The sequence below is a fragment of the Roseobacter sp. FCG-D35 genome, from assembly GCF_033436665.1.
GTDB lineage: Bacteria > Pseudomonadota > Alphaproteobacteria > Rhodobacterales > Rhodobacteraceae > JAWQFO01.
This window is the reverse complement of record NZ_JAWQFO010000006.1, coordinates 1-55877: the sequence shown is the minus strand read 5'-3', so window position 1 is coordinate 55877 and position 55877 is coordinate 1. Positions and strand designations below refer to the sequence as shown.

56 protein-coding genes and 2 pseudogenes (1 of these 58 running past the window's edge) are annotated in these 55877 nt (G+C 64.3%); 29 read left to right on the top strand and 29 right to left on the bottom strand.

Annotated features, from left to right (window positions below):
- From R5H30_RS14580 to R5H30_RS14550, 7 genes are all read left to right on the top strand, one after another.
- Positions 1-228, top strand: partial view of a carbon-phosphorus lyase complex subunit gene (locus tag R5H30_RS14580; RefSeq protein ID WP_318329209.1) — the 3' portion only. It extends 861 nt beyond the left edge of the window; only the last 228 of its 1089 coding nucleotides appear in the window; its start codon lies off the left edge, out of view; its stop codon occupies positions 226-228.
- A complete protein-coding gene (locus tag R5H30_RS14575; protein ID WP_318329208.1) occupies positions 225-1094 on the top strand; it encodes an alpha-D-ribose 1-methylphosphonate 5-phosphate C-P-lyase PhnJ in 870 nt (289 codons plus the stop codon). Before R5H30_RS14580 ends, R5H30_RS14575 begins: the two co-directional genes overlap by 4 nt.
- Entirely contained in the window at positions 1091-1861 is a 771-nt protein-coding gene (phnK, locus tag R5H30_RS14570; protein WP_318329207.1) for a phosphonate C-P lyase system protein PhnK, read from the top strand. The genes R5H30_RS14575 and phnK overlap by 4 nt, the downstream gene beginning before the upstream one ends.
- Positions 1862-1864: 3 nt before the next feature.
- Positions 1865-2548, top strand: coding sequence for a phosphonate C-P lyase system protein PhnL (gene phnL / locus R5H30_RS14565; RefSeq protein ID WP_318329205.1), 684 nt, complete (start codon positions 1865-1867; stop codon positions 2546-2548).
- Positions 2545-3090, top strand: coding sequence for a phosphonate metabolism protein/1,5-bisphosphokinase (PRPP-forming) PhnN (gene phnN, locus R5H30_RS14560; protein ID WP_318329204.1), 546 nt, complete (start codon positions 2545-2547; stop codon positions 3088-3090). The genes phnL and phnN overlap by 4 nt, the downstream gene beginning before the upstream one ends.
- 369 nt (positions 3091-3459) lie before the next feature.
- Positions 3460-4653 (top strand): alpha-D-ribose 1-methylphosphonate 5-triphosphate diphosphatase, encoded by a 1194-nt coding sequence (locus R5H30_RS14555; RefSeq protein ID WP_318329203.1) that lies wholly within the window; start codon positions 3460-3462, stop codon positions 4651-4653.
- A gap of 114 nt (positions 4654-4767) precedes the next feature.
- Positions 4768-5388, top strand: coding sequence for a class I SAM-dependent DNA methyltransferase (locus tag R5H30_RS14550; RefSeq protein WP_318329201.1), 621 nt, complete (start codon positions 4768-4770; stop codon positions 5386-5388).
- Positions 5389-5527: 139 nt separating this feature from the next.
- Here the strand turns inward: R5H30_RS14550 and R5H30_RS14545 are convergent, their stop codons facing one another.
- Both R5H30_RS14545 and R5H30_RS14540 read right to left on the bottom strand, forming a co-directional pair.
- Complete coding sequence (locus R5H30_RS14545) at positions 5528-6100, bottom strand: helix-hairpin-helix domain-containing protein (RefSeq protein WP_318329200.1); 573 nt, start codon at positions 6098-6100, stop codon at positions 5528-5530.
- A 1018-nt stretch (positions 6101-7118) separates the two neighbouring features.
- On the bottom strand, positions 7119-8009 hold the full coding sequence (locus tag R5H30_RS14540; RefSeq protein ID WP_318329199.1) for a MurR/RpiR family transcriptional regulator: 891 nt from the start codon (positions 8007-8009) through the stop codon (positions 7119-7121).
- 261 nt (positions 8010-8270) lie between these two features.
- On the opposite strand from R5H30_RS14540, the gene R5H30_RS14535 reads away from it, so the two are divergent.
- Genes R5H30_RS14535 through R5H30_RS14515 form a run of 5 tightly spaced genes read left to right on the top strand, consistent with a single transcriptional unit; the run spans position 8271 to position 11808 of the window.
- Positions 8271-8855 carry a TetR/AcrR family transcriptional regulator gene (locus tag R5H30_RS14535; RefSeq protein ID WP_318329198.1) on the top strand — a complete coding sequence of 195 codons (585 nt, stop codon included), beginning with the start codon at positions 8271-8273 and terminating at the stop codon, positions 8853-8855.
- The gene (locus tag R5H30_RS14530; protein WP_318329197.1) at positions 8852-9625 is read left to right on the top strand and encodes an enoyl-CoA hydratase/isomerase family protein; all 774 of its coding nucleotides are present in this window, start codon (positions 8852-8854) and stop codon (positions 9623-9625) included. The genes R5H30_RS14535 and R5H30_RS14530 overlap by 4 nt, the downstream gene beginning before the upstream one ends.
- Entirely contained in the window at positions 9618-11099 is a 1482-nt protein-coding gene (locus tag R5H30_RS14525; protein WP_318329196.1) for a class I adenylate-forming enzyme family protein, read from the top strand. The genes R5H30_RS14530 and R5H30_RS14525 overlap by 8 nt, the downstream gene beginning before the upstream one ends.
- Complete coding sequence (locus R5H30_RS14520) at positions 11096-11449, top strand: MaoC family dehydratase (protein WP_318329195.1); 354 nt, start codon at positions 11096-11098, stop codon at positions 11447-11449. The genes R5H30_RS14525 and R5H30_RS14520 overlap by 4 nt, the downstream gene beginning before the upstream one ends.
- Positions 11449-11808: a hotdog family protein gene (locus R5H30_RS14515; RefSeq protein WP_318329194.1), complete on the top strand. Its 360-nt coding sequence runs from the start codon at positions 11449-11451 to the stop codon at positions 11806-11808. The genes R5H30_RS14520 and R5H30_RS14515 overlap by 1 nt, the downstream gene beginning before the upstream one ends.
- Before the next feature lie 39 nt (positions 11809-11847).
- Here the strand turns inward: R5H30_RS14515 and R5H30_RS14510 are convergent, their stop codons facing one another.
- The 12 genes from R5H30_RS14510 to R5H30_RS14455 all read right to left on the bottom strand — a co-directional run bounded on the left by R5H30_RS14510 (position 11848) and on the right by R5H30_RS14455 (position 23484).
- Positions 11848-12618 (bottom strand): alpha/beta fold hydrolase, encoded by a 771-nt coding sequence (locus R5H30_RS14510; protein ID WP_318329192.1) that lies wholly within the window; start codon positions 12616-12618, stop codon positions 11848-11850.
- On the bottom strand, positions 12615-13667 hold the full coding sequence (locus R5H30_RS14505) for a branched-chain amino acid ABC transporter permease (protein WP_318329191.1): 1053 nt from the start codon (positions 13665-13667) through the stop codon (positions 12615-12617). Before R5H30_RS14505 ends, R5H30_RS14510 begins: the two co-directional genes overlap by 4 nt.
- Positions 13668-13671: 4 nt before the next feature.
- Entirely contained in the window at positions 13672-14703 is a 1032-nt protein-coding gene (locus tag R5H30_RS14500; RefSeq protein WP_318329189.1) for a branched-chain amino acid ABC transporter permease, read from the bottom strand.
- A 64-nt stretch (positions 14704-14767) separates the two neighbouring features.
- Positions 14768-15490 (bottom strand): ABC transporter ATP-binding protein, encoded by a 723-nt coding sequence (locus tag R5H30_RS14495; RefSeq protein ID WP_318329188.1) that lies wholly within the window; start codon positions 15488-15490, stop codon positions 14768-14770.
- The gene (locus tag R5H30_RS14490) at positions 15483-16244 is read right to left on the bottom strand and encodes an ABC transporter ATP-binding protein (RefSeq protein ID WP_318329186.1); all 762 of its coding nucleotides are present in this window, start codon (positions 16242-16244) and stop codon (positions 15483-15485) included. The genes R5H30_RS14495 and R5H30_RS14490 overlap by 8 nt, the downstream gene beginning before the upstream one ends.
- Positions 16245-16295: 51 nt before the next feature.
- The gene (locus R5H30_RS14485) at positions 16296-17477 is read right to left on the bottom strand and encodes a substrate-binding domain-containing protein (RefSeq protein WP_318329184.1); all 1182 of its coding nucleotides are present in this window, start codon (positions 17475-17477) and stop codon (positions 16296-16298) included.
- Positions 17478-17739: 262 nt separating this feature from the next.
- The gene (locus R5H30_RS14480; RefSeq protein ID WP_318329183.1) at positions 17740-19047 is read right to left on the bottom strand and encodes a TRAP transporter large permease; all 1308 of its coding nucleotides are present in this window, start codon (positions 19045-19047) and stop codon (positions 17740-17742) included.
- Positions 19047-19553 (bottom strand): TRAP transporter small permease, encoded by a 507-nt coding sequence (locus R5H30_RS14475; RefSeq protein WP_318329182.1) that lies wholly within the window; start codon positions 19551-19553, stop codon positions 19047-19049. The genes R5H30_RS14480 and R5H30_RS14475 overlap by 1 nt, the downstream gene beginning before the upstream one ends.
- 62 nt (positions 19554-19615) lie before the next feature.
- Complete coding sequence (gene dctP / locus R5H30_RS14470; RefSeq protein ID WP_318329181.1) at positions 19616-20623, bottom strand: TRAP transporter substrate-binding protein DctP; 1008 nt, start codon at positions 20621-20623, stop codon at positions 19616-19618.
- 67 nt (positions 20624-20690) lie between these two features.
- Positions 20691-21287 (bottom strand): 3-isopropylmalate dehydratase small subunit, encoded by a 597-nt coding sequence (leuD, locus tag R5H30_RS14465; RefSeq protein WP_318329180.1) that lies wholly within the window; start codon positions 21285-21287, stop codon positions 20691-20693.
- Positions 21284-22693 carry a 3-isopropylmalate dehydratase large subunit gene (gene leuC, locus R5H30_RS14460; RefSeq protein ID WP_318329179.1) on the bottom strand — a complete coding sequence of 470 codons (1410 nt, stop codon included), beginning with the start codon at positions 22691-22693 and terminating at the stop codon, positions 21284-21286. Before leuC ends, leuD begins: the two co-directional genes overlap by 4 nt.
- Positions 22690-23484: a GntR family transcriptional regulator gene (locus R5H30_RS14455; protein ID WP_318329178.1), complete on the bottom strand. Its 795-nt coding sequence runs from the start codon at positions 23482-23484 to the stop codon at positions 22690-22692. Before R5H30_RS14455 ends, leuC begins: the two co-directional genes overlap by 4 nt.
- A 141-nt stretch (positions 23485-23625) precedes the next feature.
- Here R5H30_RS14455 and R5H30_RS14450 point away from each other — a divergent pair, with 141 nt between their 5' ends.
- Genes R5H30_RS14450 through R5H30_RS14425 form a run of 6 tightly spaced genes read left to right on the top strand, consistent with a single transcriptional unit; the run spans position 23626 to position 30754 of the window.
- Positions 23626-24189: a nuclear transport factor 2 family protein gene (locus R5H30_RS14450; RefSeq protein ID WP_318329176.1), complete on the top strand. Its 564-nt coding sequence runs from the start codon at positions 23626-23628 to the stop codon at positions 24187-24189.
- On the top strand, positions 24186-25874 hold the full coding sequence (locus tag R5H30_RS14445) for a hydantoinase B/oxoprolinase family protein (protein ID WP_318329175.1): 1689 nt from the start codon (positions 24186-24188) through the stop codon (positions 25872-25874). Before R5H30_RS14450 ends, R5H30_RS14445 begins: the two co-directional genes overlap by 4 nt.
- On the top strand, positions 25871-27925 hold the full coding sequence (locus R5H30_RS14440; RefSeq protein ID WP_318329174.1) for a hydantoinase/oxoprolinase family protein: 2055 nt from the start codon (positions 25871-25873) through the stop codon (positions 27923-27925). Before R5H30_RS14445 ends, R5H30_RS14440 begins: the two co-directional genes overlap by 4 nt.
- Entirely contained in the window at positions 27922-28533 is a 612-nt protein-coding gene (locus tag R5H30_RS14435; protein ID WP_318329173.1) for a cysteine hydrolase family protein, read from the top strand. The genes R5H30_RS14440 and R5H30_RS14435 overlap by 4 nt, the downstream gene beginning before the upstream one ends.
- A complete protein-coding gene (locus R5H30_RS14430) occupies positions 28530-29390 on the top strand; it encodes an isocitrate lyase/PEP mutase family protein (protein ID WP_318329171.1) in 861 nt (286 codons plus the stop codon). Before R5H30_RS14435 ends, R5H30_RS14430 begins: the two co-directional genes overlap by 4 nt.
- Positions 29390-30754, top strand: coding sequence for an FAD-dependent oxidoreductase (locus R5H30_RS14425; protein ID WP_318329170.1), 1365 nt, complete (start codon positions 29390-29392; stop codon positions 30752-30754). The genes R5H30_RS14430 and R5H30_RS14425 overlap by 1 nt, the downstream gene beginning before the upstream one ends.
- Before the next feature lie 157 nt (positions 30755-30911).
- On the opposite strand, the gene R5H30_RS14420 is transcribed toward R5H30_RS14425, so the two are convergent.
- Entirely contained in the window at positions 30912-31319 is a 408-nt protein-coding gene (locus tag R5H30_RS14420) for a LysR substrate-binding domain-containing protein (protein WP_318329169.1), read from the bottom strand.
- Positions 31320-31350: 31 nt separating this feature from the next.
- Between R5H30_RS14420 and R5H30_RS14415 the strand changes: the two are divergent.
- The 3 genes and pseudogenes from R5H30_RS14415 to R5H30_RS14405 all read left to right on the top strand — a co-directional run.
- Positions 31351-31560, top strand: a pseudogene (locus R5H30_RS14415) (integrase core domain-containing protein); the annotation flags it as partial.
- Positions 31561-31759: 199 nt separating this feature from the next.
- Positions 31760-32443, top strand: coding sequence for a GSU2403 family nucleotidyltransferase fold protein (locus tag R5H30_RS14410; RefSeq protein ID WP_318329167.1), 684 nt, complete (start codon positions 31760-31762; stop codon positions 32441-32443).
- Between the two features lie 512 nt (positions 32444-32955).
- Complete coding sequence (locus R5H30_RS14405; protein ID WP_318329454.1) at positions 32956-33417, top strand: cell wall hydrolase; 462 nt, start codon at positions 32956-32958, stop codon at positions 33415-33417.
- 197 nt (positions 33418-33614) lie between these two features.
- Here R5H30_RS14405 and R5H30_RS14400 read toward each other — a convergent pair whose 3' ends face one another.
- From R5H30_RS14400 to R5H30_RS14375, 6 genes are all read right to left on the bottom strand, one after another.
- Entirely contained in the window at positions 33615-34856 is a 1242-nt protein-coding gene (locus R5H30_RS14400) for a CoA transferase (RefSeq protein ID WP_318329166.1), read from the bottom strand.
- Between the two features lies 1 nt (position 34857).
- Positions 34858-35571, bottom strand: a complete 714-nt coding sequence (locus R5H30_RS14395; protein ID WP_318329165.1) for an HTD2 family dehydratase — start codon at positions 35569-35571, stop codon at positions 34858-34860.
- A 193-nt stretch (positions 35572-35764) separates the two neighbouring features.
- Entirely contained in the window at positions 35765-36664 is a 900-nt protein-coding gene (sucD, locus tag R5H30_RS14390) for a succinate--CoA ligase subunit alpha (RefSeq protein WP_318329164.1), read from the bottom strand.
- 11 nt (positions 36665-36675) lie between these two features.
- Positions 36676-37851, bottom strand: coding sequence for a malate--CoA ligase subunit beta (locus R5H30_RS14385; RefSeq protein WP_318329163.1), 1176 nt, complete (start codon positions 37849-37851; stop codon positions 36676-36678).
- Between the two features lie 23 nt (positions 37852-37874).
- Positions 37875-38828: an HpcH/HpaI aldolase/citrate lyase family protein gene (locus R5H30_RS14380; protein WP_318329161.1), complete on the bottom strand. Its 954-nt coding sequence runs from the start codon at positions 38826-38828 to the stop codon at positions 37875-37877.
- A gap of 41 nt (positions 38829-38869) precedes the next feature.
- Positions 38870-40072: a pyridoxal-phosphate-dependent aminotransferase family protein gene (locus R5H30_RS14375; RefSeq protein WP_318329160.1), complete on the bottom strand. Its 1203-nt coding sequence runs from the start codon at positions 40070-40072 to the stop codon at positions 38870-38872.
- Positions 40073-40209: 137 nt separating this feature from the next.
- On the opposite strand from R5H30_RS14375, the gene R5H30_RS14370 reads away from it, so the two are divergent.
- On the top strand, positions 40210-41613 hold the full coding sequence (locus R5H30_RS14370) for a helix-turn-helix domain-containing protein (RefSeq protein WP_318329159.1): 1404 nt from the start codon (positions 40210-40212) through the stop codon (positions 41611-41613).
- 250 nt (positions 41614-41863) lie between these two features.
- Positions 41864-41980: pseudogene (locus R5H30_RS14365) on the top strand (2-deoxy-5-keto-D-gluconate 6-phosphate aldolase domain-containing protein); the annotation flags it as partial.
- An 89-nt stretch (positions 41981-42069) separates the two neighbouring features.
- Here R5H30_RS14365 and R5H30_RS14360 read toward each other — a convergent pair.
- On the bottom strand, positions 42070-43089 hold the full coding sequence (locus R5H30_RS14360) for a Gfo/Idh/MocA family protein (protein WP_318329157.1): 1020 nt from the start codon (positions 43087-43089) through the stop codon (positions 42070-42072).
- A 114-nt stretch (positions 43090-43203) separates the two neighbouring features.
- Between R5H30_RS14360 and R5H30_RS14355 the strand changes: the two genes are divergently transcribed.
- From R5H30_RS14355 to R5H30_RS14335, 5 genes are all read left to right on the top strand, one after another.
- A complete protein-coding gene (locus R5H30_RS14355) occupies positions 43204-44214 on the top strand; it encodes a TRAP transporter substrate-binding protein (protein WP_318329156.1) in 1011 nt (336 codons plus the stop codon).
- Between the two features lie 89 nt (positions 44215-44303).
- A complete protein-coding gene (locus tag R5H30_RS14350) occupies positions 44304-44810 on the top strand; it encodes a TRAP transporter small permease (protein ID WP_318329155.1) in 507 nt (168 codons plus the stop codon).
- Positions 44807-46090 carry a TRAP transporter large permease gene (locus R5H30_RS14345; RefSeq protein WP_318329154.1) on the top strand — a complete coding sequence of 428 codons (1284 nt, stop codon included), beginning with the start codon at positions 44807-44809 and terminating at the stop codon, positions 46088-46090. Before R5H30_RS14350 ends, R5H30_RS14345 begins: the two co-directional genes overlap by 4 nt.
- Before the next feature lie 32 nt (positions 46091-46122).
- Positions 46123-46920, top strand: a complete 798-nt coding sequence (locus R5H30_RS14340; protein WP_318329152.1) for an N-acyl homoserine lactonase family protein — start codon at positions 46123-46125, stop codon at positions 46918-46920.
- Between the two features lie 52 nt (positions 46921-46972).
- Complete coding sequence (locus tag R5H30_RS14335) at positions 46973-47644, top strand: GntR family transcriptional regulator (RefSeq protein WP_318329151.1); 672 nt, start codon at positions 46973-46975, stop codon at positions 47642-47644.
- On the opposite strand, the gene R5H30_RS14330 is transcribed toward R5H30_RS14335, so the two are convergent.
- The 4 genes from R5H30_RS14330 to R5H30_RS14315 are packed head-to-tail and all read right to left on the bottom strand — an operon-like array spanning position 47641 to position 50952.
- Positions 47641-47940 carry a putative quinol monooxygenase gene (locus R5H30_RS14330; protein WP_318329150.1) on the bottom strand — a complete coding sequence of 100 codons (300 nt, stop codon included), beginning with the start codon at positions 47938-47940 and terminating at the stop codon, positions 47641-47643. The two genes, R5H30_RS14335 and R5H30_RS14330, sit on opposite strands and share 4 nt — an antisense overlap.
- Positions 47941-47952: 12 nt before the next feature.
- Positions 47953-48591 carry a 3-oxo-tetronate 4-phosphate decarboxylase gene (otnC, locus tag R5H30_RS14325; RefSeq protein ID WP_318329148.1) on the bottom strand — a complete coding sequence of 213 codons (639 nt, stop codon included), beginning with the start codon at positions 48589-48591 and terminating at the stop codon, positions 47953-47955.
- Entirely contained in the window at positions 48588-49850 is a 1263-nt protein-coding gene (otnK, locus tag R5H30_RS14320) for a 3-oxo-tetronate kinase (RefSeq protein WP_318329146.1), read from the bottom strand. Before otnK ends, otnC begins: the two co-directional genes overlap by 4 nt.
- Before the next feature lie 4 nt (positions 49851-49854).
- Complete coding sequence (locus R5H30_RS14315) at positions 49855-50952, bottom strand: isocitrate/isopropylmalate dehydrogenase family protein (protein WP_318329144.1); 1098 nt, start codon at positions 50950-50952, stop codon at positions 49855-49857.
- A gap of 417 nt (positions 50953-51369) precedes the next feature.
- On the opposite strand from R5H30_RS14315, the gene R5H30_RS14305 reads away from it, so the two are divergent.
- Complete coding sequence (locus R5H30_RS14305; RefSeq protein WP_318329461.1) at positions 51370-51933, top strand: hypothetical protein; 564 nt, start codon at positions 51370-51372, stop codon at positions 51931-51933.
- Here R5H30_RS14305 and R5H30_RS14300 read toward each other — a convergent pair.
- The 3 genes from R5H30_RS14300 to R5H30_RS14290 form a co-directional block, all read right to left on the bottom strand.
- A complete protein-coding gene (locus tag R5H30_RS14300; protein WP_318329142.1) occupies positions 51914-53899 on the bottom strand; it encodes a glycosyltransferase family 2 protein in 1986 nt (661 codons plus the stop codon). The genes R5H30_RS14305 and R5H30_RS14300 overlap by 20 nt on opposite strands.
- Positions 53896-54969 (bottom strand): HlyD family secretion protein, encoded by a 1074-nt coding sequence (locus R5H30_RS14295; RefSeq protein ID WP_318329141.1) that lies wholly within the window; start codon positions 54967-54969, stop codon positions 53896-53898. The genes R5H30_RS14300 and R5H30_RS14295 overlap by 4 nt, the downstream gene beginning before the upstream one ends.
- 436 nt (positions 54970-55405) lie before the next feature.
- Positions 55406-55877 (bottom strand): enolase C-terminal domain-like protein (locus tag R5H30_RS14290; RefSeq protein WP_318329140.1); only part of this gene is annotated, 472 nt, incomplete at its 5' end.

Sequence of the window (55877 nt, the reverse complement as noted above, 5' to 3'; positions counted from 1 at the left end):
GCGTTGGTGGACCGCGCCCTCCGCTGGGAAGAGCTTGGGGAGGACAACGTCGGCGCGCCTGCGCAGGACACGGAATTCGTCCTCTACCATGCGGACAACATCCAGGCGACCGGGTTTCTGGAGCACATCAAGCTGCCCCATTACGTGGATTTCCAGTCCGAGTTGGAACTGGTTCGGAAGTTGCGCCGCGAAGCAGGCGCGGATCGGGTGCCGGAGGCTGCGGAATGACCGACTACAACTTTGCCTACCTCGACGAACAGACCAAACGGATGATCCGGCGCGCGATCCTCAAGGGTCTTGCAATACCGGGGTATCAGGTCCCGTTCGCCTCGCGGGAGATGCCCATGCCCTATGGCTGGGGAACGGGAGGCGTTCAGGTTTCGGCCGCGGTTCTGACGCCGGAGGATACGTTCAAGGTCATCGACCAGGGCGCTGACGACACGACGAATGCAGTATCGATCCGCTCATTCTTCGAGCGCACGGCAGGGGTGGCGACCACCACCGCAACCGCAGAGGCAAGCGTCATCCAGACCCGCCACCGGATCCCCGAAGAACCGCTGACGGAGGATCAGATTCTCGTCTACCAGGTCCCGATCCCCGAGCCGCTGCGCTTTCTCGAGCCGCGCGAAAGCGAGACACGAAAGATGCACAGCCTCGAGGAATACGGCCTGATGCATGTCAAGCTCTACGAGGATATCTCGCGCCACGGACATATCGCGACGGCTTATGCCTACCCGGTGAAAGTCGAAGAGCGTTATGTGATGGACCCCTCTCCGATCCCCAAGTTCGACAACCCGAAACTGGGTGACATGGCCGCGATCCAGCTTTTCGGAGCCGGGCGGGAACAACGGATCTATGCGCTGCCGCCCTACACGCGGGTGGTCAGCCTCGATTTCGAAGATCATCCGTTCGAAGCCAGCAAGGCAGATCAGATCTGCGGGCTGTGCGGTGCCGAGGACAGCTATCTCGACGAGGTCATTGTCGATGACCAGGGCGGGCGGCTCTTTTGCTGTTCGGATACGGATTACTGCGCGGGCCGGCGCGCGCGGGGTCACCAAGGACCGGCAGTTCCGACCAGCGAGGTTGCAGCATGATCCCTCTGCTTTCCGTCCATGGTCTCAGCAAACGCTATGGCGACCACATCGGCTGTACGGATGTGTCCTTTGATCTCTATCCCGGCGAAGTCATGGGCATCGTGGGCGAAAGCGGCTCGGGCAAGTCCACCTTGCTCAACTGCATGGCCGGCCATGTTGCGCCGGATACGGGACGGGTCGTGTTTGACACGCGCACGGACGGCCCGAAAGACACGCTCACCATGTCAGAGCCCGAGCGGCGCATGCTGGCGCGCACGGATTGGGCCTTTGTCCATCAGCACGCGCGGGATGGGCTGCGCATGGGCGTTTCGGCCGGAGGCAACGTCGGCGAGCGCCTGATGGCCGTGGGCGAGCGGCACTATGGTGACATTCGCGGCACGGCCACCGACTGGCTTGGGCGTGTCGAGATCGACGTCGCCCGCGTGGATGAGCGGCCGTCGACCTTTTCCGGGGGCATGCAACAGCGATTGCAGATTGCACGCAACCTCGTCACCGGCCCGCGACTGGTATTCATGGATGAACCGACCGGCGGGCTGGATGTATCGGTTCAGGCCCGGCTGCTCGACCTGCTGCGCGGCCTCGTGCGCGACATGGGCCTTTCGGCGGTCATCGTGACCCATGATCTGGCCGTGGTCCGCCTGTTGGCGGACCGTCTGATGGTGATGAAATCGGGCCGCGTTGTCGAAGCCGGGCTTACCGATCAGGTGCTCGACGATCCGCAACACGCCTATTCCCAGCTTCTCGTGTCTTCCGTTCTGCAGGTGTGAGCGATGATCGACCTTAAAGACGTCTCGAAAACCTTCATGCTGCACAACCAAGGAAGCGCCGTGATCGACGTGATCAGTGGCGTTTCCCTGCACGTCGCGGCCGGCGAATGCGTTGCGCTGACGGGGGCCTCGGGCGCAGGCAAATCGACCCTCATGCGCATGATCTACGGCAACTACCTGGCGCAATCGGGATCCATCCGCATCGGCGATACGGATATCGTGCAGGCCGAGCCGCGCGAGGTCATTTCCCTGCGCCGCGAGGTGCTTGGATATGTCAGCCAGTTCCTGCGCGTGGTCCCCCGTGTACCGACGCTGGACGTTGTCGCTGAACCGCTTCGGGCCGTGGGCGTTTCCGCGCAACAGGCAACCGCACGGGCCGAGAGCCTTCTGACGCAGCTCAATATTCCGGAACGGCTTTGGCCCTTGTCACCGACGACGTTCTCGGGCGGTGAACAGCAAAGGGTCAACATTGCGCGCGGCTTTGCCCACGAGTATCCCGCGATGCTTCTGGATGAGCCTACCGCAAGCCTCGATGCCGCCAACCGAGAGGTGGTGTTGCGGCTGATCGAAGACGCCAAATCGCGCGGCGCGGCGATCATCGGCATCTTCCACGACCAAGCCGCACGCGACCGGGTGTGCGATCGTGAAATCGACGTCAGCGCCTTCACACCCGGAGTGGCCGCATGACGCTGGGTCGCCTCATCGCGGTTGTGGGTCCATCGGGGGTGGGCAAGGACAGCGTGATGCAGGGCGTGGTCGACGCAGTGCCGGGTTTCCATCTGGTGCGACGCGTCATCACCCGCGCGCCGGGTCTTGGCGGCGAAGACCACGTGGCGGTTTCCGTTCCCGAGTTTCGGGACATGGCAGACGCAGGCGCTTTCGCGGTTCATTGGCGCGCGCACGGGCTGTGTTACGGCATTCCGCGAACGGTCAGGCACAAGGTGAACGAAGGCACGGATTGTCTCGCCAATTTCTCGCGAAGAGCGCTTCGCGCGGGCGCGGAGGCATTCCCCAACTTCCAGGTTCTGAACATCACCGCGAAGCCCGAGACTTTGGCGGCCCGTTTGGCCGCCCGTGGCCGAGAGTCCGAAGCAGAGATCGAAAGACGTCTTGCCGAGGCCAGCAAGACTCTGCCCGCTGACTTTGACGTCATTACCCTTTCCAACGACGGTCCACTCGAGCAGACAATCGCGCGGGCCGTCGCCCTGCTCAAGCCAGTGAGCGTGTAGGGATGGAGGAGTTCAGACCGAACATCTCGCCATGCGCCGCAGACTGCGAAGGCAAACAGCGTGGGACAACCCGACAAACGAGCCTGCCGCGTGGTTTTCCGGCGCCGCGTCTCGTCATTGGACAACCGATCCGAAACCGTCAGGTGACTGCTGAACGCCGGGAGGGGGCTGCAATTCCCGCGTGGAGGCAAATGCACCTCTTGCCGAGTCATTGCTCTCGCAGGCGCAGTGTTTTCGTCATGCGACCCAGTCAAATTAACTTTAGAGACTTGCGGCCCCGCCACGACACGCCGACCCGGCCAGTCAGCGCCTTGATCGGCCAATGTGTCCTCGGGCGGACCCACGTAAATCGCAATGCGAGCGTCTGATATGAACTCACCGTTTCCCGCGTCGTCTTTGACAAAAGCAGGCGACAGCGCCGCGTCAGGCGACATGTGCCTTGCAAACGCACAGATCGTCCTGGCCGATCGTGTTGTCTGCGGGGCGATCACCATCGAACAGGGCGTCATTGCCGAGATAACCGAGGGCGGGACGGTTCCGGACGGCGCATTGGATTGCGGCGGAGACCTCGTCATGCCGGGTCTCGTCGAGCTTCACACCGACAATGTCGAACGCCATATCGAGCCGCGTCCAGAGGTCGATTGGCCCCATTTGCCGGCCCTTCTTGCACATGATGCAGAGCTCGCGTCCACGGGCATAACGACGGTGTTCGATGCGATGCGCGTGGGGTCGATCCACTCCGGCAAGGGGCGGTACATCGATTACGCGCGCAAACTCGCGGACGAACTGCTTGCCGCACGTGCGGAAGGGATGTTCAGGATCAGCCACTTTCTCCACCTGCGCGCCGAAATCTGCTCGGAGACCTTGCTGGACGAATTGGCCACTTTCGGCCCCGAAGATCGCGTCGGGATTGTCAGCCTGATGGATCACACGCCGGGGCAACGTCAGTTCCGCGACCTGACGGCGCTCAAGACCTACGTTTCCAAGAAGCGGGGCATGAACGACGCCGAATTTGCGCAACACGTGCAGGACCTCCTGAGCCTTCAGGACCGGTTCGGCGCCAGACACCAGACCGGAGCGGTCGCCGAAGCGGGCCGCCTCGGTGCCGTTCTGGCCAGCCACGATGACACCACGTCGGAGCATGTCGCAACCTCGGCGGGGAACGGCGTCGGGTTCGCAGAGTTCCCGACCACGCTCGAGGCTGCCGAGGCCTGTCGTGGTCGTGGAATCGCCGTGATGATGGGTGCGCCGAACCTCATCCGCGGCGGATCGCATTCGGGCAATGTTGCCGCGCAAGACCTGGCAAAGCGGGATCTTCTGGACATCGTCTCATCCGACTACGTCCCGTCCGCCCTCCTGCTGTCCGCCTTTCATCTGGCCGAAATCTGGAACGATCTGCCGCGCGCGGTCGCCACCGTGACACGCAATCCGGCCCAGGCGGCACGCCTGTCCGACCGGGGCCTGTTGCAAGTCGGGATGCGCGGCGACATCCTTCAGGTTCGCCAAGCGGGGCCTACGCCAATTTTGCGCGGTGTCTGGAGCCAGGGTCTGAGAATCGGATGAACCGGGGTTCCGTGCGTAATCGGATCAAATCGAGCCTTCGCCGGCGACAGAACTACATCGCAAACTGTTGTCGACGTTTCCATTGCTGAACACCCCCCGACCAGAGGAAAGTCTATGCCCGATTACGACCTCGACAACGCCTATGCGATCGACGGCCCGCAAGACGCGAGGAAGCTTTACGGGGCCTGGGCGCAGACCTATGACAGCAGTTTCGGCGAAGGGTGGGGTTTCATCGCACCCCGTCTGATCGCCGAGCTATACCTGTCCGAAAGCGACGGAAACGAGCCGATCCTCGATATCGGCGCCGGGACCGGGCTGGTCACCGAGCACCTGCGGGGCGCGGTGGTCGATGCCTTCGACATCACGCCGCAGATGCTGGACGTCGCGCGCGGCAAAGGCATCTACCGAAACCTGATCGAAGGCGACCTGTTGGCGCCTCTGGACCTGGCAGACAGCACATATGGCGGCGTGATCTCCTGCGGAACCTTTACCCACGGCCACGTCGGCCCGGCCTGCCTGCCTGAACTCCTTCGCGTCACCCGGTCCGGCGGGCTTTTTGTCTGCGGCACCATTCCGGCGGTGCTGGACGGGATGGGCTTCGGCTCTGCCTTGGCGCGACTGCAGGCGGCGGGTGCGATCACGCCGCTGCGCTTCGCCGAGATCCGGATCTACGACCGCAAGCACCATGATCATGCCGAGGATCGCGGGTTGGTGATGATCTTCCGCAAAACGTGAAACGCGCGACCGCCCAGCAGCACGATCGGTGCGGTAACGGTCAGGCGAAGAGTGAAGTGTGAACGGAGACACAGAGATTGCGGCACGCCTTGCCGACGACCCGCCTATCGCCGCACCCCTAAGCGATGCCGGAGAAGCCTCAAGACTTCTTTTTGGTTTTTGCCTTGGACTTCTTCTTTTCCTTCGCCTTCTTGTCGCTTTTTTTCTTCTTGTCGTTCTTTTTCTTCTTTTCGCTCGACTTCTTTTGTGTCTTCAGCGTCTTCTCGGCCTTCCCAGACTTCTTGGACTTTTCCAACTTCTTGCCGCTCTTCGCCTTGGCCGCTTTCTTCTTCTTCGGTGAAGCGTCCTTCTTTTTTGCCTTCGGCTCGGGCCCCTCACCCGCGACGTTATCGACCTGAGGTGCGCTGATCGTCGCGTCCGTGACGGTCGGTTCGGCTGCTTTGACACTCTGCTGCGCGGATTGCGGAGGAGGCACTTTTCCGACGGGACGCCGTTTCTGACCAAGCGGTCCGGGATCGGACGCCGTGCCCGCGCTCAGGACCTCCTTCGCCTTGATTTTCCAGTCCTTGGCACGATTCTCCGTGACGCCTGGAACGGCAGTAAGGTCCTCCACCTTCGCGCCGGCGAGCACAGTTGCGTCAGCGATCCCCGCCGCGACGAGCCTTTTTGCAAAGGCAGGACCAATTCCCTTGATGTCGGTCAGCTTGCTCATTCGGTTTCTGTCTCCACTCTTGCTTCTTGCCGCGACCGGCATGCATGTTCCGGGCTGCGGCCTTGTGCCGGCCCATGTTGGTTCGGTTTCCGGGTCCCAGAGACTGTCGCCCCGAGGTTTCTGCGCGTGTTGCCGTCGGTGCGATGCGCCTCGAGAAACTCACCCGTGATCCGCCGAATTTCTCGCGCTGCACAGGTCCTCCTCGATCCAGTTAACGGCGGAAAATTCCAGTTCGCAATGGCCCCGTTGGCGGGGAAGATCAGAACGGCACTGCTATGGTCGGATATTGGAACAAAGCGGTCATGTCTTGCGCTTCGGTGGCTGCGTATGGGTTGTCGGCGAAAAGCATTGGCAGTGGTCGTTGATCCCGAGATTGAACTTGTCCAATGAGGATGCCGAGTTCAAAGAGGCTTTTGGACTTCTACGCGAAGCGACTGGAATCGATGCATATCGCAAGATCGACATGATGCAGGTCCGCCTCGAGACGGCCAAGTGGATTGCGAAAGTTTCGTGACACAGCTAGCCTTCCGAAGTCGCCGGGGGGTGCCGCTATGTCAGAACTTCATTACGTCGCAGAGACCGACGAAAACGGTCATATCGTCTGTGTCTGGGTGTCGAACCAGACCGGTCGCACCACACGTCCTTTCAAATGCGAGAGGGATCGATTTCTGCCAGATCGCAGGGCCCGATTCTCCGGCGCGGGGAAAATGGCCATCGCGTCCTGGTTGGCTGCACATCAGATGACCGGCGACCTCGATCGCTAGTGCGACAACACTGATCGGACGTAATTTCTATCTTCACTGACAAGCGTGGGCCTGAAGCCGAGTGTGTCGTGCGACTGTGATGTTGAACCGCTAGCTGCCACGCAATCGTCGCATGCATCTCGAGCCATCGGCGAGACGTCAGGTTCCAACAATCAGATCGCGGTGCGTCCAAGCCGTCTGACCGGGCGCAAGAAACGCAAGACACCGCTTGTGACGTCGCGTGGTTCCGGGCGCGCAGATAGTTCCTGGCTCCCTCAGAGATATGCGGCCATGGCGGCGGCCAGCCGGCTGGCGCGTTCGACATGCGCAGGATCCGAGACCATGAACTCGGACACCAGAGCCTCGATGATCGCAAGGGCAGGGAGAGACGATGCGGACAGTAACGGGTGCGGCGAGGGTGCGAGCAATACCCTGTCCGCAGCATCGACCAGAGGCGATGCGGTCGAGTCGGTGATCGCGATGACATGTGCCCCGGTAGCCCTGGCGGCCTTGGCAAGACCAGTGACATGTGCCGAGTATCTCGGGAACGCCAGCGCCAGCACCACGTCCTGCTCTCCGACGCTCATCAGGCGCCCTGCGGCGACTTCCGTTCCTCCGTATTGCACGACGTTCACGACGCCCTCGCGATAGGGCTGCAGCCCCAGAGCAAGAATCGCAGCAAGGTGCGCGGACAATCCGAATCCCATCGTCCAGACCATTCTTGCGGGTCCGAGGCTCTGCGCGGCTGCCCTGACGGAGCGTGCTGTCTCGGGATCGATGAGGCCTTCGAGACCGCGGACGGCGGTGGCCAGACTGGCTTCCGCCGCTCCGTTCTCCGGGTCCACATCGGCCATGTGCGAGCCGAGCTTGGTGACCGGAGCAATAAGCGCATGGACGGTTTCCCCGACGGCGGCGCGGAAAGCCGGAAAGCCGGAAAGCCCGAGGTCGCGCACGCAACGGCTTATCGTGCTTGGCGAAATTCCGGACCGTTCGGCCAGATCTTCGATCCCGTGTGTGGCCACGAACACCGGGTCTCGCAGAATGAATTCGGAAAGCGCGCGCTGCGATCGTGAGCCGGTGCCCAGACTCGCCTGCACTTTCTGGCCGAGGTCGGAAGAGGTGAAGCGTCGGTCGGCTTCGGCTGACCAGGAGGAGGGTTTTGACATTTTTATTTGCACAAATTGACGGTCTGAAAATCAGTTGCCAACGACAATGCAATAACACATCAACAACAGGACAAGGTTCACCATGCGGGGTGCAGTCCGCACCGGCATTTGATATTTCTCGCTGAAGGCATTTCATCGGCCATCAGACGATTTGTGCAGACGCGTTGCGTGGACCCAAATTTGCACTCCGAACGCCAAGATGGGTGTCGAACTGCGCAAAACTCACTTGAGCGACAAAACATGAATAGGTATTCATGTGACATGGGTACGGCACCAAAAACCACGCGCGGAACCGCGCGGCGCAACCAGCTGCTGCGATCAGCTGAAAAGGTGATCGGAGAGAAGGGTTTTGCCGCCGCCTCCATCGCGGACATCACCCGTGACGCAGAGACGGCGCTTGGCACCTTCTACATCTACTTCGTGTCGAAAGAGCAGGTGTTCCGCGAACTCGTGGTCGAGATGGGCGCGCTGACCCGGCGCGTGATGGCCGATGCCGTGACCGGCGCACCGGACCGGCTTGAGGCGGAACGGCGCGGCCTTCTGGCCTTCCTGAGGTTCGTTGCGGACCGTCCATCCCTCTACCGCATCGTAGAACAGGCAAGGTTCGTCGACCCCGAGGCCTATCAGGAATATTTCTCGGGCTTCGCCGCCGCCTACCGGGAACAACTGGAAAAGGCCGCCGCAGAAGGCGAGATCCGGCCCGGGCATGCCGAGATCCGCGCCTGGGCGCTCATGGGGGTGGCCAAGAGTCTCGGAGACCGCTTCGTGCTGTGGGAAGAGCAGGGCGATCTCGAGAATATCGCCAATGCGGCCTTCGAGATGATCCGCGATGGCCTCGCACCATGAGTGACGATCTCGTCCGGAGCGTGCGGTCGCAGGACGGGGTCTGGCGCATGACGCTCGACGCCCCGCGTGCCAATGCGCTGACACCGGAGTTGCTGGACGCGATCCGCCAGGCTCTCGATGCCGTCGAAACCGCGGACCCCGACACCCTGATCATCGCGGGTGGCAAGAACTTCTGCTCGGGCGGTGATGTCGCGCGATTTCTCGAGGCCGCGGAAGACGGGAAAGCGCTCAGCTATGCGCAGACGGTGGTGCCAGCCTTGCAGGACATCGTACTGCGGCTCGTTTCGCTGCCGGGTACGGTCGCAGTCGCCGCGCGAGGCGCGATCACCGGAGGCGGCGCGGGGTTCCTCTTTGCGTCGGATTGCGCCGTGGTCGCCCCGAACACATTCCTTCAGCCATACTATGGCCGGGTGGGATTCGCGCCGGATGGCGGCTGGATAGCGCTATTGCCCGGGCGGATCGGTGCCGCACGCGCGAATGCCTGGATTGCGACCGATGCGAGGTATCGCGCCGGCAGGCTGGAAGAGATTGGGCTTTGCAATGCCGTGGCCTCGGACCCCGAATACACGGTGGACCGGCTGTACGAAAACATCTGCACCGGGACGCGGCGCGCGGCGAAGGCGCTGTTCTGGACCGCGGAAAAGCGCGCCGCTCTGGAACGGTCACTGGCCGCCGAAACATCTGCGTTTCTGGATCGCATCGACACGCCGATGGTCCGTGCCCGGATGAAAGCGTTCGTGACCCGCAACGTGGCACTGACCGATGTTTGACCTCATCCCTGACATGGCGGCCAAGCGTGCCGAGCTCTCTGGGGAGGCGCTTGCATTTCACGACGTGCAGACGGGTCTCGACTGGAGCTTTCGTGACGTCGACGCGGCGGCAAACGGCGCGGCGGATGCGCTGACATCGAAAGGTCTGAAAGAGGGAGACCGGATCGCCTGCCTGACCTTGAACCGCGCCGAGTTCTTTGTGCTGCTGCTGGCCTGCCAGAAGGCCGGTTTGATCTTGTGTCCTCTCAACTGGCGGCAACCTCTTGCCGAACTGGTCGAGGTGCTTGGGCCGGTGTCGCCGCGCCTGATCCTGCACGACGATGCTTTCGCCGTGACCGCAACCAAGCTGGCCGAAGCCTTGTCGATCTCCTGCGAATCCTTCGATCAGAGCGCTGAAAGCTGGGCAGCCGGACGCCCCGGGTCCGTCGGGATGATCCCCGCGGACCGGCCCTGGTACCTGCTCTTTACCTCCGGCACCACCGGGCGGCCCAAGGCGGTCATTCAGACGGCGCGCATGGCCTGGGCAAACGCGGTCAATATCGGTCAGGCGATCCACCTGACGCCCGCCGACCGGTCGGTCAACTTCCTGCCGCTTTTCCATACCGCCGGGATTAACCTCTACACCCTTCCGGTGTTTCTCAATGGCGGCGGCTCGAAGATCCTGCCGAAGTTCGACGCCGCCGACCTGCTCGACCTGCTGCGTTCCGGCGAGATCACCCAGTTCTTCGGCGTGCCCGCCATATACCAGGCCTTCAGCCTCTCCGCGGACGTGGATGCCGTGGACTGGGCTGCGATCAGATGCGGCTGCGGTGGTGCTCCGTTGCCGGAACCGCTGATCCGATCGTTTGCCGAGCGAGGCGCAAAGGTGCTCAACGGATTCGGCATGACCGAAACCGGCCCGACCGTCTTTCTGATGGACGAGCAGTACGCCGAAGCTAAGATCGGGTCCGTGGGCCGCCCGCAGATGTTGACCGAGTGCCGGTTGGCGGGCGTCCCGGATGGTGCGGCAGGCGAAGGAGAGATCCTGCTCCGCGGTCCGAACATCACGCCCGGCTATTTCGAAGATCCCGAAGCGACACGTGCGGCCTTCACCGCGGATGGCTGGCTGCGCACCGGGGACGTGGGGCTGCGCGACTCCGATGGTTTCCTCAGGATCGTCGATCGGATCAAGGACATGTACATATCGGGTGGCGAGAACGTCTACCCGGCGGAGGTCGAACGCGCGCTTTTCGAGCACCCCGATGTACTGGAAGCCGCGGTCGTTGGCGTGCCGGATCCACGCTGGGGCGAAACCGGCGTCGCTTTCGTTCTTGCGCGCCCGGGCCAGACAATCGAGCCGGAAGGGTTGCGCGCGTGGTGCAGGGATCGACTGGCGCCCTACAAGATCCCGGCGAAGGTCGAGGTTCTTGACGAGTTTCCGCGCACGGCTGCCGGCAAGGTGCGCAAGACCGATCTCAGAGCGAGGATGGCATGACGGACCTGCGTCAAACCTGGACACCGACGCAAGCGGAGTTCGACCTGTTCGCCAAGGTTTCGGGCGACGACAACCCGATCCACGTCGATCCGGACTTCTCGGCCCGGACCGGTTTCGGTCGGACCGTGTCGCATGGCATGCTGATCTACACCAAGCTCTGGGGAATGGTGCGTGCCGCACGACCTGAAAGTGTCGCCCTTCGGCAAGCGATGATGTTTCCCAACCCGACCTATGCGGGCGAGGACGTGCGGCTTGTCGTAAAGGGCAACCTGCCTGGAACCGTCAAGATGAAGGCGATCCGCGCCTCCGATGAGGCCGAGTTGTTTCTGGGCGAAGCGGAGGTGGGGTGATGGACATCGGGGACCGGGCGGAGATCCGGCGCGTCTTTTCCGCCGAGGATGTCGCGGCCTATGTTGAATTGGAAGGCGGAGACCCTGCCAGCACCGTGCCCGAGCCCCTGATCGCCGCTCTTTTTTCCTACCTTTTGGGCGTCAAGCTGCCGGGGCCCGGGACGAACTACCTCAAGCAGGATATCGCGTTCTCGGCGCGTGCGCCGCTTGGCACCGAACTGACCGCGTCGGTCGAAGTCACTCGCCTGCGCCCGGAAAAGGGCATTGTCGACCTATGGGCATCCGCACGCCTTCCCGATGGGAGGGTGGTCGCCGAAGGCAGATCGCTTGTGAAGTTCACGGATACCGAACACGGCTGACCCTTTGGTCCGCTGCACCGCGGGGTCAGGGTCCGAAGATCACGCGCTGGACAATTCCGCGTCGAAATCCCGCACGAGTCTGGCGAAGGCCTCGGGCTCTTCAAGGTGCGGTGAGTGTCCCGAGTGCGCGAACCGCACAAGGTGGGCTGCTTCCGAGGTGTCTGCGAGCCAGCGCGCCGTCTCGGCTGGATAGACGCGGCTCGATGCGCCGTGCGCCACGCGCCATGGGATGGTCACGCCGCGCGCTGCGGCGCGCAAGTCCATCGCCAGCATATCGTCCCAGTAATCCGCCATCCGGACCGGATCGTTCGACAATACCTGCGCCAAGGCCTGCGACCGGGACAAGCCAGGCGCCCCGGACTTGTTGGCAAACATCGTCGTGGCGATCTTCTGAGCTGCCGCAGGCCAGTCGGTCCGGATTTCCCGGGTGGTGCGGCGCAGTCGTTCGGCATTGCTGCCGAGCAATCCCAGTTTCCAGTTTGAATCGTTCAGCGGGCGCGGGCTCATGTCGACCGTGACCAGCCCCGCAATGCCCTGGCCCCCGTGTCGTTCCAGCCACGACCAGGCGACGGCTGCCCCCAGGGACCAGCCGACGACAATGGCCTCTGTCCCGGTTTCGGCGACTTCGCTGTCCAGCGTTGCCACGGCCGCGTCGAGTGAAGCCGTGCCATTGCGCAGCGCGCCATGTCCCGGAAGGTCGGGCGCACGCACGTCAGGGCCGAGCCGTGCGGCGAGGTCGTCGAATATGGCGCCGCGCATCGTCCAGCCGTGCAGCAGGATGACGGGACGATTGAGACGCCTTGCCGTCACCGCCCGGCTCGCAGCCGGCCAACGATGCCCGCGGGGAAGAAATAGACACTGAGGATGAACAATACACCCAGCCACAGCAGCCAGCGGTCCGGATCGAGCAGCCGGGACAGCAAGGGGATCGCCACGGTCGCATCGGCGGCAGAGCCCATCAGGTTTTGCAGGTAGGTCTGCGCAAGCACCAACAGCGTCGCCCCGATGGCAGCCCCCCAGATCGTGCCCATGCCGCCGATCACGACCATCAGCAAAAGGTCGAGCATGATCTCGAAGCTCAGTGTGGTGTCCGGTCCGACATAGCGCAGCCAAAGCGCAAAGAGGCTGCCGGCAAGCGCCGCCACGGCTGCCGAAATGCAGGTTGCGATTATCCTGTAGCGCACGACGCGATAGCCGATCGCTTCGGCCCGGAAATCGTTCTCGCGGATGGCCTGAAGCACGCGTCCGAAGGGGGAATTGACCACCCGGAGCAGAACGAGGAAGAGAACGAGCGACGTGGAAAAGATCAGGTAGTAGTTTAGGATCTTGCCGGTAATGGCGATGCCCGCGAATTCGCCCATCCTGTTGGCCGGGCCAAGCGCTCTCGGGATCTGGAACGTGAAGCCGTCCTCGCCCCCGGTTATGGACGACAGCTGGCTCACCAGCACCGCCACCGCGGACGCGACGGCAAGCGTGATCATGGCAAAGAAGATCGCACGGACCCGCAGGGAAAACAGGGCGATCACCAGGGCGAAGGCCGTTGCCAGCGCAGCCCCGGCGAGGCTGCCGATCAGAAGCGATCCGAACCCCCGACCGAGGTGCTGCGAGGCCAGCCCGACGCCATAGGCGCCCATGCCGAAGAACATGGTGTGCGCGAAGCTCACGATGCCGGTGTAACCGAGCAACAGGTCGTAGCTTGCCGCCAGCAGGATGAAGACCGAAATCCGCGCCGCCGTATCCAGCGCCCGCACTCCGGGAAAGAGGAAGGGCGCAAAGAGCAGGCCGACGAAGATCGCCAGCAACAGCACTGCAAGGATGCGCGACCGCGGGCGGTCATCGGAGATGAGGTTCGTGAGCATGGACCTACTTTGCCTTGACCACGGGCAACATGCCCTGCGGTCGCCACATCAGGATCGCCGTCATCAGACCGATGTTCGAGATCAGGGCCAGCTTCGGTTCGAGAAACGCGATGTAATTCTGCAAAAGACCGACGAGCAATGCGCCGATGAACGCGCCTTCGACCGAACCGAGCCCGCCGATGATGACGACGATGAAAACGAGGATCATCATCTCTTCGCCCATGCCTGCGGTGATGACCTCTTCGTAGAGGCCCCACATCACGCCGCCGAGCCCGGCAAGCGCCGATCCGGCAACGAAGACCCCGATGAAGACCAGCCGAAGCCGGTAGCCGAGGGCCTCGACCATTTCGCCGTTCTCGACCCCGGCGCGCACGATCAGGCCGATCTTGGTGCGGCGAAAGACGAGGCGCATGGCGACGAAGAGCACCAACCCGATCACGACGGCAAGCAAGCGGTACTTTTCCAGCGCGGCCCCCCAGAACGTCACCGCGCCCTTGAGCATCTCGGGGCGCGCGAAAAAGATCTCTTCGGGACCCCAGATCACGTGGATGAGTTGTTCCACGACGATCAGGCCGCCGACCGTCACCAGGATCTGCTTGAGATGCGCGCCGTAGACCGGCTTGACGATCACCCGTTCGAAGGCCCAGCCCAGCAGTCCGGTCACCGCCATCGCGGCCAGCACGGCAAGCAGGACAACCGCGAGGTTCAGCGCGAGCGAAGGTGCCTGCGCCCACTGGGCGAGGCCCAAAAGTACGCTGACACCGACAAAGGCCCCCACCGAGATGAAGGCGCCGTGGCCGAAGTTGATGACGTCCATCAACCCGAAGACAAGCGTCAGGCCCGATGCCATGATGAAGATCATCATGCCCATGGCAAGCCCGGACACGGTCAGGGTGAGCCAGCTTGACGGGTTGCCGATCGACAGGAATCCGAGCGCCAAGACAAGCGGCACGAGCAACACGGGCATCCAGTGCGAGAGGCGCGCCCCAATGCCAAGGCGCGCCATCGTCGGGCGATGATCCGGGGCCGCGGTCATCGTTCACACGCCTCGAGCGTCGAAAGCCCGTCCATGACAAAACGCGGAAATCCGAGCACAGTTGTCATACCGTCTCCATGGTCAGGCCCATCAACCGCTCGAGCAGGGCCGCGTCACCGGCAAGGGTTTTCATCGCACCGCTCCAGACGACTCGTCCGTCGTCCATCACCACCGCGTGGTCGCCCAATGCGCGCGCCACGGCGAAGTTCTGCTCGACGAGAAGGATGGACGCACCTTGCGTTTTCAACTCGCGCAGGGCTCCGGCCATGGTCGACACGATTGCCGGGGCCAGGCCTTTGGTAGGCTCGTCGATCAGATAGAGCTTGCGGTCTTCGGCCATCGCGCGGGCGATTGCCAGCATCTGTTTCTGCCCGCCGGACAGTGTGCCGGCCGCGGATCGCCAGAACGTGCGCAAGGGCGGGAACGCCTCGAAGATGCGATCGCGCCGGATGGGATCGAGCGGACCGGATGCGGCGGCCAGCACCATGTTCTCCTCGACGGTCAGGTCGGAGAAAATGCCCATGTCCTCGGGCACGTAGCCAATCCCGGCGCGCGCGCGATCTGGGGTTCGGGCGCCCGAGATGTCGGTCCCGTCGAAAAGGATCTGCCCGGCCCGCGCCTGCCAGTGCCCGATGATCGTCCGGAGTGTCGTGGTCTTCCCCACCCCGTTGCGGCCCAAAAGCATGGTCACCGCCCCGCGTGGCACCTCAAGGTCGACGCCATGCAGGATGTGATACTGCGCGATGTCGGTATGGACGTCCGTGAGCCGCAGGATCGGATCAGACATCTGCAAGGTCCTTGCCCATGTAAGCCTCCTGCACCACGTCCGAGGTGATGACCTCGCCCGGATCGCCGTCGGCGACCAGCGCGCCGTTGTGAAGCACGATGATCCTGTCGGCGAGCGTGCGAATGACGTCCATCTTGTGCTCGACCAGCAGGATCGTGCGGTCCGTTTCGGCCTTGAGCTGCGCGATAAGATCGAGAACGACCGGTGCCTCGTCGGCACTCATCCCGGCGGTCGGTTCGTCGAACATGTAGACCTTCGGATCGAGCGCGATCAGCATGGCGACCTCCAGCTTGCGCTGGTTGCCGTGGCTGAGTTCGCTCACTGGCTTGTCCTTGACCGAGTCCAGTCGAACCCGTTCCAGAACAGCCATCGCCTGGTCCGTCAGAGCGGTATGGCGCGATGCCATGGACAGGAAGGCGCGTGGCACCGGCCGGTGGGCCTGGATCGCGAGACGGACGTTTTCCAGCACGCTGAGGCCTGGAAAGAGGTTCGTGAGCTGGAAGGCGCGGCCCAATCCACGGCGACAGCGCTCGGACGGCGCAAGCCGGCCGATGTCCTCGCCCATCAGTCGGACCGTACCGGCGGTGGCGGGGATCTGGCCCGAGATCAGGTTGAAGTAGGTGGTCTTGCCCGCGCCGTTGGGGCCGACGATGGCGGTGAGTTCGCCGGCCTGAAATGCGCAGCTCACCGCGTCGACCGCCACGTGTCCGCCGAAGCGAACGGTCAGGTCGAATGTCTCTAGAAGGTTGGTCATGAAACGTCCCGGGAACGGTCTTTCGGGGCGGTATCGCCCCGCCGGCAGCCATCAGTTGCGGATCGGAATATCCATGTCGTCGATGCCGAGTTCACGGACCAGCACCGGAACGCCGTAGTCCTTGCCGTCCTGAATCTCGGTCCGGAAATGGTACATCGCCTGCAGCGCCTGGTGATCCTCGGGGCGGAAGCGCATGGTGCCCTTGGGGGTCTCCCACTCCATTCCCTCCATTGACTCGATCAGCGCTTCGGTATCCTCGGCGCCGCCCGCGGCGCGGATCGCCTCGACCACCGCGATCCCGGCGGCCATGCCACCGGCGGTGAAGAAGTCCGGCGGGCTGTCATAGCGTTCGAGGTGCTGTTCGACGAGCCAGGTGTTCACGTCGTTCTGCGGAATCTCGTAATAGTAGTAGGTCGCCCCTTCGAGGCCCGGCAGTTCCTTGTAGGCGGTGAGCGCCGCGAGGATGTTGCCGCCCGTGGCGATCTCGATCCCGAAACGCGACGGGTCCATCGCGTTGATCTTTCCCATCGGGTTGCCGCCGCCGGCCCAGATGATGAAAAGCTTCTTTTCGCCTTCGACGCCTTCCATGGCGTTGAAGATCCGCTCGGCCGCCGCGGTGAAGTCGGTGGTATCTGTCGGTACGTATTCCTCGTGCGCAACCGTCGCGCCGGTGCCTTCCAGCGCCTCGCGGAATGCGGCCACGCCGTCCCGACCGAAGGCATAGTCCTGCGCGAGTGTGGCGATCGTGACGCCCTCGCCGCCAAGGGCCACGGCGTTCGAGATGGCATCCTGCGACGAATTCCGCCCGGTGCGGAAGACGTAGCGGTTCCAGGCTTCGCCTGTGATCGAGTCGGCCACCGCCGGCTCCACGATCAGCACACGCTCGTATTCCTCTGCCACGGGGAGCATCGCAAGTGCGACGCCGGAACTCACCGGACCCACCGCGATCTGCGCGCCGTCATCGCCATAGGCCTCGGCAAGAACCGCCCGGCCCGTCGCGGGATCGAGTTGCGTGTCCTTTTCGATGACGGTGATCGGCTCGCCGTCGATCTCCATCGTTCCACCGGTTGCATACTCGAGGCCGAGCATCAGGCCGATGTGGCTTTGTTCGGCATAGGCTTCGAGTGCGCCGGTCTTGCCGTAGACATGCGCAACAAGAATTTCCGCTTGCGCCGCGCCTGCACCAATGGCGAAAGCAACGGCTGCTGCACCAGCGGTTTTCAAGGTCGACATCCCAGTCTCCTCCCTGGATCAAATGCAATTTATGAAACATGAATCAGTTTTCACGTCAAGCTTTACGCGAGGTCGGTCCAACCCCGCAGAGCGGAGGACCAAGACAAGGCTGGAAAGCCACAGAAGCCGAAAGACATCGTGAAGGAGCGGCGGCAGGCTAAAGCGCCGCAGGACCAGGGAATGAGCACTGCGAAGGCTGTGCGCCGGATCGGCGTGACGCAGGAAACCTACTCCCGGTGTGTTCCCGCCCAAACACGATGCCTCATCGGCCCGGCAACCACAGGGCAAGCGGCGGCCAGGCGACGATGAGCGCGACCACAAGCAGCGAGCAGAGAATGAACGGAAAGGCGGCGGTGTAGATCTGTCGCATGGTCGTTTGCGGCGGTGCCACCCCCTTCATCACGAAAAGAAGAAGGCCGAAGGGCGGCGTCGTAAAGCTGATCTCGAGCGCGAGGAGCATGATCAGCGCAAACCAGATCAGGTCGAACCCGAGACTTTCGGCCAGCGGGAAGAAGATCGGCACCGTGAGCAGCATGATCGAGATCTGCTCCATGAACATGCCCAGCATCAGGAGCACCATGAACATGACGAACAGCATCGCGATCGGAGAAAGCTCGAAACCCGTCGTCCATCGGATCAGTCCCGTCGAGGCACCCGAAAAGGCAAGGATCTGGCTGAAGGTGGCCGAACCGAAGACGATCAGGAAAGCCATGAGCGTCACCCGAAGAGCGCCCTTCACCGATGCCTTCAGCGCGTCAAGCGTCAGGCAGCGGAACAGCGCTGCGAGGAGGATGACACCAAGCGCGCCAAAGGCCGCGGCCTCGGACGGGGTGACGATCCCCCCGATCATCATCGCCACGATTCCGACCATGAGACCGACCATCGGAACGACGTCCCGCAGGAGAAACCCGAGCTTCTTCGACAACGAGATCGGTTCGACCTCGTAGGCCGGCGCCGCGGCGGGATCGATCCGGGTCTGGAGCCAGATCGTGGCGCCGTAGAACGTGGCGAGAACAAGCCCCGGCAGCACGCCTGCAATGAGAAGCGCGCCGACGTCGATCTCGGCGAGCGTGGCGAGAAGAACGGCCAGCGCCGAGGGCGGGATGATGATCGCAAGCCCGCCGGTTCCGAGGATCGGACCGACCGACATGTGGGTTTTGTAGCCGCGCCGGTTCATCTCGGGCACCATGAGCGACCCGAGAAGCGCCGTGGACCCCATCGAGGAGCCCGAGAGCGTCGCGAAACCTGTGCCGCCCAGCACCGTCACATAGGACAGTCGCCCCGGCAGACGCCCGAGCAACCTGTCGATCGCGTTGAACATCCGCGCCCCGAGCCCGGTCTGGAAAAACACCTCGCCCATCAGCAGGAACAGCGGGATTGGCACCAGTCCAAAGGTTGCGAGCGACGCCCAGCCGTTGTTGAGAAGCTGAACGACGCCGCGCTCGCCTCCCATGAAAACCCAGGCGCCCAGGATGTTTGCGGCGAGAAAGGCCAGCGCCACCGGCATTCCAATGCCCATGAGCACAAGGATCGCGCCCAGAAGCAGCCCCAGGGCTTCATACCATTCCATCACTCGTGGATTCCCGCCTGCCCGGTGTGCAGAAGCTCGTCCCCGGAGACGAAACGTGCGAATTCGACGGCCATGAGAGTGAAGCTCACCGGCAGGGTCACTGTCAGGAGCCAGCGCGGGAAGAAATAGGCACGCACATCAAAGTCGTTGCGCTCGATGTTGATCAGCACGAGATCCACGCCCTTCCAGGCAAGGAGCGCGCAGACAAGCACGCATAGCAGGGCGACCACCCGGCTGACGAAGCGCTGCGCTGCACCCGGCAGAGCCGAGGTCACAAGCTCGATGTGGACGTGACCGCGCTCGCGCACGAGCCAGGGCGCACCCAGCATTGTCATGTAGAGCATCCCGTATTCAGCCGAAGTGAAGAGCCACGCGAACGGCTGTATCCCGGCATTGCGCATCGCGACCGAGACCACGATCGAGACCATCAGCCAGACGAGGGTGAGCCCCGCGATCACGGCCATGGCGTCGATCAGGATCCTGTAGGCGCGAGAGAGGACGGGCATGGACGCTCCTGGGCGGTGAAACGGCGGCGCGGATCCCGCGCCGCCGTCGTGTCGTGTCGCGATCAGTCGAGCGCGGGGTCGTAGAAGAGCTCGATCAGCCGATCATAGTTGCCAGCGCCCTGCGGGCTCTCTTCCATCAGCTGCTTCATGCGGTCCCAGGTCGTCTGCCGGGCGGCAGCGAGGTAATTGTCCCGTGCCTCGCCCTCGAGCGCGATCGTGGTCATTCCGGCCTCCTCGAGCGCGGCGAGCTCCTGCTCCGCCTTTGCGCCGAGCCGCTCCGCCGTCTCTGCCTCATGGGCGATTGCCGTCTCGGTCAGGATGGTGCGTGCCTCATCCGAGAGCGCATTCCAGCGCTCGAGATTCATGATCACGCCGAGGTCGGTCGAGAAGAAGCAGGGGTCGATCCGGTATTGCACGAACTCGTTCCACTTGAGGTCCATGAGCCCGATCTGCGTCCAGCCGGTGGCGTCCACGACACCGCGTTCGAGCCCGGCGTAGACGTCGGTCGTCGGCAGATCGATCACCTGCGCCCCGAGGTAGTCGGTGAAGAATGCGTTGTAGACGGCGTTCCCGCGCAGTTTGATCCCGTCGACGGAGAGGTTGCCGTCCGCGTCGAACTGCGGTTCGTTCACCATCCAGAGATTGTAGCAGACGTTCGAGTCGAACCAGCCGAGGTACTTCACACCCATCTTTTCCTGGTGGATTTCGTCGATGAGGTCGATACCGCCGCTCGCGCGCGCCTCGGGCCCGGTCAGGTTGGAGGCGACCAGGGCGTCCTTTTCGGGCAGAGTGCCGCCGTAGAAGGAGCCGGGGGTATAGACCATGTCCACCACGCCGTCGCGCACGGCGTCCGGCTGCTGGAACATGCCGATCGCCTCGGGCCCGCCGCGCACCTCGATCTGCACGACGCCCTCGCCCGCCGCATTCACCTTGTCGACGAATTCGAGGAAGCTTTTCGTGTAGATCAGCGTCGCCGGAAAGGCGTGGACCGCCGTCACCACGTCCTGCGCCGAGACCGCAGAGGCGGCGAGCGCCCCGGCGGTGACGGTTCCGAACAGAATATGTCTCATCGCGTTACTCCCTGTCGTTGCGGGGCGCGGCCCGGTGCCGTCCCCTTCGCTTGCGCCGATTCCGGCGTCATTCCGATGCGGGCCATGTCCAGCCCATTGCGCGCCGCGCCGCCGCGAAGGCGTCAAGCGCCGGACGGTGGCGCGCCGTGAGGTCGATATCGTCCCAGCCCCGGATGATCTTGGTCCTCCAGACGGGGTCGAGCGACAGGGCGGCCTGCCGGTCCCCGAAGCTGACGGTCATGGTCTCGAGATCGATGTCGAGTGATTGCGGATCGGCAAGGTAGCCGGTCAGTGCCGCGTACGCCTCCTCTTCGATCACGGCCGGCAAAAGGCCGTTGCCAACGGCATTGCTCGCGAAGATATCGCCGAAGCTCGGTGCAAGGACCGCGCGGACGCCGAAGTCGACCAGCGCATAGACCGCTGCCTCGCGCGAAGATCCGCAGCCGAAATTGCGCCCCGCAACGAGAACCGTGGCGGGCGTGTCGTTCAGCGGATGCGTGAGTTCGGATCCGTCTGGCCCAAAGCGGGCGTCGTGGAGCAGGAACCGACCATAGCCTTCGCGGCGCGGCGCGGACATGAAGCGCGCCTGGATCAGCCGATCGGTGTCGATGTTGTCCTCCGGAAGAAGAACCGCGAGACCCTCGTGGCGTGTCCAGCCGCTCATGCGACGCGCCTCCCCTCGAGCATCGGGCGTACGTCGGCAAGTGCGCCCGACACCGCCGCCGCTGCGACCATCGCAGGCGACATGAGGTGCGTCCGCGCCCCGCGCCCCTGCCGGCCCCGGAAGTTGCGGTTGGTGGTCGAGGCGCAACGCATCCCCGGCGGGACGATGTCGCCATTCATGCCGACGCACATGGAACAGCCCGACGCCGCCCAGTCCAGCCCGGCTTCGGCGAAGATGCGGTCGAGCCCTTCGGCCTCGGCCTGCCGCTTTACCGCCATCGACCCTGGTGCGACGAGCCCCGGCACTTTTGCGCGACGGCCGGCCAAGACTGCCGCAGCTGCGCGCAAATCCTCGATCCGACCATTGGTGCAAGAGCCGATGAAGACCTGGTCCACGGGCGTTCCGATCAGCGGGCGCCCGGGCGCGAGCCCCATGTAGTCAAGCGCCTCCGCGACATGCGCCGCCTTCGCGGGCTCCAGGCGTGCCGGGTCCGGTACCGTCCCGGTGATGGGCAGGGCGTCTTCGGGCGAGGTGCCCCAGGTGACGACCGGTGCGATTTCAGCAGCATCGATCGCAACTTCGCGGTCGAAGTCCGCGCCATCTTCGGTGACAAGCCCGCGCCAGTCCGCAACCGCCCGGTCCCACTGCGCGCCTTTCGGCGCAAAACGGCGGCCTTCGAGATACGCGAAAGTCTTATCGTCCGGAGCCACCATCCCGAAGCGCGCGCCGCCTTCGATCGAAAGGTTGCAGAGGGTCAGGCGTCCTTCCATCGACAGGTCCCGCACGACCTCGCCTGCATATTCGACGGCGTGCCCGCGCGCGCCGTCGGCGCCGAGCTTCGCGATCCAGCCGAGGCCAACGTCCTTGGCGCCCACTCCGGGGCCGAGGCGCCCGTCGATCCTGATGCGCATGGATTTCGGTCTGACCTGCCAGACCGATTGCGTGGCAAGCACATGCGCAACTTCGGTGGCCCCGACCCCGAAAGCCATCGCGCCAAACGCGCCGTGGGTCGAGGTATGACTGTCCCCGCATGTGATAAGCAGCCCCGGCAGCGTCAGTCCCTGCTCGGGCCCGATCACATGGACGATGCCCTGCCGGGGATCATCGAGGCCGTAGAGCGAAATCCCGTGGGCCGCGCAGTTCTTCGCGAGCGTTTCGATCATGCCCGCGATCTTCGGATCGATTATCTGCCCGCGCCGCGTCGGAGCGTAGTGGTCGGCGACCGCGAAGGTGAGTTCCGGATGGGTGACGGCCAGATCCCGCTCCGCGATCTTGCGGAACGCATGGTGCGAGCCTTCATGGACGAGGTGACGGTCGACCCAGAGAAGCGACGCCCCATCCTCGCGCCGAACGACCTCGTGCGCGGTCCAGAGCTTGTCGAAGAGAGTTCGGGGCGCCCCTGTCATGCGTCCGCTCCCGGGCCGATGACCGGCTCCCAATGCCGGGCCCCATCCGCGCCGACGCGGGCGAGCGCCATTTCGAGCCGGAAGAGATCGGGGCGGTAGAGGGCGGACAGATACTCGACGCCCCGCTCCGCGTCCTCCCGCACGATACGCGTCAAGGCAAGAAGCGCCGATCCGACCGGCACACGTAACGCCTCGGCGACATCCGGCGCGGCAAGCGTGGCCGAAACCGACTGCGTGGCCGACCCGACGGTTACGCCGCTGCGCTCCAGAAGACTGAAGAGCGGCGTGGTCGCGAGGTCCGCTTCGGAATAGTTGCGCGCGATGTCCTCGGGGACGTGGGTCGTGAGGTGCGAGAAGGGCGTCTCGTCGATCAGCCGCACGCGCACCGCCGTCTGCACCATCTGCCCCTCGGAAAGTCCCAGCCCTGCGGCGACGCGCGGCGGTGGCGGGCCGTAGGAGAACGAAAGGAGCCGGGCCGTCGTCTCGCGTCCCATGCGCACGATCTGGGGGATCAGCGTCGTCATGTCGGCGGCGATGGCGGCTTCGTCGGTCTTGGCGGTCACGACCGAGCCCGCACCCGTCCGCTTCTCGATCAGCCCGTCGGCTGCCAGCGTCTCGAGCGCGCGGCGCACCGTGACACGGGAGACGCCGTGCGCCTCGGCCAGCTTCTGCTCACCCGGAAGCGCCGTCCCCGGCGTCAGGCGACCCGCGGCGATCTCTCCTTTCAAAAGGAGATAGACGCGCCGCGCCTTGCCGCCATCCGGCAGAATTCCTGTATCGAGTTGGCCCAATCGCACCCCTCCGCTCGGTCGCAGGTTAAAGTGGGGCTATCGGTTTTCAAGTGTTTTCATGCGAGACAGGACAGAAATATGACTTTTGATTTTCAGAAACCTGTCCTACAAATCATACAGGCTCTGGGCGGGGGGGACGCAATGCCGGTCGTCGAGGCACATCTGATCGAAGGCAACGAGAGTGAGGCCAAGTCGCGCCTTGCCATCGCGCTGACCGGCGCCGTCCGGCAGGTGCTGCCGGCTGCGCTCGACGGGATCACGGTGATGATCCACGAGTTGAAGGCCGACGCATATATGCGAGGCGGGCAGCACAAAACCCCTGCTGCGGCCCTGCCGGACCCGGTGCAGATGGTGAAGGACTTCCTGTCCGCGATGGAGGCACGCGACCTCGACCAGGCCCGTACCTTCCTCGCCCCCGACTTCGTCATGTATTTCCCCGCGCAAGCGCCGATGCACCGGCTCGAAGAACTCGTGGAATGGTCGAAGCCGCGCTACCGTTTTGTCCGGAAGACCTACGAAGCCTTCGACGTGACCTCGGGCGCAACCGGGCCCACGGTCTATGTCTTCGGCACGCTTCACGGCGAATGGCTTGACGGGACGATCTTCTCGGGCATTCGCTTCGTCGACCGGTTCGAGACGGCCGGAGGGCTCTTCACCCGTCAGGATGTCTGGAACGACATGGCCGAGACGAAGGCCAGCGCATGACAACGATCGACCCGATCACGCTTGCGGTTCTGGCAGGTCGCATGGAGCAGATCGCCGACGAGATGGACGCGACGCTGTTCCGCGCGGCCTTCAACCCGATCATTGCCGAGGCGCACGACGCTTCGCACGGAATCTACCACCCCGAGACGGGCGCGACGCTGGTGCAGGGCAAGTCGGGCCTTCCGATCTTTGTGGGCGTGATGGCCTACGGGGTCGCCGCCGTGATCGAGAAGGCGCGCGAGAGCGAAGTGGCCGACGGCGACATCTGGATCTTCAACGACGCCCATATCGGCGGGACACATCTGTCCGACATGCGGCTTGTCCGGCCGTATTTCCACGACGGGCGCATCTTCTGCTGGCTCGCCTCGGTCGGCCACTGGCATGACGTCGGCGGCGCGGTCCCGGGGAACTACAACCCCGGCGCGACCGACGTCTTTCAGGAAGCCTTCGTGCTGCCACCCGTGCGCCTCGCGCGCGGCGGCGAGATCATCGAGGATGTGGTCGATATCGTGCTCCGCAACACGCGCCTGCCGCAGTCGGCGCGGGGAGACCTGAACGGGCAACTGGGTGCGCTCGACCTCGGGGTGAAGCGGCTCGATGCGCTTCTCGGCGAATACGGGGAGACGACGATCCGCGCCGCGCTCGATGCGCTGTCGGACCGGGCCGAGGCGCTGATGCGCGCGGAACTCGAAGCACTGCCGGACGGGCGATGGGAGGCGGAGGACTTTCTCGACAACGACGGGATCACCGATGCCGCGTTGCCAATCCGGGTGGCGCTCGAGCTACGAGGCGACCGGCTGACGCTCGACTTCACCGGGACTGCGCCCGCGACAGCCGGTCCGGTGAACATCGCGCGACCCACGGCGGTCGCTGCGGTCTACGTGGCGATCAAGCATGTCTTCCCGGCGATGCCTGCGAACGCCGGCGTGATGCGGCCGCTGGACGTCGTGATCCCCGAGGGATCGCTTCTTGCTGCCGAGTTCCCGAAGCCGACCGGCGGCTACACCGAGACGATACTGCGGATGATCGACGTGATCTTCTTGGCCATGGCCGGGGCCGCGCCGGACCGTGTGGTGGCGAATGCCTACGGCACCATCAACGCGCTATCGATTGCAGGGCGGCGAGAGAGCGGCACGCCCTGGGTCATGTTCTCTTTCTACGGCGGTGGGCACGGTGGATCGTTGGAGTCCGACGGTCTCAACCACGGCAACGCCCCGATCTCGACCGCGACGATCCCGCCCCTCGAGATCCTCGAGGCCGCCTATCCGGTGATGTTCCGCCAATGGGCCCTTCGTCCCGACAGTGCAGGGGCGGGGCGACACCGAGGCGGGCTCGGTGCGCTCTACGAGATCGAGCTTCTGGAGGAGCGCGCCGAGGCCTTCCTCTTCGGAGAGCGCGGCCAATTCGCACCGCAGGGTGTCGTCGGCGGCGCGCCGGCCGCGTTGAACGCCTTTCACTGGGAGACCGAGGATGGATGGCAGGCGCCGCCGCTCGCTTCCAAGATGCGGGGCATCCGGCTGGAGCGCGGCCGCTCCGTACGGCTCCAGACGCCGGGCGGGGGCGGCTACGGGCCGCCTTCCGAACGGCCCGCAGAGGCCGTCGCCCGGGATGTCGCGCTGGGATATCTGAGCGCCGAGAAGGCAGACGCCGACTACGGGTCCGCGTGGCGGGAGGTTCACCGATGAAGTTGGTTGGCGTGGACGTGGGCGGGACATTCACCGATATCTTCGTGCTTGACGAGACGACGGGTCGCGCCGAGGTCACCAAGGTCCCCACCACCCGCCCCGACCAGTCGGGCGGGTTCCTCGCTGGCATCCGGGACCGGGTCCCGGATCTTGCCGACCTTTCCGTCGTCGTTCACGGCACGACCGCCGGAACGAACGCGCTTCTGGAACGCAAGGGCGCGAAGGCGGGCGTCATCACTACAGAAGGCCTGCGGGACGTGCTCGAGATGCGCCGCCGCGACAGGCCTCGGACCTGGGGTCTGCGCGGAGACTTCCTGCCCGTGGTGCGCCGCGACCTGCGGCTAGAGGTCCCGGAGCGCACGCTTGCCGACGGTACGATCCGCACGGAGATCGACCTTGATGCGGTCCGCGAGGCCGCCCGCACACTTCTGGCGCAGGGCTGCGAAGCGGTCGCCATCCTCTTTGCCAACGCCTACGCCAACCCGGCGAACGAGGCCGCGGCGGCCGAGGCCGTTCGCGCGCTCTGGCCGAACCCGCATGTCACCGCTTCGCACGAGATCCTTCCCGAGATCCGCGAGTTCGAGCGCTTCTCGACCGCAGCACTCAACGCGTATCTGCAACCGGAAGTGGCGGGCTATCTCGACCGGCTCGAGACCGCGCTGAAGGGCGGCGGATTTGACGGCGAATTCCTGATCGTCCAGTCGAACGGCGGCGTCATGGGGGTCGAGACCGCCTGCCGCCGGCCCGTGCGAACGGCGCTGTCCGGGCCCGCGGCGGGCGTGATCGCGGCGGCCCATATCGCAACCTCCGCGGGGTTCGACAACGTCGTGACCGGCGACATGGGCGGAACCTCTTTCGATGTCGCACTGATTGCGGACGGCCAGTCGGTGCTCTCGCCGCAGACCTCCATCGACTTCGGACTTGTCATCCGCCAGCCGATGATCGAGATCGCCACGATCGGCGCGGGCGGCGGCTCGATCGCCTGGGTGGACGCCGGGGGCCTTCTCAACATCGGACCGGAAAGCGCGGGCTCGGATCCCGGTCCCGTCGCCTACGGGCGCGGGAACGACCGGCCCACGGTGACCGACGCCAACGTTGTTCTCGGTCGGATCGACGCCGACAGTCCCATCGGCGGGCAGGCCCGTCTGGACGTCGAAGCGGCGCGGGCCGCGATCGCCGACCGCATCGGCGCGCCGCTCGACCTCTCGGTCGAGGCGGCGGCGGAAGCGATCCTCGCGGTCGCCAACTCCCGCATGGCGGGCGCGATCCGCCTCGTTTCGATCGAGCGCGGCTTCGACCCGACACGCTTCGCCTTCCTGCCGTTCGGCGGGGGCGGCGCGCTTCATGCCTGCGCACTCATGCGTGACGTCGGCCTCGCCCGCGCGATCGTGCCCCGCTATCCCGGTGTAACCTCTGCAATGGGGTGCGTGATCGCCGACATGCGCCACGACTTCGTGCAGACGGTCAACACGATGCTTGATACGGTCGACGGGCCAGAGCTTGCCTCGCTCGTCCAGTCGCACGCCGACAGCGGCCACCGGCTGCTCGACGCCGCCCGGTCCAGTTTCGAAAGCCGTGACGTGACCGTGGAACTCGACATGGCCTATGCCGGCCAGACGCATACGGTTTCGGTTCCCCTCGTCCTCGCGCTAAATGGCGAGCGGTTCCGCCCGCCCACGCATGACGACATCGCGACGGCCTTCGATGTCGCCTACCGCGCGAGTTTCGGTCGGCTCCTTCGGGATGGGGTTCGCCGGATCGTCAACCTGCGGACCTCCGTGACAGGGCGGCGGCCCAAGTTCGATCTTAAGGTCCTCGCCCCACTGGAAGGCGGCAGCTTGGAAGGCGCCCGGCGCGGAACGCGCGCCGTGCATTTCGGAGATGCCTGGGCCGAGACAGCGATCTACGACCGCCTCTCGTTGCCGGTGGGCGCCCGCATCGCCGGGCCGGCGATCCTCGCTCAGCCCGACACGACAATCCTGATCGAGCCGGGCCACGCGGGCGAGGTCGATTCCTTCGGCAACGTCCTCATCACGCGGGAGACGTCATGACCCCGATAGATCCCCGGCGCACGGCGCTTCTGACCATCGATCTGCAGAACGACTTCCTGCACCCGAAAGGCGCCTATGGTCGGGCGGGCCAGACGGCCGAGGCCATCGCCGCGCTGCCCGCGCGCATCGCGCCCATTGCGGACGGTCTGCGAGCGAAGGGCGGAACCTACATCTCGGCCCAATTCACGCTGGTCCCGGGACCGGACGGCGCGCCGCTGATCGCGCCGCACCTGAAGGCTCTGAGACCGTTCCTGGGGAAGGGAGACTTCGCACCGGGCGCATGGGGCCATGCCCTGATCGACACGCTTGCCCCGGCCGACTACATCATCGAGAAGGTCGCCTATTCCGCCTTCTACCAGACGCGGCTCGAGTACATCCTGCGCGCGGTGGGCATCGACACGCTGATCGTGGGCGGAATCGTCACGAACGGCGGCGTCGCCTCGACGCTGCGCGACGCGCATCTTCGCAACATCGAGACCGTGATGCTGACCGATGGTTGCGGCGCCTTCCGACAGGATGTGCACAAGGCGACCCTGATCTCGCTCGGCACCGTGACGCACCAGATGACCTGCGCCGAGGCGCTTTCGGCCATCGAGGCCACCTCGTGAGCCTCCGCGAGCGCCTCGCGGCGGACCGCGTCGTGGTGGCGCCGGGCGTCTATGACGGGCTGACCGCGGCGCTCGCCGCGAACGCGGGGTTCGAGGCGCTTTACCTGTCCGGCGCGGCCGTCGCTTACACGCGTCTCGGCCGACCCGACATCGGACTCACCTCCATGTCCGAGATGGCCGACACGATGGCGCTGATCCGCGACCGGGTGGACCTGCCGGTCGTCATCGATGCCGACACAGGATTCGGGAATGCGCTCAACGCGCAGCGGACGATGCGGGTCTACGAACGCGCCGGGGCCTCGGCGCTGCAGGTCGAGGACCAGACCTATCCCAAGCGCTGCGGGCATCTCGCCGACAAGTCGCTGGTGCCCGCAGCCGAGATGGCCGGCAAGATCCGCGCCATGTGCGACGCGCGCAAAAGCGACGAGACGCTGGTGATTGCCCGGACCGACGCGATCGCGGTCGAGGGGATCGAGGCCGCCCTCGACCGGGCCGAGACCTACCTGGAAGCCGGGGCCGACGTGCTTTTTGTTGAGGCGCCGCAGTCCGCCGAGGAAATGGCGCGCATCGCTCGCACCTTCGCCGGCCGCGTGCCGCTTCTGGCCAACATGGTCGAGGGCGGCGCCACTCCGATCAGGTCGGCGCAGGAACTGGAAGCGGTCGGCTTCTCCATCGTCATCTTCCCTGGCGGCATCGTGCGCGCGCTGGCCCGCTGCGCCAAGGACTACTACGGCAGCCTGCACACCCACGGCTCGAACCGGCCCTTCGCGGCCCGCATGTTCGACTTCGACGGGTTGAACGAGGTTCTCGGCACGGCAGACATGCTGGCAGACGGCAAGCGTTACGAGGGCGGCTGATGGCCGATGTCGCCCCGCCGCCCACCGCCTTCGACGGCAAGGTCGAGACGCTGGTGATCGGCGCTGGCGCCTGCGGAATGGTCGCCGCGCTTTCGGCAGCGGAGGCCGGGCAGGACGTCGCCATCCTGGAGCGCGACGCGACGCCCGCAGGCTCGACCGCGTTGTCCGCCGGACTGATCCCGGCGGCGGGCACGCGCTTTCAGCGAGAGGCCGGGATCAAGGACACGCCTGACCTCTTCGCGTCCGACATCCAGAAGAAGGCGCAGGGAGAGAACGACCCCGATCTCGTGACCCGCCTCGCAGTCGGTGCTGCGGGCGTGGTCGAGTGGCTTGCAGACCGGCACGGGCTTCCCTTCTCCGTGGTCACCGATTTCGACTATCCCGGGCACTCACGGCGCCGCATGCATGGTCTGCCCTCCCGTTCGGGCCGCGAACTCGTAGACCGGTTGCGCACCGCCTGCGAGGCCGAGGGCGTGCCGATCCTTTGCGAGGCGGCCGTCACGACACTTCACGCCGAGAGCGACCGGGTCGTCGGGGTCACGGTCGCGCGCCCCGACGGAACGGTCGAGCGGATTGGATGCGGCCGGCTCATCCTCGCCTGCAACGGCTTCGGCGGAAACCGCACGCTTGTGCGGCGCCATATGCCTCAGATCGCCGACGCGCTCTGGTTCGGCCATGACGGCAACCGGGGCGAGGCGGTTCTCTGGGGCGAGGCGCTGGGTGCGGCCGCGGGCCAACTTGGCGCCTACCAGGGACATGGCAATGTCGCCCATCCGCACGGCATCCTCATCACGTGGGCGACGATCACCGAGGGCGGTATCCAGGTAAACGCGGACGGCCGGCGCTTCTGGAACGAAGCGCAGGGCTATTCCGAAGCCGCGCGCGCGGTACTAACCCAGCCCGGCGGGCTGGCGTGGACGATCTTCGATGACCGGATCGCGGGCGTGGCGCGCCAGTTTGCCGACTTCCGCGCGGCGGAGCAGCAGGGGGCGATCACCCGCGCCGATACGATCGAGGACCTTGCCGAGGCGCTCGGGCTGCCTGCTGCCACGCTTGCCGGGACACTTTCGGCTTTGCCTCACGGCGCAACAGATCCGTTCGGCCGGGTTTTCGCGACGCCGCCTCTCGCCCCTCCCTTTTGCGGCGTGCAGGTCACCGGAGCGTTGTTCCATACCCAGGGCGGACTGCTCACCGACGACCAGGCCAGGGTTCTGAAGGCAGACGGCTCTGCATTTCCCAACCTGCAGGCAGGCGGTGGCGCGGCATGCGGGGTATCGGGTGCGGCGGACACCGGATATCTCTCCGGCAACGGCCTTCTTTCGGCTGTCGTGCTGGGTCGGCTTGCGGGAGCTGCGGTTCGATAGGTTCGGCAGGTGCCGTCCGGAGCGTCTGGCCCGAGCGACCGAGTCCTTGTTCGCGCGATTCATCAGGGAGAAGCCAAGGCAACAGCCTCATGCGTTCGCACCCGAGCAACGAAGGTTCCCGCTATGGCTCACTCCTACGCGGGCCACCAAAGACATGTCAGCGGGCCGGCTCGAACCCCAAGCCCCGCATGCTGTCAAGTTCCTGCCGAATGCCAAGCTCGATATGCCGTAGCACCGCCCGCATCCGCCTTGGCATCGGACGGCGAGGCGGCCATAGCAGGCTGATCGGGCGCAGCGGGTAATCCGGGTCCGGCAGCACCGGCACCAACGTCCCGGCGCGGATGTCGTCCACAACCTGGTAGCCGAAGAAAGCCCCGAACCCGACCCCGTGACGGCAAAGGCGGCGGGCCAGCGCCACGCTGTCGCACTCGAATACCACATTGGGGCGGACGCTGAACGGATGACCCGTGGCGTCTCGGAAGCGCCAGATGAGCCCGAACTTCCGCTGAGAGATGTCGATGCCGATACAGGGCAGCGTATTGAACTCGGTGGCGGAGGTCGGCAATCCAACACGGTCGATCAGCGCGGGCGCGGCGCAGAAGGGCCCGGTCGAAAGCTTCAACGGCAGGCTTCGAGACGAATGCCTGAACGAGCACCTGTTCCCGACCCTGCGCCATGCCCGCCATCTGATTGCGGAGTGGCGCGACGACTACAACCACCACCCCCCGCACTCGAGCCTCGACGGGCTCACCCCGCGGGAGTATCACCAACGGTCAGAAGAGGACCAAAACCCTGAACAGAGCTAACCTATAAACGCGGACTCCGAGGGGAGCAGGTCACAGTTGGAGTGGCAAACTGAACGATTTCAGTTGATTAGATCCAAAATCGGTCCGCGAACGCATCAATGCAACCCAGCTCTGGGAGGCATGGATCGAGGCCGAAGATCAGCGCCGGCACAGCTTTCTCGGCTCGATGTCGTGGCGCGAGCGCAACGGCACTCGTTACTTGTACCGCAAGATCGGCAAGGTCGAACATAGCCTTGGCAAACACTCCGAAGACACCGAAGCCAGGTATGCCGCCTTCCACAGCGCCCAGGATCGCAACGCATCCCGCCTGTCTGATCTCGCAGAGGAAATGAACACCTGGGCCGCCATTCTCTGTGGCCTCGGGATGGGGCGACTTCCCCTCACCGCCGCCCGAGTGCTCCGCGAGATCCGGGCGCACGAGAAACTCTCGCCCCTGCGGATGGTCGGAACCAACGCGCTCTGTGCGTACGAAGCGCTTGGCAGCGTGCGGTTCAAGGACGGGGCCACCGCCACCGGTGACATCGACCTGCTGCAAGACGATCGACGCCGGCTGCGTCTGCTGACCGAAGAAATAGAACCCATCGGACTCAGCAAGCTGATCCAGAAGCGTGTCGGCAACAGTTTCGAACTACGTTGCCAGAACGACCTCCGCCTTACGAACTCGAAGGGATACATGGTCGAACTCATTCGGCCAGAGCCCCGCCCGATCTATCGGTCCACGCCCGGCGCGAACCCTACCGGGGCCGACGAGATATCCCCGGCGCCCGATCCGAAGTTCTGGGCCACACACAAGATCTGGTTGTCGCGCCGCGAGGATCGCGACCCCTGGCAAATCCGACCGCGACCAGCTCCAGGCGCGCACGCCCATCGACCTGCTGTCTAAGCGTTTGCCGCAATACCCGATGGATGACGCGTTCCTGTCGATTCTACCAGCAACGCTCACAGAAAACCTCCGGGAGGAGATTGCGCGATCGAGCACTGTCCGGTCCGACACCCCGAACTGGTGAGCCTCGAAAAGCTGAGCAATTAGACCGCGGATATTCCGATCAGCGCGAGGCTCCATCAGGCGGAAGGCTCGACCGGGGATCAAGGCGTCAAAGGGCCGGGTCACCGCCGGCAAGATCGGCGGCGATGCGCCTGCCTCAAAATTTGGATTTGAGGCGGACGCAGCGCTCTCGTAGCGTCGAAAGATGATCCAGACCGTCCCTTGCAGGAGCGCTCAACGCCGCCTCGGGACCATCGCCACAGCGGTGATGCCGGACGTGCAACGTCCGGCGACCACGCGGGAGAGTTGATGTGCATCCCATCCGGAACTCTTCTTGGAAAACAGAAGCGGCGAGGCGCCCTTTCCGCTTCCTGCGATTGACAACCGCCGCCCTCGTGTCGCTCTCGACACTGACCGCCTGCGCGAAACAGCCGGCGCCGGGCGTGACCGTGGATGGTCGCGAGGCAGAATGCCTGGCGCGCGCAATGTACTTCGAGTCGCACCGGTCCAGCCGGGACGGAATGGTTGCCGTCGGCAGCGTCGTCATGAACCGGGTCGACTCCGAGGCCTATCCCGGTTCCGTGTGCGCTGTCGTCGCGCAGCCAGGACAGTTCGCTCCCGGCGTCACAAGCCGGCCGATGACCAGCCGGGCCCTCCCCCTGGTCCGGGAGGCCGCGACGTCGGTCCTCGTCGGGGAACGGCATCCCCTGGTCGGCAATGCCGAGTTTTTCCACGCTGCGAGCTACAGTGCGGGTTACAACAACATGCACTACGTGCTCGTAACCGGCGGAAACGCCTTCTACGAGAAGCGCGCGCCGCACCTCGTCAAGCAACCGACGCCGCCGCGCCCAATCGAAGGGTTGACCCGTTGAAAAACCGGTAGACAGTCCGCAAGGTATTTCGTTGGTCAATGCACTGAGCTCGCAGCCGCCTGACCCTTAAACCGGCCATAGATGCTGCGCTCGAGATGCAACTCACCGAACATCATCCGTTGCGTTTTCCTTTCTGCACGGCGACAAGCATCTCGGGCCTGGGCATGGAGACTTGCATATCCTCCGGCGGAAACGGCTCAAGCCGCAGTGTCGAACTCCGGTGGATTGCCGCGTGCGACAATGCCTCGGTCGAACAAGTGCGCGATTTCGGTATCGTCCAGCCCCGTGACCTCGCTGAGGATTTCTTCGGTGTTCGCGCCAAGCACTGGCGCGGGTCGTGGCGGCTCACGGAGAAGAGCAGAAAAATCCGCCGCGTGACCCGGAACCGGAAAGCTGCCCAAACCTTCCTGCAGAAGATCTTCGAACATCGGGTTTTCGGGGCCAAGGTCGGGGTCTTCGGCAACCGCCTGTTTCGTGGTGCGGAACTTCGACCAGGTCAGTTTCGCCTTGTCGAACGCCCGGGCGACCTCATCAGAACTGCGCTCTGCGAACCAGGGTGCCAGAATGGCGGTGATCTCGGTGCGAAGCGCCCAACGCACGCCCTCATCGGCAAGATCGCATCCGGTCCTGCGGGCGAGCGCCGCCAACTCGGCGTCCTTGTCCGTGGTGCTCACAAGCCCTTTCCATTGTCGGCTGGTAAGGCCGATGACCATGATCCGCGCGCCGTCTGCGCAAACGAAATCCTGCCCGTAGGCACCGTAAAGCGCATTCCCCGATTTCCCACGCTCGGCTTCGTTCAGAACCGCATCGCCGATCATGCCGAGGTGTCCGAGCGTGGCGGCTGCGATGTCTTTCAAGGTAAGGGTCACTTCCTGACCTTCTCCCTTGCGCAAGCGGTGTCGTTCCGCGGCCAGCACAGAAGAGACACACGTGTGGCCCGCGATCAGATCCCAAGCGGGCAGCGCATTCGCCACCGGGCCCTCATGGTCTTCGGGTCCGGTAATGTCGGGGATTCCAAGGGCCGGGTTCACCGTGTAGTCAACTTGGGGCCGCCCATGCCGGTCACCGAGGAGCGTGACCATGATCAGGTCCTTGCGATGCTGGCTTAGCGTTTCGTAGTCCATCCAGCCGCGCACGCGCAGGTTCGTCAGAAACACACCGGCATCCTTGCCCGGAGCCGTGATGGTGCGGGTGATCAGCTCGCGGCCTTCGGGACGGCTCATGTCGACGGCAATGGATCGCTTGCCCTTATTGAGCCCGGCCCAGAACAGGCTCTTTCCCAAGGGTGCAAGGGGCCAGCGACCGGAATCGAGACCGCCCTGCAAGCGGTCGAAGCGGATCACGTCCGCGCCCATTTGCGCAAGCGTCATGCCTGCCAGCGGCACAGCCACGAAGGCCGACCCTTCCACGACGCGAAGTCCATCGAGTATTCCGGCCATTTCAACCCTCCCAATCTGCCGTAGCCGTCAGACATTGATGTCCGGCGGCGGCCAGCGTGCACATTTGCAAGCCTCCGGTTTCGGTTTGCGTTGCAACCAGCCGCATGTCGCCATCGGCAAACATCGGATGCACACCTCGGAAGCCGAAGCGCGTTGGCGGCCGACCTTTCCAGGCCGTCGCCTCCGCCATCAGGAGGTTCGCCTGCAAGGGGCCTTGCACCACAAGACCCGGGTAGTTCTCGACCTCGCGCGAATACGGCAGGTCGTAGTGAATACGATGGGCGTTGAAAGTGATGGCCGAGTAGCGGAAGAGAAACGCGCTCGAGACGGGCTGCACCATGTCGAAAGCCAGATCTTCCTTGGGTGCGGGTTTTTTGGGTGGACCAACGAAGCTTGGCGCGATGGGCAGATAGACGATCGACTGCGTCTCCTCCACGGCAAGTCCGCGCGTGGTTCGGAGTTCGTGGTTGACCGTGACGAAAACCATGCCACCGGTGGAGCCTTGTTTCTCGTCGACGGAAACAATGACCGAAAGCTTTTCGATTTCTTCGCCGACGCGCAGCTCGTCCCGGAACTTCAACTCTCCACTGGCCCACATGCGCCGCTCGAAGGGCACCGGCGGGAGAAATCCTCCGATAGCCGGATGCCCGTCGGCGCCAAGCTCCTCCATGCCGGCTGTGGGCGGGAAGGCATACCAGTGCCACAGCGGCGGCATCGCTTCGCATTCCTCGCGACAGGGTCTGCCAGGGCGTGCGAGCGTCGCGTGAATTGTCCGTGCAACGGAAGGTGGGACGGTGCCGATCTGAGTCTCGCGACCTCCGATCCACTTCGACAGGTCCGGCCTATCCGCAACCCCGTCTTTGGAACCGGAGCTCGCGCCCATGAAACCGGCAACGCCCATCGTGACGTTACGCCGCCTCGGAAACACGGGAGAGCAGTCGTGCGACGGTCTCCCCCATGGCTGAAGGATTCGGCGTCACTTCGATCCCGACAGAACTGAGAAGCGCCACTTTCTCCTGCGCACTTTCTCCGAAGGCCGAGATGATCGCGCCGGCGTGTCCCATCTGGCGGCCCTTGGGTGCGGCGAGGCCGGCGACATAGGCTGCGACCGGCTTGGTCATGTGATCGCGGACATAGGTGGCGGCTTCCGCTTCCTGCGGCCCGCCGATCTCGCCGATCATCATGACGGCGTCCGTCTCCGGGTCGGCTTCGAACATTTCGAGGATGTCACGGAACGACGACCCGTTGATCGGATCGCCGCCGATGCCGATGGAGGATGACACGCCGATCCCAAGCGCCTGCATCTGCGACGCGGCCTCATAGCCGAGCGTGCCGGAGCGACCGACGATCCCGACGCGTCCGGGCGTGTAGATATGGGGTGGCATGATGCCCATGAAGGCCTTGCCGGGGCTTATGATGCCGGCACAATTGGGACCGATCAGCCGCATCTTCCGTTCGCGAGGAAAGCGGCGAAGGAACCGTTTGACCCGCATCATGTCCTGAGCGGGAATGCCATCGGTCACGCAAACCGCGGTGCGGATACCCGCCTCGGCCGCCTCCATCATCGCGTCGGCGGCGGTTGGGGGCGGGACGAAAATGAGACTTGCCTCGGCACCGGTCTCGGCCACCGCCTCGCGCATCGTGTTGAACACCGGGCGGTTGAGGACCGTCGTTCCGCCCTTGCCGGGTGTTACGCCTGCGACGACCTTGGTGCCGTATTCGATCATTTCCTGGGCATGGAACTGCCCGATCCGGCCCGACAGGCCCTGAACGACGACGCGCGTCTCTTTCGAGATGAGAATGGCCATGGTCTTTCCTCCTATTGCGCCGCGATGCCCTGAGCCCGGGCGGCCACGGCTGCTTCGGCCGCTTCCGCCAGAGTTGCCGCGACAACGATCGGCAGACCACTTTCGGCGATGAGCCTGCGCCCGGCTTCGACGTTTGTTCCCGCCAGGCGAACGACCACCGGCACGTTCAGGTTCAGGTCGCGGTACGCCTGGATCACGCCGTTGGCGATCCAGTCACAGCGATTGATGCCCGCGAAGATGTTGACGAGGATGACCCGCACGTTGGTATCCGACAGAACCGTCCGGAAGGCTTGGCAGACACGCTCCGGGCTGGCGCCACCGCCGATATCCAGAAAGTTCGCAGGCGCGCCCCCGGCAAGCTGGATCATGTCCATCGAGGCCATGGCAAGACCCGCCCCGTTGATGATGCAGCCGATATCGCCATCGAGGCCCACGTATGCAAGATTGTGATCGAAGGCATAGCTTTCGCGCGGGTCTTCCTGCCCCGGATCGCGGAGTGCGGCGATCTCCGGCCTGCGAAAGAGCGCATTCGTGTCAAACGACATCTTGGCATCCAGCGCCACGAGTGTTCCGTCCGGTCGGACAACCAGCGGGTTGATCTCGACCATCATGGCGTCGAGATCGCGATAGGCGCGGTAGCAGGCCCGAAGGACCGTCACCATCTCGCTGATCTGCGCGCCGGAGAGCCCAAGCCGGAAGGCCAGTTCACGCGCATGAAAATCCGCAAGACCCACGGCGGGATCGATCACCATGCGGATCAGGCTGTCAGGGGCCTCTTCTGCCAGATCCTCGATCTCCATCCCGCCACTGGCCGAGGCGACGATCATGATGCGTTCACTCTTCCGGTCCAAAACGAAACCGAGGTAGAGTTCGCGATCGATGTCGGAGGCTTCCTCGACCCAGAGCCGGTCTATGCGTTTGCCATAGGCGCCGGTCTGCTTGGTCACAAGGGTCTGGCCTAGAAGCTCGATGGCGAAGGCCCGCGCGGCTTCGGGATCATCGCAGAGCTTCACGCCGCCCGCTTCTCCGCGCCCGCCGGAATGCACTTGCGCCTTGATCACCGCGCGTCCGCCCAGTTCACGTGCCCGAAAGGCCGCCTGTTCGGGCGAATAGGCAAGGCCGCCGCGAGGAACCGGCACACCGAACTCGCCGAGAATGGCTTTGGCCTGATGTTCGTGAATGTCCACGTCCGATCCTCCTTCGGCTGCGTCTAGGCGTTGGTGACGGATTTCGCGGCGATGGCGTTGGCCGTGTCGATCACGTTGCGCGCCATCTTCTCACTCGCCGCGTCAATCATCTTGCCGTCGAGACTTGCCGCGCCGCGACCGGCGGCTTCTGCATTCTTCAGCTCTTCGATGATCCGTTGCGCCTTCGAAACTTCTTCTTCGGGCGGGCTGAAAACGTCGTTGGCCATTGCGATCTGGTTTGGGTGGATCGCCCATTTGCCCTCGCACCCGAGCGCTGCGGCACGACGCGCCCCGGCGACGTAGCCTTCCGGGTCACTGAAGTCACCGAACGGTCCATCTATGGCGCGCAGGCCATAGGCGCGACAGGCGATCACCATGCGGGTGATCGACGCGTGCCATTGATCGCCCGGGTAATCGGGGTTCAGACCCCCGATGTTCACCGTCCGCGCCCTCATGCTCGCGGCGTAGTCCGCCACGCCGAAATGCAGAGCCTCCAGGCGGCCTCCGAACTGCGCGATCGCCTCGACATTTGCCATGCCGAGCGCGGTTTCGATCAGCGCTTCCAGCCCCACACGCGTCTCTACGCCCGTACCCTGTTCGATCTGGTTCACAAGAGCTTCGACGACGTAGAGGTCAGATGGCACGCCGACCTTCGGCACGAGCAGCGTGTGCACCCGGTCGCCGGCCTTCTCCATGATGTCGACAACATCGCGGTACATGTAGTGCGTATCGAGCCCGTTGATCCGCACGGAGACCGTCTTACCGCGATCCGCCCAGTCGATGTCGTTCAGTGCCGCCACCGCATTCCTGCGGGCTTGCTCTTTTTCAGGGGGTGCAACGGCATCTTCCAGGTCGAGGAACACGAAATCTGCGGCGCTTTCCGCTGCCTTTTCGATCATCGCTGCATTCGAAGCGGGAACCGCAAGTTCGGAACGCTGCAGACGCTGGCGTCGCAGGGGATGAAGAGTGTGAGACATGAGGTCTCCTCTGAATGTGCTGGTCGGCGGTGCGCCGAAGGTTACTCGGCCGCGACGCGCAAGGACGGCCGCGCCACATCGGCGTTGGCGTACCAGGCCTGCGCGGCACCAACTCCGGATCCGAGTTGAAGTGCGACACCGGCGCGATAGAGCGCCATTTCCGCAATCGACAGGGCCGTCAGGCACATGCCCTCGTTCAGATCACCCAGATGGCCGATGCGGAAGGCTTTGCCCTGCAAAGGCCCTAGACCGCTTCCGAACGACGTTTTGAAGTCCTCGTAGGCGATCCGAAGCACGTCGCGCGCGTCGATCTCCTGGGGCACGCGGATCGCCGAAACCGTGTCCGAATACAGCGTGTGGTGCTCGGCCACGAGCGGCAGACCCCACGCCGCGATCCCGCGCCTGACGCCCTCGGCAAGCCGGTGATGCCGGGCGATCACGTTGTCCAGGCCTTCCTCCGCGATCCTGTCGAGCGAACGGCGCAAACCGTGGAAAAGCTGCGTCGGCGGCGTGTAGGGGAAATAGCCGTCGGCATTCAGCTTCAGCATGTCGGAAAATTCGAAGTAGGCGCGGCGCATGGTGGACGTCTTCGCGGCATCGAGTGCCTTTTCGCTGATCCCCAGAACCCCGAGGCCGGCAGGCAGCATCAGACCCTTTTGACTGCCGGTGACGATCAGGTCGACGCGCCATTCGTCCATACGAAAATCGATTGATGCGACCGACGAGACTCCATCGACGAACAGAAGCGCGTCGTGAAAACTCTCGTCAAGCGCGCGGCGCACGGCCGCCACGTCAGAGGTCACGCCGGTGGCGGTTTCGTTGTGGGTAACGAAGACCGCCTTGATCTCGTCCTTGCTGTCGTTTCCGAGGTGGCGAGAGATTTCCTTGACGGGCGTGCCTGCCCCCCAGGGAACGTCGATCACGTCCACCTCGAGACCGAGACGCTGCGCCATTTCCACCCACAGCGAAGAGAACTGGCCGAACCGCGCCATGAGCACCTTGTCGCCCGGATTGAGGGTGTTGGTGATGGCGGCCTCCCAGCAGCCAGTTCCCGATCCGGGAAAGAACATCACCGTGCCGGTCTCGGTCCTGAAGACCGACTTCATGTCGCGGAACAGCCCGAGCGTCAGATCACCGAAATCCGGTGCGCGCATGTCCTGCATCGGCACGTTCATCGCCTGACGCACGGTTTCGGGAACGTTTGTCGGGCCGGGAATGAAAAGATGCGAAAAACCTGTTTGCACGATGCTGTCCTCCTTGTCGCTCCTTTCATTAGGGCCGCGAGAGGCGATGCTGCAAAAGCAATCGGGTTCTGCTGTGAACGCGGATATTCACATGCGTATAAACTTGTGAAGTTGTGAAAATTGGCGTATTGAAAACTATGAAGACTTTTATTGGACCGCGACTCAGGCGCCTTCGGAGCGAGGCCAATGAAACGCAGGCCCAGATGGCCCGCACGTTGGGTATCAGCACATCCTATGTGAACATGCTGGAAAAAAACGAGCGCAGCGTGTCCGTCGCCGTGCTTCTTCGTTTGTTCGACGCTTATGGCGTTGACTGGAGAGAGATCGCCGACGAGGACGATGCCGCAACGCTTACAAGCCTGCGCGCTGCGTTCCAGGATCCCTTGTTCTCAGAGCATTCTCCCGACCTCCCGCAACTGCGCGCCCTGATGTCTCACGCACCGGACATTGCCCAAAACTTTCTCCAGCTTCATGGCGCCTACCGTGCCGCGACCGAAAAGCTGCTGGTTCTGAGCAATGCAAGCGAAAGCGATCTGACAATTCTGCGCGCGTCCCCGGAGGCCGTCGTGCATGATTTCTTTCGCAACAACAAAAACCACTTCCCCGAACTGGAAGCCGCGGCCCTGGAGTTCTGGAACGGTCAGCGGGTTGAGAATGACGACCAATACGCTGCGCTGAAACAGCGCCTCGAGGAACATTTGGGCCTCAAGACACGTGTCGTTCCGGTCGCCGACATGCCCGGGACACTCCGGGAACTGGACGAAGGCCGCCGCGAGGTCCGACTTTCGGAAGGACTTGACCACCCCAATCGGGTTTTCCAGCTCGTTCATATCATCGGATTGCTCGAGCGGCGGGATGTCATCCAGTCCATCCTGTCGCGGTTGAAGTCCGACGATCCGCAAGGACTGAACCGATGCCGCGTAGAGCTCGCAAACTATTTCGCCGCCGCTGTTCTGATGCCCTACGAAGGCTTCCTGGCCGAGGCGCTGAAGTGCAAATACGATTTCGCGCATCTGTCCCTGCGCTTTGGCGTCAGCTTCGAGCAGGCCTGCCACCGAGCCACGACACTTCAGCGCGAAGGCGCAGAGGGTGTCCCGTTCTTTTTCCTCAGGATCGACAAGGCCGGGAACGTGACCAAGCGCTTCAATTCGACCGGCTTTCAACTGGCCGAGTATGGTGGTGCCTGTCCTCGGCTTGATCTGCACACCTCGTTCAGAAGCCCCGGCACGATCATGCCCCAGCTCGTGGAGATGCCCGACGGCGGGCGCTTTTTCGTTTTCTCCCGCACCGTGAACCGTCCGCGATACACGCGGCACACGCAGGACAAGCGGTTGGTCGTTGCGATGGGCTGCAGCATCGAACATCTGCAGGCAATCGGATACGCCGAAGGCATCGGGAAGTCTGATGCAAGCGTCACGAAGGTCGGCATCAACTGCCGCATCTGCCCGCGCGCCAACTGCGACCAGCGCGCCCACAATGCGATGATCCTGAACCAGCCCGTCGATGTTCGCCGCCGTGGGGCGACAAGATACTCAACTTAGGGACACATCACACCGCCGGCCAACGACGATGTCGGTCCCCGCGCCTGATCTGCAAAAGCGACGGATCTGTCCCGATCGCTCCCGGATAGCTTTGACCGAAGGGAGTCCGCGCATTTTTTCATGAGCGGTTTTGTCTTGGGCCTGGATCGATAGCGTCATCAGCAAGCATGATCGTTGGTATCGTGGTGTCCTCGTTCTCGATGCACCACTTGAAGAATTGGCAACAAGTCTCGAATGAGCGGCCAGTGCGGAGACAGTCAAAGGTTTCGCGGTCGGCCGGAGCATCTTCGGAGACACTGCCCGCTCATGGCTCGCAGGCGAGATGATGGGCGAAGTCGCTGTGAAGGAAATGGTTCTTCGGTTCTAGATCCTGATTGAGGCGTGGCTTGCTGCACGAAAACGCGCCGAGTCTCATTCTGCTCAAGAGAGTACCGTCTGCCTGGCTCCGTTTGGAGGTCAGTCGGCCGAGGCAATCCGTTCCCGGCGCCCCAGTTCATGAGACCGGTAGGCCGCCTCTTCGGTCCGGGCCACGACGGCATAGTCGCGCGCCTCGTTCTCCAGCGGGGCGCCGTCAATGAGGTGAGCGACGACGTGTCGGTTCAGGGCCATTACGCAATCCCCAGCGAACCCCGGCCATTCCTGCGCCTTCAGGATGGTGCGCGCCGTTCCGGTCCCGAAGCGGCGCAGCCGGACCTCTCCATCGCCGGTCAGAGTCATGGCGCCGCCGGTGCCTTCCAGCAGTGCCTCACCCAGGGTCAGGCGCAGGTTTTCGGCGGCATGGTCGAGCAGGCGGTTGCCATCGAAAAGCGCGCGGCGTCCGCCTTCGTGCTCCATGAGCAAATAGCCAGCGTCCTCGCCTGCGATCGCGGGGTTGAGCTGCCGCAGGTCGGCGATGACCGAGGAGGGCGGACCGAGCATGAACCGGAACGTGTCGATCCAGTGCACACCGGTTTCCCGGATCAGGAACCGGGGCATTTTCTGGAAATAGGGCTGGCGGTCGAGGTAGGCTTGCGGGCCCTGTCCATCACCCGTCCTGAGGCGGAAGGTCATCTGCATGGGATCGCCGATGTCGCCCGCTTCGAGCGCGTCACGCATCCGCCTGTACCAGGGCTGAAACCGGAAGTTCTCGTGGATGACGAGACGCACACCGCGGGCTTCCGCACGGGCCGTGACGGCAGCGGCCTCGTCCGGCGAGGTGCAGAACGGCTTTTGGCAGATGACCAGCGGGACACCGGCCTCGAGCGCGAGGTCCACGGCGGCAGCGTGGCTGGGCGGCGGTGTCACGATATCGAGGATATCGGGCGCGACGGCATCCAGCAGCGCCTCGAGCGACGCGAAGGCCGGGGCGCCGCTGGCGGCGGCCCGTTCGATCTGCGCATCCGCCACGGCAACGAGGTCGACCGCTTCGATCCGAGACCAGGCATCGTGGTGAAACCGCGCGAAGTATCCCGCGCCAAGACAAGCGACCTTGAGCATCCTGCCACCCCTTTCGCGGTTCACCGACCGCACCACCAACACAACTTGATTGACAAACACATTAATGAATGCATTGTAAAACACAATATTGGATTGAGACTGGGAGGTTTATCCATGACACTCGATACCCTAGGCAAGCGCCTGCTGACAGGGATTGCCTTTGCCGCGTTGTTTGCCGGAGCCGCGCCCGCGCAGGAGGTCCTGCGTTTCAGCCATACCGACAATCCCGGAGGATCGCGGCAGGCCGCGGCGGAAGTGTTTGCCGAAAAGGTCTCCGAATATACCGAAGGCCGGTACGAAGTGCGCATTTTCCCCGCTGGCCAGCTTGCCAACGACCCCAAGGCCATAGAACAGCTGCAACTCGGCGGCATCGACTTCACCGTCTCGGCCACCGGATCCTACGCGACACACCTTCCGTCCCTGAACCTGACGGCAATGCCGTTTCTCGTGGACACCTACGAGCAGGGCTGGGAGCTCTATGACAACTCCGAATGGCTTCAGGGCGAGTTCGAAAAGCTGCCCGAAAAGGGCTTCCGCGTCCTTTCGACCTGGGAGGCGGGGTTCCGCAGTTTCACCACCAACGAGCCGCTGGAAGGTCCGGCGGATGCGGAAAACATGAAGATGCGGGTGTTCCCGAACGATATGATCCGCTGGACCATGGAGGAGATCGGTTTCCAGACCGTCGTGATGCCGATCACCGACGTCTACCTGGCGATCCAGCAAGGCACGGTGAACGGGCAGGAGAACCCCGTCGACACGATCAATTCGCTGCGTTTCTTCGAGGTGGCGCCCTACATCACGCTGACCCGCCACGTCTATTCGCCGCTGCCGCTGACCGTGGCCGAGGCGACCTGGCAGGAGTTTTCGGACGAGGACAAGGACGCGGTGCAGCGCGCGGCCGACGAGGCAGCCGCCTTCAGCCGTGATCTGGTGAAAAACTCCGTCGATCAGCAACTCGAAGAGATGAAGGCCGCCGGAGCGACCGTATCGGTGCCCGAAATCGGCCCGTTCCGCGAAGCCGTAGCGCCGGTTTACGACAAGGCGAAAGAGGTCTACGGCGCCGAGGCGGTCGACAAGATCCTGTCCGACGCCGCCGCGATCCGCGAGGCCATGCCGGGCAGCTGAAGACCGGCCAAGTCATCCCCCGGGGCGGACGCCGCCCCGGGGCTTTTGCGATCGGAGCGTCTCTCTTGAACCCCACCCGCGAGCTTCCCATGCCGCTGACGATCCTCAGCCGGCTGATCGACTTCGCGCTGGCCCTCGGCGGGCTTGCGATCGTTGCGCTGGTCTTCGGCAATGCCTTCCTGCGCGGCGCCGCGGGCTTCGACCTGGCGTGGTCACTCGAGGTGACGGCGTTCCTGTTGCTCTGGACGACATTCCTCGGCTGCGCCGCCGCCACCGCGCGCGGCGTTCACATGCGGGTCACCGAGATCGCCGATAGCCTTGTCCCGCGCGCCGCGGCACCCTGGGTTTCGTTCGTGATCGATCTGATCGTCATCGCGATCCTGCTCTCGCTTATCTGGCAGGGCTGGAACATCTCGACCCACACCTGGGCGCAGAAATCCACGGTGCTCTACTGGCCGATCGGCCTGCTTTACGCCTCGATGCCCGTCGGCATGGCTCTGACGCTGGTTTTCCAGCTCTTTCACACCTGGACCGGCCTGCGCGATCGCAGGATCGCGGGGCCCGCGCACTCGGACGGTGGAGACCCCCAACCGTGATCCTTTTGTTTGTCGTCTTCGTCTTTCTCGTCTCGGTGTTCATCGGTGTGCCGCTGGTCTGGGCAATTCTGCTGACCTCGATCCTGCCGATTATCGTCTTCGATCTCGGCTACCCGCTGCAGGCGCTTTATCTCAATTTCATCGGCGGGGTGGAGCCGAACCACTTTCTCGCCATTCCGTTGTTCATCGTCGCCGGAGAGCTGATGAGCCGCGGCGGCGTGGGTGAGCGGATCATCGAGTTTGCGCGCAACGCCTTCGGGTTCATGGCCGGCGGGCTCGGCATGGTCGTCGTCGGCGCCAGCATGATCTTCGGGGGCATCTCGGGGTCGGCCATTGCCGACAGCGCCGCGATCGGTTCGGTGATGATCAAGAACATGGCCAAACAGGGCTATGCGCGCCCCTTCGCCGCCGGCCTTGTCGCTGCCGCCGGCACCATCGGCATCATCATTCCGCCGTCGATCCCGATGCTCATCTACGGCTTTGTCGGCAATGTCAGCGTGGCCGAGTTGTTCCTGGCCGGAATGGTGCCGGGTCTACTGTTCGGCCTGTTTTTCATGGCGGTCTGTTACTGGGTGGGAAAATCCACCGGATGCGACCCGGGCGGTCGGACGGTGAGTCGCGCCGAGTTGTGGCGCTCCTTCGTGCAGACGGCCCCGGCGCTCTTCATGCCGATCCTGATCCTCGGCGGCATCTTCTCGGGCTGGGTGACGCCCACCGAGGCGGCAGCGCTGGCGGTGGTCTACGGGCTGATCGTCACGATGGGCGTCTACCGTGACTTTCGCATCCGCGATCTGCCTGCCCTGATGGTCGATGCCTTCGTTATCTCGGCGACCGTGATGGTCGTGATCGGCGCGACGACCGTGCTGGGATGGCTCATCACGCTCGAACAAATGCCACAGATCCTCGTCGCCTTCGTGCAGGATTTCAGCTCATCGCCTTGGGTTTTCTTGCTGCTGGTCAACATCGTGCTGCTGATCTTGGGCCTGGTTCTGGACCCGGTGCCTGCGATTCTGCTGACCGCGCCGCTGTTCTTGCCGACGGCGCAGACCTTCGGCGTCGATCCGGTGCACCTGGGCGTTATCATGACCTGCAATGTGGCCGTCGGCCTCTTCACGCCTCCGGTCGGGGCAACGCTCTACGTGGCCTCCAGGATCTCCGGCGACGGCGTGCTGAGCATCGCGCGGGCAATGGCGCCGCTCTATATCATGGCGATCGCGGCCCTCATGCTTGTGACCTATGTTCCGGCAATCTCGATGACGATGGTGCATCTCTTCCGTTAGGGTCGGGGGAGGGAGCCGGGAAAGGAGGCGACATGGAAGACTGGCAGGTCTACGCGGTCCGCTACGCCGAGCGCAACGAACGGACACGGGCCGACAGCTTCCTGTTCGACGCATCTCACGACACACCGCATCCGATGGACTACTACGTCTGGGTGCTGCGCCGGGGCGGCGAGACGATCCTGGTCGACACCGGCTACGACCGGGCGGAGGGTGCGACCCGCGGACGCCCGATCCTGATGGAGCCGGCGGAGGCGCTTGCGCCTCTGGGGATCACGCCGGACCGGATCTCCTCGATCATCGTGACACATCTGCACTATGACCACGCCGGCGGGCTGCATCTGTTTCCCAATGCCACGTTGCATCTGCAGGCAGCCGAGATGGCCTATGCCACCGGTCCCTGCATGTGCCACGACGCCTTGCGACACCCCTATACCGGCGAGCATATTTGCGAAGCGGTGCGTCGCCTGCATCGCGGTCAGGTGATTTTTCACGACGGGGATGCCGAGATCGCGGAAGGTGTCAGCCTGCACCGGATCGGCGGCCATTCGCGGGGACTTCAGGCCGTCCGGGTGCGCTGTGCCGCGGGGTGGCTGTGTCTCGCCTCGGACGCGGCGCACTTCTACGAGAACTTTCTGGAGAACCGGCTTTTTCCAATCGTGGTGGATGCCGAGCACATGTTACAGGGGTTCAGTACCATCCAGCGCCTTGCCACGTCACCGCAGCTTGTGGTGCCGGGCCACGATCCTCTGGTCCGGCACGCGTTCCCGCAGGCAGACCATGCGGATCACATCTTTCGGCTCGACAATGGTCCCGCGAAACGCTTGTTTTGATCTGACAGATGGAGGAGATGCCCCCGTTTCGCGCGGGGCAGATGCAGCAAAGATGGACGTGAAGCGCAAGGTGTCCCGTGTGGACGAGGCCTATGACCGCCTCAAGTCGGAGATTCGCACGAACGCCATGCCGCCGGGGTTCCAGGCCACCGAGCCCGAGATCGCGTTGCGCCTCGGCATGAGCCGGACACCCATCCGCGAGGCCCTGATCCGCCTCGATGCCGAGGGCCTCGTGGAGTTGAAGCCCCGCCACGGCGCACGGGTTCTGCCGATTTCTGCAGAGGACATGCGCGAGATCTACGGCCTGCTGATTTCGATCGAGCCCGATGCCGCCGCCGACCTGGCCGCCCTCGGTCGCCCTGCGGCGGAGCTTCGGCCCCTGGAAAAGGCGATGCGCGACATGGAGCAGGCACTCGACGCCGGCAGCCTGGACGACTGGGCCGCCGCGGACGACCGGTTTCACCAGACCATGCTCGAACTGTCGGGCAACAAGCGGCGCGAGGCCTTCGTCAAGCGGCTGTTCGACCAGGTGCATCGGGCCCGGATCGTGACCTTGCGGCTGCGCAAGCCGCCGGTGCAGTCGACCGAGGAACACCGCGACATCCTGGAGCAGATCAAGGCTGGAAACGTCGAAACGGCGCGGCGCTCTTTCCGCGCCCATCGCGAGCGCACCGCCGCAGAACTGATGGCGATCCTCGTGGACTTCCGGATGCCGCAGCTCTAGCGCGTTCCGACAATGACCTCGTCGAAGCAGACAATGGTCTTTCCCGTCACCAAGTCCCGCACTGCCGCGTCGAACTCCTGGAAATGGGCCGAGGCAAGGTGGCTGTCGAAGGCGGCCTTGTCGGCGTAGATCTCGTATAGAAAAACCACGTCCGGCCGGGCGCCGTCGCGGCAGATGTCGAAGGTAACGCACCCTTCCTCTTCGGAGAGCGAGGTTTCGGCCTGCCGTTTCATGAGCGGCAGGAAGGCGTCGATCTGGTCGGAAACGATTTCGAAGGTCACGGTGACGGCGAACATGGGGCTTGTCCTTCAGCTGATGGTGGGGAAGCGGTGGTGTATCTCGGCCATCTGCGCAGGCGACAGAGGCCGGGTGCGCATGCTGCGCAAGGCAAGGAAAAGCTTGGCTGTCATCTCGAGCTCCTCGATGGCGTGGACGGCGTCGGTCAGCGACTTTCCTGCCACCACCGGACCGTGGTTGGCCAGACGCACCACGTGATGTTTCCCCGCCATCTCCCCGACCGCCCGGGCGAGGTCGATGTCGCCGGGCGGAAAGTACGGGATCAGGGGCAGGGTGCCGATCCGCATGACAAAATATGCGGTCAGCGGCGGCAGCACATCGGCGTGATCGATGTCGTTGAGGCAACTGACCGCGACGGAATGGGTGGAATGCAGATGCGCGATCGCCCGGGCATCCGGGCGCTGGCCGTACATCGCAGAATGAAGAAAGGACTCCTTGGTCGGAACATCGCCCCCGATATGCGTTCCCGTGCTGTCGAGCCGCGAAATCCGGGCCGGATCGAGATCTCCGAGGCTCGCGCTGGTGGGCGTCATCAACCAGCCGTCCTCTGTCTTGACCGAGATGTTGCCGGTGGAGCCGAAGGTCAGCCCACGGTCGAACAGCGATTTGCCCAGCCGGGCGATGTCATCACACAGCGATGTTTCGCTCATGTCAGCATCTCGAAGGCGTCCTGGAAGAAAGTCTCGGACCCGAAGTTCCCGGACTTGAGCGCCAATGCGAGAGGCGCCGCGCCCAAGGCATCGCACCAGGGCACACCGGGCGCGATCTGCGGGCCGATGCGCAGCGACGTGGCGCCGAGGGCGGTGACGACGGCGCCTGCGGTCTCGCCTCCCGCGACGACGATGCGGTCGAACCCCTTGCCATGAAGCTGGCGGGCTATGCCGCTGAGCGTATCCTCCACCAGCGCACCGGCGCGTTCGGCCCCGTAGCGGGCTTGGGTCGCGGCGACCTCTTCCGGATCGGCGCTGCCGTAGATCAGCACCGGGGTGTCGTCCGGTTGCGCCATGGTCCATTCGACGGCAGCAGCGACCGCGCCTCCTGCGGCTGCGGCATCCACGTCGATCTTGCGCGTGGGCCATGTGTCTTTGACGCGGGCGATCTGCGCGCGCGTTGCGCTCGAACAGCTTCCCGCGAGCACCAGCGACCGGCCTGCGGCGCGCGGCAGCGCGGGTGCGGATGCCGTACCGATTCTTCCGGACCGGCGCAGGTTGGTGGGCAGACCCGTGGCGATGCCGGAACCGCCGGTGACAAGCCCGTGATCCGCTGCCGCCGTGCCAAGCTGGCGCAGGTCGTCATCGGTCAGCGCATCCGCAACGGCGTAGCGGTGGCCGGCTGCCGCCAGGTCTGCAATCCGCGTACGGATCGCTTCGGGGCCGGCCCGCACGGTCTGCAGCGCGATCAACCCGCATTTGTGCCTGCTTTGCGCCTGCATGAGCCGGATCAGGCTGGAGTCGCGCATCGGTGTGAGCGGATGATCCTTCATCGAGCTTTCACCGAGCGGCAGCTCATGGACGAAGAGTGTACCCTGGTAGACGGTGCGGCCATTTGCCGGGAAGGCCGGGCAGACCAGCGCAAGAGGGGTGTCCGTCGCCGTCAGCAACGCGTCGGCTACCGGCCCGATGTTGCCGCGCGGGCTTGAATCGAAGGTCGAGCAATACTTGAAGACGATCTGCGTTGCGCCGCGTCCGCGCAGCCAGTCGCATGCGGCGACAGACTGCCTTACCGCCAGGCCGGGTTCGCAGGTGCGCGACTTCAACGCAATGACCACGGCATCGGCGTCGCCGGTGTCGGTGTCGTCGTCCGGCAGGCCCAGCACCTGGACCACGCGCATGCCCTCGGCCACCAGCGTGCTGGCAAGGTCGGTGGCGCCGGTGAAATCGTCGGCAATGGCTCCGAGAACGATTGTCACGGGTCTATTCGGAGATGATCGCCATGAGTTCGGAGGTCACGGCCCGCGTCCCCATGTCACCGCCGAATTCCATCGGCCGGAGCCGGTTCGCGGCAAATCCGCTTTCGACCGCGTCCTCGACGATCCGGGCGGCGTCCGCATAGGCTGTTTGGCCCGACTTCTCGCCCAGGTAGTCCAACATGAGGGCGCCTGAAAGGATCGCTGCGAGCGGGTTGGCCTTGTCCTGCCCCATGATGTCCGGCGCCGAGCCATGAGCGGGCTGGAACAGGCCGGTCTGGTCTCCGATTTCGGCACAGCAGGCCATGCCCATTCCACCCACAAGGCCCCCGGCGAGGTCCGACAGGATATCGCCGAACATGTTCTCCATGACCAGAACGTCCGAGTCCCACGGGTGCCGGATGAGATCGAGTGCCTGGGCGTCCACGTATTGATAGGACACCTCGATGTCCGGGTAATCCGGACGTATCTCGTCGAAGATCTTGCGAAAAAAGGCCATCGAGGTGAAGACGTTCGCCTTGTCCACGCAGGTCAGCTTGCCGGCCTTGCCTCGCGCCTTGCGCTTGCGGGCGAGTTCGAAGCCGAAACGGTGCAGCCGTTCGGTCGTGGCACGGGTGATGAGAAGCTTGTCGATCACCTGCTCGTCGCCGGTGACTTCGCTGCGGCCATGCACGGCGGCGGAATAGAACAGCCCCTCGGTGCTTTCGCGCAGGATCACCATATCGATTTCGGCGGCGCGGGGATCGGCCAGCCTCTGCGGGGCATTGGGATATGCGCGCACCGGGCGCACGCCCGCATAAAGACCGAACCGGTCGCGCAGGCGCAGGTGCGGGCTGATCTCGGTTCCGTCGGAGTGGCGGACGGCAGGCAGGCCGATGGCGCCAAGAAAGATGGCGTCGGCCTGTCCGGCCAGCTCTTCGCCGCCGGGCTGAATGTCGTGTCCGGTCTCACGGAAATAGTGCGCACCGGCATCGATCTCTTCGTAGCGCGGGGCCGGTGCGCCAGCGCGCGACAGCGACTTTTCCACGATGGCCGTCGTCGCGTTCGAGACATCGACGCCGATCCCGTCTCCGCGGATCAGGGCAATGCGCATACCTTCGGCCATCAATTTCGTCCTTCCTCCGATCGCCGCCGCAGCGGCCGGTTTGCGGCACGGCAACATCGACCGATGCGATGCAATCGCCCTGCACTCCAAGCCAGCGTCAGTCCAAATCGTACCTTCGACAGCAAACTCGCACCGATCCACAGCGCAGTCAATTCATTAATGCATGCATTGGTGGGTGCATTTATGATCTGAAACAACTTTCCGTCTGCGAGCGAGGGCAGCTTTGCGTGCCGAAGCCGTCACGGCCGCAACCTCTTGAGAATGAGAACTGCAAACTCAAAAGGCTGGTCGCGGATTTGACGCCGGACAAGACCATGCTTCGGGACGCGCTCGGAAAAAGAGAACACCGGCGAAGACGTGCCGCGTTTCATCGATCTTGCGACACCGGTGCGAGATTGGGGCGGAGAAACTATTGGCGTGGCCGGTGTGCACATCGATTTCGCCTGGGCGGTGCGGGTGTGGACCGAAGCGGCGCGGGAACTCGGTGTCGACCTTTTCCTTTTGGATTCCAACGGAAGCGTGGTCGCGGCGTCCTCGGATGCCGCACCGGACCTCGCGGAATTGCAGATCCTGCGCGCCGCGAGCACCGGAGTTGCGGCCCAGGGCCGCGAGACCTGGCCAGATGGCCGCGACTATTTCTCTTCGCTGGTCCCGCGCATCTCCTACGAGGATCTGCCGAACTTCGGCTGGCGACTTTTGGCGCGTCTCGACGCAGACGCCTTTCGTCCCGACCTGAGCAGCCTGCGGGCTGCCCTGTCGTGGACGGTTCTCGCAATGCTTCTGGTGCTGATCGTGCTGACGGCCGCGTTCATTCTGTTCTTTATCCGGCCCATCGAGGATCTCGCTGAGAAATCAGACCGCATTGCCGAAGGCGAGGATATCTACCCGCCCGAGCACCGCCGGACACGCGAGACGGCACTCCTGTCCTCTGCTGTGGCACGACTTCAGAACCCTGGATCGGTCAACTCGAACCGGAACTGAAAGACAAGCGGCGCGCAATGTCCTGGAACATCGCCTCGGCGCGGACATTGGCGACACCGGGCATGTTGTCGGTAGTGTAGAACCGCAAGTAGAGCGCTTCGCGCTGAGCTTCGTCGGGCATCAGCAACAAGCGTGCCCCGTCGGATGTCGGGGTCAGGACCAAGGCAGGCACGTTGCCGACCTCGCGAATGTCGAGAACGCCGCGCGCAGACGGCTTGAGCGCCTGACCGCGGACCCGCGCGGTGTCGCCGGTCAGCGAGGCGAGCCAGACCGGGTGTGTGCCCTCGTCGGTCTCGAACCGGGCGCGTTCGGGCTCGTCAGCCACGTGACGTTCGCGGCGCGGAAGCTCGACACAGGCAAGAACGGTCGTCGAGAGCACGATGACATTGTAGATCGTCCAGAACAGGATCACCCACTTGCCATCGCCCGCGTCGGCATAGGCGAAGCGGTCCGAGAAGATGCCGAGCACCAGACCGACAAGCGTCAGAGCCAGCAGAAGGACGAAGAACGCCATCAGGCGCCATTGCACCACGATCTTTCCGCGGTCGCCGCCCTTTGCTGTCACCTTGAACGGGTGGCCCTTGGGTTTCAACAGGCCGACGACGGCCGCTCGGGTGATCGGAATGGCGCCCAGCAACTGGCTGACATCGTTCAGGATCGGGACGACCATCCCGCGCGTCAGCGTGTTGAGCACGATCATGATCCACAGATAGTAGCAGCCGAAGTAGGTCACGACATCGGCAAGCCGAGCATCGACGACCGTGATGTTGAAGAACCAGTAGAGCAGGGGATAGATCACCGCCGCGATCCGGAACGGGAAGGTCGTGAGCCAGTAGGCGACGGCATCGGCGACGCTCCAGCGGTCGCGCAGGCGCAGCCTGTTGCGGCCGAGCGGGCCGACGCGGGACCGGGCGATCTGCATCATGCCGAGGCACCACCGCGCCCGCTGTGTGACGTATTCCTTGAGCCCCTCCGGCGCCAGGCCCTCGGTCAGCGGCTCGGCGAGGTACACGGTCGCCCAGCCCGCGTCGCGCAGCACCAGCGTGATCATGAAGTCCTCGGTTACGCTGTCGGTCGGGAATCCCCCGATGTCCCGCAGGGCCTCCCACCGGGCCATCGAGGAGGTGCCGCAGCAAAAGGCGATGCCCCAGGCGTCCCGCGAAGGCTGCATGTGGTCGAAGAAGAACCGCTGCTCGTCGGGATAGGACCGGGTGACCCCGAGGTTGTGCTGGATCGGGTCAGCGTTGAAGAAATGCTGCGGGGTCTGGACCAGCCCGACCTTCGGGTCGTGAAACAGCGCCAGAGAACGCGACAGGAATCCCCGGTGCGGCACGAAATCCGCATCGAGCACGGCGACGAAATCGGGTGGAACCGCATCGCGCGACAGGACATCGAGTGCGTTGTTGAGGTTTCCGGCCTTGGACCCCAGATTGTCAGCGCGCCGCAAATAGCGTGTGCCCGTCTTGGCGCAAAAATCCCGCAGCCAATCGCGCCGCCCGTCATCCAGGACGACGACCTCCTTGTTTTCGTGCCGCAACGCGCGCGCGCCGAGGATGGTCCTTTCGAGTACCGCGAGTTCCTCGTTGTAGGTCGCGATGAGGATCGCCACGCGCGGCGGAGTTTCCCGCCACCAGCCAGCGTGTTCCGTTGCTTCCTCGCTGCGCGAACGGATGCGGCACAGGATCACGAAGGCGCTGAGCGATCCGGCCAGCGCGGCCATCTCGAGCATGTAGAGCGACCAACTCGCCGCCATGTCGAGCGTCGGGCCGAACGGCGCCAGCGTCTCGGTGCCGCGCCACCACGCGTAGCGCGCGGCGAAGAGGAAGGCGACGGCAAGCACAAGAACCCGGTGCAAGGTCTTCGCGCGATCCAGCACTTGCGGGAGAACCAGTGCGAACCCGGCGACGCAGAGCAAGGCAACGGTGCTCGACTGCAGTTCTGTCAGGTGCGGGAAGGCTCCCGTCAATTGAAGAGACCGCGCAGCCAATCGAGCGGTCGGCGGTCGAAGAAAACGCGGCCCGTTCGACCGATGGCGCAAGACAGGTCCGGATCCTGCAGCAGGCCCGGAACGATCACGGTCACGTCGTAACGTTCGAGATGACGGCGCGACGGCGTCACGGCAAGCGTTTCGTAGATTGTTGCGGCCCCCGCTCCGGCAAGCCGGCTCACCGTCCCTTCGAAAGCCTGCGATCCGCCAGTCATGCGGAACGTGGCCGACTGGCCCAGATGCAGCGTGTTGTAGACGTTCTCCGATACCGACAGCGAGACGATCGTCGATGCGCAGTCCACCAATCGCAGCACGGGGTCGCCGCGCTGTACGTTCACGCCGTCGGCTTGCAGCACTTCCCAGTAGATGCCGTCGACCGGCGACAACAGTTCGCCGCCGGACAATCCGTTCACGCGGACGCGCTCTCGGGAGATCCGCTCTTCGATAGCTTGTGCGTCGCTCGTCGCTGCCTCCAGCGCGGCCTCCAGCCGTGCGATCTCGCTGTCGAGTTCCGCCACCCGCTGTTCGGCGTTCGGGGCGTCGTTGTAGCCGTCTCCGAGAAACACGCCGCGCTGCGCCGCCTCCAGCGCGATCTCCAGGACCGCCACGCGCTCGCGGGCGTGTTCCAGCGCGAGTGCGGGCAGGAGCGGTTCGCCGGGCAGTCGGTCAGATCGGTCGTCGACGGCGTCCGCCAGCCGTTGCGCCGTCTCGTCCGGAACGGCACCGGCCTCCAGGATCTCGAGCCGGCTCCGCGCGTGATCCAGACGGGTTTCGATTTCGCGGATGCGATGTTCGCGGAAGACTCGCCCGCGGTCGGTGAGGGCCGAGCGTACCTGTTTTTCGGATGTGATGCTGCGCGCCAGCCGCGCGGCCTCGACCGCGTTCAATGCCTTCTCAAGCAGCAGGTCGTTGAGACGGATCATGTCGGACTTGGGGTTCGAAATCTGTCCGAGCGACTGTCCCTGGGCGACCGTCGATCCCAGCGTGCGCACGGGAAGCTCCAAGTCGCCGGCAACGTCGGCCCGCACCTTCACGACACGGGCATTCACGAAGGCGTCCGAACAAGCGCCCGACATTTGTTCCCAAGGATGATCCAGAGCTTCGCGAGTATGACAAGCAGCCCGAGGGAGGCAGGTGTACTTCATTTCAGGCTCCAACTCGTATGGACCGAAGCCAACTGTAAAACGTGAATTCGCTTCATAAACGCGGCAGGCGGCAGCGGCGACGAGAATTCCCAGTCTCTGGCGAAATCATCGACCGTTGAGCATGGGTGGGAAATTCGGACCGCTGTACCGGCAAGTCGACTGATCTGAATGTCCGCCGGCCTCGTGGGCACGGGGGTAAGGTTTGCATAGCGCGGCGCAAGATCCGTCCGAAAGAGCGGCCAGGCCGGGCGGGACACACCCAGCGGCGGCCCGATCGGAACGGGTTCGGTCCCATTGGGTCAGGTTCAAAGGCGCGCGGTACGGGGCCAGGTGCGTCCATTCAATCGAAGAAGCCGCTGTCTCCTTCCGACAGGTAGCGGCGGGCTTCGGACGGGACGAGGTCGACGCCAAGGCCCGGACGGTCCGGCACATCGATCAACCCGTTTCGCACCGGAACCCCGTCGAAACCATCGGTGATGTCGTACCAGAACGGCTCGAACCGGGCCGGGTATTCGAAGGCGATCAGGTTGTCGGGCAGCGTGGCGCAGACCTGGATCAGCGCCGCCAGCCCGAGGATCCCGTTGGCGGTCCCGTGCGGAGCGATGGCGATCCCGTGCAGGTCGGCGTGCTCGGCGACCCATTTGAGCTCGGCCAGCCCGCCGACGTCGCAAGGGTCCGGTCCGATGACGTTGACCGCGTGGCTTTCGATCAGGTGCTTGTAGTTCTGTCGCAGGTAGATCTGCTCGCCGGTGTGGATCGGCGTGGTGGTCGCATGGGTCACGTCTCGGTAGACGTCGTGGTTCACGTAAGGG

Coding starts and splice junctions, on each gene's coding strand:
- R5H30_RS14315 (WP_318329144.1), bottom strand. CDS start 50,952: ATGGCCGAAGGTATGCGCATTGCCCTGATCCGCGGAGACGGGATCGGC.
- R5H30_RS14575 (WP_318329208.1), top strand. CDS start 225: ATGACCGACTACAACTTTGCCTACCTCGACGAACAGACCAAACGGATG.
- phnN (WP_318329204.1), top strand. CDS start 2,545: ATGACGCTGGGTCGCCTCATCGCGGTTGTGGGTCCATCGGGGGTGGGC.
- R5H30_RS14340 (WP_318329152.1), top strand. CDS start 46,123: ATGGAAGACTGGCAGGTCTACGCGGTCCGCTACGCCGAGCGCAACGAA.
- R5H30_RS14520 (WP_318329195.1), top strand. CDS start 11,096: ATGACGGACCTGCGTCAAACCTGGACACCGACGCAAGCGGAGTTCGAC.
- R5H30_RS14350 (WP_318329155.1), top strand. CDS start 44,304: ATGCCGCTGACGATCCTCAGCCGGCTGATCGACTTCGCGCTGGCCCTC.
- R5H30_RS14445 (WP_318329175.1), top strand. CDS start 24,186: ATGACAACGATCGACCCGATCACGCTTGCGGTTCTGGCAGGTCGCATG.
- R5H30_RS14515 (WP_318329194.1), top strand. CDS start 11,449: ATGGACATCGGGGACCGGGCGGAGATCCGGCGCGTCTTTTCCGCCGAG.
- sucD (WP_318329164.1), bottom strand. CDS start 36,664: ATGGCCATTCTCATCTCGAAAGAGACGCGCGTCGTCGTTCAGGGCCTG.
- R5H30_RS14360 (WP_318329157.1), bottom strand. CDS start 43,089: ATGCTCAAGGTCGCTTGTCTTGGCGCGGGATACTTCGCGCGGTTTCAC.
- R5H30_RS14535 (WP_318329198.1), top strand. CDS start 8,271: ATGGGTACGGCACCAAAAACCACGCGCGGAACCGCGCGGCGCAACCAG.
- R5H30_RS14500 (WP_318329189.1), bottom strand. CDS start 14,703: ATGACCGCGGCCCCGGATCATCGCCCGACGATGGCGCGCCTTGGCATT.
- R5H30_RS14440 (WP_318329174.1), top strand. CDS start 25,871: ATGAAGTTGGTTGGCGTGGACGTGGGCGGGACATTCACCGATATCTTC.
- leuC (WP_318329179.1), bottom strand. CDS start 22,693: ATGACAGGGGCGCCCCGAACTCTCTTCGACAAGCTCTGGACCGCGCAC.
- R5H30_RS14425 (WP_318329170.1), top strand. CDS start 29,390: ATGGCCGATGTCGCCCCGCCGCCCACCGCCTTCGACGGCAAGGTCGAG.
- R5H30_RS14335 (WP_318329151.1), top strand. CDS start 46,973: ATGGACGTGAAGCGCAAGGTGTCCCGTGTGGACGAGGCCTATGACCGC.
- R5H30_RS14370 (WP_318329159.1), top strand. CDS start 40,210: ATGAAGACTTTTATTGGACCGCGACTCAGGCGCCTTCGGAGCGAGGCC.
- R5H30_RS14495 (WP_318329188.1), bottom strand. CDS start 15,490: ATGTCTGATCCGATCCTGCGGCTCACGGACGTCCATACCGACATCGCG.
- R5H30_RS14395 (WP_318329165.1), bottom strand. CDS start 35,571: ATGCCGCCGCTGTGGCACTGGTATGCCTTCCCGCCCACAGCCGGCATG.
- R5H30_RS14530 (WP_318329197.1), top strand. CDS start 8,852: ATGAGTGACGATCTCGTCCGGAGCGTGCGGTCGCAGGACGGGGTCTGG.
- R5H30_RS14330 (WP_318329150.1), bottom strand. CDS start 47,940: ATGTTCGCCGTCACCGTGACCTTCGAAATCGTTTCCGACCAGATCGAC.
- dctP (WP_318329181.1), bottom strand. CDS start 20,623: ATGAGACATATTCTGTTCGGAACCGTCACCGCCGGGGCGCTCGCCGCC.
- R5H30_RS14485 (WP_318329184.1), bottom strand. CDS start 17,477: ATGTCGACCTTGAAAACCGCTGGTGCAGCAGCCGTTGCTTTCGCCATT.
- R5H30_RS14490 (WP_318329186.1), bottom strand. CDS start 16,244: ATGACCAACCTTCTAGAGACATTCGACCTGACCGTTCGCTTCGGCGGA.
- R5H30_RS14480 (WP_318329183.1), bottom strand. CDS start 19,047: ATGGAATGGTATGAAGCCCTGGGGCTGCTTCTGGGCGCGATCCTTGTG.
- otnC (WP_318329148.1), bottom strand. CDS start 48,591: ATGAGCGAAACATCGCTGTGTGATGACATCGCCCGGCTGGGCAAATCG.
- R5H30_RS14555 (WP_318329203.1), top strand. CDS start 3,460: ATGAACTCACCGTTTCCCGCGTCGTCTTTGACAAAAGCAGGCGACAGC.
- R5H30_RS14525 (WP_318329196.1), top strand. CDS start 9,618: ATGTTTGACCTCATCCCTGACATGGCGGCCAAGCGTGCCGAGCTCTCT.
- phnL (WP_318329205.1), top strand. CDS start 1,865: ATGATCGACCTTAAAGACGTCTCGAAAACCTTCATGCTGCACAACCAA.
- R5H30_RS14550 (WP_318329201.1), top strand. CDS start 4,768: ATGCCCGATTACGACCTCGACAACGCCTATGCGATCGACGGCCCGCAA.
- R5H30_RS14355 (WP_318329156.1), top strand. CDS start 43,204: ATGACACTCGATACCCTAGGCAAGCGCCTGCTGACAGGGATTGCCTTT.
- R5H30_RS14380 (WP_318329161.1), bottom strand. CDS start 38,828: ATGTCTCACACTCTTCATCCCCTGCGACGCCAGCGTCTGCAGCGTTCC.
- R5H30_RS14540 (WP_318329199.1), bottom strand. CDS start 8,009: ATGTCAAAACCCTCCTCCTGGTCAGCCGAAGCCGACCGACGCTTCACC.
- R5H30_RS14450 (WP_318329176.1), top strand. CDS start 23,626: ATGCCGGTCGTCGAGGCACATCTGATCGAAGGCAACGAGAGTGAGGCC.
- R5H30_RS14475 (WP_318329182.1), bottom strand. CDS start 19,553: ATGCCCGTCCTCTCTCGCGCCTACAGGATCCTGATCGACGCCATGGCC.
- R5H30_RS14435 (WP_318329173.1), top strand. CDS start 27,922: ATGACCCCGATAGATCCCCGGCGCACGGCGCTTCTGACCATCGATCTG.
- R5H30_RS14400 (WP_318329166.1), bottom strand. CDS start 34,856: ATGGCCGGAATACTCGATGGACTTCGCGTCGTGGAAGGGTCGGCCTTC.
- phnK (WP_318329207.1), top strand. CDS start 1,091: ATGATCCCTCTGCTTTCCGTCCATGGTCTCAGCAAACGCTATGGCGAC.
- R5H30_RS14505 (WP_318329191.1), bottom strand. CDS start 13,667: ATGCTCACGAACCTCATCTCCGATGACCGCCCGCGGTCGCGCATCCTT.
- R5H30_RS14545 (WP_318329200.1), bottom strand. CDS start 6,100: ATGAGCAAGCTGACCGACATCAAGGGAATTGGTCCTGCCTTTGCAAAA.
- leuD (WP_318329180.1), bottom strand. CDS start 21,287: ATGAGCGGCTGGACACGCCACGAGGGTCTCGCGGTTCTTCTTCCGGAG.